Genomic DNA, 55,624 nt, shown 5'->3' on the forward strand with positions numbered 1-55,624 from the left:
GTCGCTGCGCGAACTGCTCGACGTCGGGCGCGTCCTGCACGAGGAGGAACGCGAGCTGGGCAACGTGTCCGTGCTGGCCCAGATGCTCGCCGGCGCACAGGCCGACGAGCGCCTCGCCGCCCCCACCGCCGAGTCCCTGCAGCTGTGGGTGGACGAGATCGAGCTGGTCCTGCGCCGGCTGCTGACCGGGTCACCCTTCGCCGAAATCGCCGACGTTCCCGGGCTCGCCCGCGCGGTGTCGGCCGCCTTCATCGGCCTGGAGCTGTACGACGGCGTCGACCGGCCCTCAGCCGAGCGCGCCATCGAGGCGCTGGACCAACTCGCCGTACTCATCGAGATCGTCGACGACCTCGGCCCGATCGCCCGGCGCGCCCTCCACAACAAGATCAGCAAAGCGACCCGGCTCTAGTACGGCGCCAGGCACATCTGTCGGACAGCGGGGTGGGACGGTATCCCGTCCCACCCCGCCGCCCGAAGGTGTCATCTCCGGTGGAGAGGTGTGTCGCGTGTTGCTTCTTACGCGTTCGGCCGTTCGTCGCCCGGAGTCACCAGGACGACGCGGCGACGGCGAGCGATCAGGAAGAGTGCGGCGCCGAGGACGATCACGAAGGCGCCGAGGCCGCCGAACAGGCCCGCCTGCGCGCCAGTCACCGGAAGTGAGCTGCCGTCGCCGTCACCGCCGCCGGAACCGCCGTTGACCGAAACGAAGATCGAGTACGTGTCAGTGTTGTCGGACTCGTCAACATCAACAACCTTGTCGATATCCGCGGCGTCGAGCAGTTCCACGTTCTCCGGCAGGGCGGTAGGTGCGGCGACGTTCTGCTTGGGGCCGTAGGGGACTGCGGCGAGGGCGGCGACCGTGACGCTACCGCCGGTCAGGGCACCGCTCTTCGCCACGCCAGCGTCGATCTTGGCGGGGAACCAGAAGGTACCGCCGGAGGTTGCGTCGCCGTCCTGTGTGTCATGGTCGGCCGGGATCAGCGCAATCTCGGAGTAGTCACAGGTGACCGTGCGGTTGTCGGCACTGTACTCGCAACCCTGCTCGGGTTCGGTGAAGGTGGCCTGCTCCGGCAGGGTGACGGAGATCCTTACCCCGTCCGCCGTCATATCGCCCTGATTGAACACGGTCGCCACGACGGCGGTCGAACCGCCCGGGGCGATCGACCCATCGATGTAGACAGGTGCGCCGGACTCGAGGCTCGCGTCGGCGTCGATGGGCTCACGCACGTCCTCGGCTACGACACCCAGGTCGACACCGTGCTCCCCAATCACCACCTCGGCGGTGTCAGTGTTGTTGGCGGTGTTGTCGTCGCCGTCGACCAGGACCGTCACAGTCAGCTCGCCCGAGGCGTCGGCTGAGTCGTCGGCCCGGGTCACCAGGTAGGACAAATCGGTTGTGCCACCCGGTTCCGGGATGAAGGCCTTATCGACGGAGCAGTGGACGGTGCCATCTGCAGGATCATCATCACAGATGTCAGCGAACTGGAACGCACCGACGAGATCGCCGACGGTGAAGATGATGTCGACCGACTCCGGTGTGGTCTTTCCGACGTTCTCTAGGTCGATTTCGACGACCTTTTCGGTCGAGCCGGCAGCGATAGTCGTGCCCGATAGCTCGACGGAGAGGTCCGTACCATCAACTGCAAAAGCGGGCGCGGCGAACGAACCCGCAACGAGAAGACCGACGGCGCCAGCACCCAGTCGGACGAGCTGTCGGTTGTGTGACTTCATAAAGGGTCTCTCCCTCGGCAAAGGTAGCTACAGGCAGGCACATTAGCCTGCGGCGCCGCCCCGGGCCACCCCGTGATCCACTCGTTACTTCAATCAATCGCTGTGTGGCTTATCCGTAGCGGGCAGCGCCTCACCATAATGGACGGCTAGGCACTGACTCATGAGTGGAACAATCAGGTCAGCCTGGAAGAAATCCGATTGAGGTGAGATGCGGTTGATCTCCGGCTAGCATCTGTCGTGCCGGAAATTTCGGAACCAGACCACACTTGGCCCGTTGAAAGACGCCCGCGCATCACATACAACCCCGATCGCGCCCATCGGGCGGCAGCCCGCGGCCGGCTCGGCTGGACTCCCGAGCGGCTGCGGCGCAGCCTCGCCTCGATCGCGTCAAGGGGTCAGGGGCTGAGAACGCCGCCATGCACGGCTCGGTCCTCCTGGGAACGGCCCTCGATGGCGGCGACGGCCGTGCCCTGGGCGAAACCATCCGCTCGTTCGTCCGAACGGGTGAGTGATCCCGCTTAGCTCCTCGGCTCGGACAGGACACAGAATTCATTGCCCTCGGGGTCGAAGAGGGTCACCCAGTGCTGCCCTTCCTGCGCGGGGTCGGCGCGCCGGGCACCGAGGGAGATCAGCCGGGCGACCTCGGCTTCGTGGTCGTCGGGGCGGAAGTCGGGGTGGAGCCGGTTCTTCGCCGTCTTGCCCTCAGGGACGGGGACGAAGAGCAGCCCCGGCAACCGGTCCGGCTCGGGCCGAATCTCCATGATCTCCTCGGTCTGGTCGACCACGACCCAACCGAGAGCCACGGCCCACCACTGCCCGAGGGCGATGGGATCGGAGGAGTCCACGATGATCTGTTCCCATTCGAGTGCCATGGGCATGATCATAAGCAGTCGATCGGCTTTCGGGACGAGGCCGACGGCCGGGTGGTCTGGTACCGATTCTCCGCGACACCCACGGCCTTGGCAGCCACCACCACCACATCTCCATCCTGCAACTCGATGCCAGTGGAGCCCAGGACGCCGGTGATGGCGCCCGCCAGGTCCGCACCCGGCTGGAACTCGGGAAGAGGTTCCAGCGCGAAAGCGGAGAAAGCGGAGGTCGGGACGGCGGTCATCGTCGGGCTCCTGCGGGAGTGAGGACAGCGGTGCACAGCCTGGCGTGTCCGGCGGCGATCCTCGCTGGAACGGCGAAGCACCAGCCGGCGGGACTGGGCTACGGGAACGGGGCGTCCGGAAGTAGGTCATCCTCGCGTCCGGTTTGGGGAAGACCGGCGGCAGCCGCGATAGCCTCGACGGCATCGTTCAGCCCCGTGCTCTCGGGCAGGACGAGCTCGCCAGGCCAGCCGAGCACGTCATGAGCGGCGTACCAGCCGCTCATGTGCTCGGCGGTGAACTCGCTGGCCTGCGGACGGGTGGGGTGCCGGCGCAGGGTCTCGGCCAAGGATACGTCGAGGTAGCAGAACAGCGACCGCCCGCGGTGGTCATCCCGCAGGGTAGTAAGCATGCTGCGGTAGCGGCTGCGGTGCAGGATGCCCTCCAGTACGACGTGATAGCCGTGGTCGAGGGCTAACCGGACGGTCTGCGCGATCAGGGCGGGTGCCGCTCCCCCGGGCTTGTCCCGCTCGCGTAGCAAGATGCGGCGCAGGTAGTCCTGCTCGACCAGGGCGCAGCCCCGGCCATGGCGACGTCGCAGCTCACCGGCGATGCTGCTCTTACCCGAGCCGGAGTTACCCCGGATACAGACGAGGATCGTGTCCGGGCTGCCGATGGCTTCACCGAACACGATGCCTCCTCGGCTTCAGTCGATTCGGACGGTCAGGTCAAGAGCATCGACGGCCAGCTGAGTTAAGTCTCGAAGTTGATCCTCGCCGAGCGTGACGCCACGCGCAGATTGTCCAACGGCGTTCTCAGCCCGCGGAGGCGGCTTTCCCGAAGTCGGCACCGCCGAGGTGGCAGGCGTCCAACTCCAGACCGACAAGGTCGCCGGACCGCAGCGCGATACGCGGCAGCCGACAGGAAGACCAGTCACCATCGCCGCCGCCGGAGTGAACCAGGCGCTGGTCTTCTACCACTTCGGGACGCTCGACGAGCTGCTGGCAGCCGCGTGCCGGACCGGCACGGCCGAGCGGGTCGCCCACTGGTCGGCCCGGCTGCGCCAGGTCGGGTCGCTGCGCGAACTGCTCGACGTCGGGCGCGTCCTGCACGAGGAGGAACGCGAGCTGGGCAACGTGTCCGTGCTGGCCCAGATGCTCGCCGGCGCTCAGGCCGACGAGCGCCTCGCCGCCCCCACCGCCGAGTCTCTGCAGCTGTGGGTGGACGAGATCGAGCTGGTCCTGCGCCGGCTGCTGGCCGGGTCACCGTTCGCCGAGGTCGCCGACGTTCCCGGGCTCGCCCGCGCGGTGTCGGCCGCCTTCATCGGCCTGGAGCTGTACGACGGCGTCGACCGGCCCTCAGCCGAGCGCGCCATGGAGGCGCTGGACCAACTCGCCGTGCTCATCGAGATCGTCGACGACCTCGGCCCGATCGCCCGGCGCGCCCTCCACAACAAGATCGGCAAAGCGACCCGACGCTAGGCCACCATGCCGGCCGATTTCCTGTCCAGCGCCTTCGATCCGGACGGATGACCGGCACACTGTCAGTTGGGCCGCACGCCGTCGATGCCCCGCTGTCACTGGTCACGGGGTGACCAGAACATCATGAGGAAGTTGACCGGCACGTCTGCCTCGTCGACGGAGTCGGGCCGGTTGAACTCCGTCATGAGCGCGTCGAGCCGGGCGCGGAACTCCACCGCCCGCTCGCGGCTCACCACCTTGTCGACCATCACCATCGTCGGCCCCGGCGGCTCTGTGCCGGTGGCGGCTGTCGGTTCGGGACCGAGCCGCCCGGCCAGGATGTCGTTGATCAACCGCCCCCGGAAGTCGTCGAGTGTCGCGGCGAAGGCCCTGGCCACCTCGCTGGCATTGCCCGGTTCTACCAGCAGTTCGCGGCTGAGCCGCAGCGCGAGCTGCGCAACCTGGTACTGGCTCTCCTGAATGCCGAAGACGAGGCGGGTGCTGGCGACCCGGATCAACCCGGCTGCCTCCAGGACCTTGATGTGCCGATAGAGCCGGGTCGGCGGCTGTCCAAGCGAGTGGGCCAGCTGTTTCACGGTCATCGAGGTCCGCACGTCTGCCATCAAGGCACGCATGATGCTCAGGCGCAGCGAATCCGAGAGCGCTTTGAGGGTCTCGACGTCATCAACCTGGCGCACCATCTCGGGCACCTCGACCCGATCGGCGCTCGCAGGTCGCTCTTCAGACACGGCTATCGGCACCTTCCCCTTTACGGTCTGGTCCAATGCTAGCGCCAACGTTACCATTCACGAATGAGTGAACATGTAAAGGAGCGAGAAAAGGGTACCGACCACCCGGCACCACTCCGGCGTAACTGGCGCTTCCAGACACTCTGGATCGGTGCGGGCGCCGCCAACCTGGGCCTCGAGGCGGTTGAGGTGGCCTACCCCCTCCTCATCCTGGCGCTCACCGACTCTCCCGCCCTCGCCGGTCTCTTCGGCTTCATCCAGGTTGGCACCATCATCCTCGTCGGGCTCCCGGCCGGGGTGCTGGTTGACCGTTGGGATCGGCGGCGGGTCCTGCTGGTCGCCGAGGCCACCCGCGCACTGGCGCTGAGCTCGGTGATCGTGGCCCTCGCCCTTGACCAGATCACCGTCGCCCACCTGATGGCTGCCGCCGTCGTCCTGGGCACCGGTACCGCGTTCGGCGCCACCGCCCGGATGTTGCTGATCCGCGCGGTCGTCCCGCCGCAGCAGCTCACCCTCGCGCTCAGCCAGGACGAGGCGCGTGGTGGAGTCGCGGCCCTCGCCGGCCCGCCACTCGGCGGCGCACTGTTCGTCGCCGCACGGGCCTACCCGTTCGTCGCAGCCGCGATCGGCTTCGTGATCTCGTTCGGGTGCGCGCTCGTCGTACGGGCCCCGAAGCTGGAGCGCCCGAGCCCGGCCAGCGCTCCGACCTCGACGACCAGCGCGTGGGGCCCCCTCGCCACGGTCTCCTCCGGACTGCGTGAGGTGCTCGGCAGCAAACTCCTGCGAGTAGCGCTGCTGCTGATCTGCGTCTTCTACCTCAGCCTCACCGCCGCGATCCTCGTGGTCGTCGTCAGCCTGCGTGAGCAGGGCACCTCCGCCGCGATGATCGGTGTCGCCCTGAGCGGCAGCGCCGTCGGTATGCTCGTCGGCGCCGCCCTCGTACCGCGGCTCAACACGCACCTCTCCCCCGGCGTACTCCTGCTCTGCGCGTCCGCGCTGGCCACCGGCGCCGCCGGCCTGCTGGCCCTGCGCCTCGGCCCCTGGTGGGTCTTCGCGATGCTCCTGGTGGCCGCTTTGGGCCTGCCCGCGCTCAAGATCCTGGTGGACATCCTGATCTTCCGCCAGACCCCGGACGAGCGCCGTGGCCAGGCCGTCTCCGCCACGATCACCCTCATCGGGGCCGGCTCCTCCCTCGGCTCCCTCGTCGGCGGTCTGGCCCTGCAGTACCTCGAAGTGACCCGCGCCGTGCTCCTGATCGCTGGCATCCAGGGACTCGTCACCCTCGCCGGTTTCGCCAACCAAAACGTCCGCGGCGCGCGGTGGCCCGAGGAAGCCTGACACCAGCGGCCGACTCCAGGCCACGCGGGCGACCCGACCAGAACGTCCGACTCGCTCAAGCCGCCCCACGTTCATCGCCTGGCCGCCCCAGTCGACTAATGAATATGGCGTCCGCCATGCGGCGGCACCGCGTCGCGAGGCGCTCGAACGCCGCCATGAAACAACGCCGGCCGACCGCACCGACGGTGTCGGAGCCCGGAGCGCCGGCTACGCCCATCGACGATGACGAGGTACGTGTGGATCCGTTGGCGCTCGATTCGCAGGCACGACACCTGCCGACGACGACGGGTTGCGGCCTCCTCCTGGGCCACCCGGCAGTCATCCGTCCGGGAGCGACCAAGGCCTACCTCTCAGCTTGAGGCAAGCTCATAAACAATTTCCAAGCCGTCTTCGTTGTCCCACTGCTGTCCGACCTCGACGAAGCCGTACTGTGACGCCAGCTCGTAGGAGGCCAGGTTGTCGGGGCTGATGGTGACCCGAACCGTACGGACCTGCGGTTCATCGGCGGCCCGGCGCAGCAGGGCTTCCAGCGCCGCGCGGGCATAGCCACGTCGCCGGAACGCCGGGTCAACGGCGTAACCGATCTCCACCATCCCCACCGGGTCCGGCGGCCCGTGATAGCCGGCCCGCCCCACGGCCAGATGCCGCTGCTCGTCCCACATCACTCCGGTGACCCACGCCGCGCTGGCCGGGTCCTCCTCGACCTGTCTGCTGCGCATCTGCCACACGCCTCGCCAGTCCGGGCCGGCAAAGTAGGCCGACATGGGAACAGGGCTGGACACGTTCGCCGCTGCCAGGTCACCCCGGGCAAGGGCGTGAAATGTCGGGCCGTTCAGGTGCACGATGCGCACGGAACTGGGCCGTAGTCGTCGCCTCGCTTCCTGACCGAGACGGCGGCCATCCGCACCCTGTTGATCGAGCCCTGTAATCACGACGCGTGACTCTACCTCGTCGGGTGAGGGATCTGCGCCCTTTGTCATCGCACCGGCGCACTCACGCCGGCCCGACCGAGCATTCAATGCCGAGAGTGTGCTTGACCTTCTCAACCGCACACACCACCCCGTCCCACCGACACCAACCCGGTCCAACGGCTGCCGAGCACCCACCGGGCGACCAGCCACCACCGCCGTACGCGAAAAGGCCCCGACCGGCACAGAAGTACCAGGTCAGGGCCTTGCTCGTTGGTGCGCCGCCAGGGACTCGAACCCCGAACCCGCGGATTAAGAGTCCGCTGCTCTGCCAGTTGAGCTAGCGGCGCTCGTTGGCAACGGGGAGAACCCTAGCACGCCAGTTCAGCCGGCTTCTAATCCGATCCCCGCTCCCCTCTTTCGGTCGAGTTTTCGGGACAGACAGCACCAAAACCACCGGGGTGACCTTGGGCGGTGAGGGCGAAGGGGCGTGGTTGCGGCACGATGTGCGCCAGTTGCGCGCCGAAGGCGTGGGAGACAGTTCCGCAGGCGGTCGACGACCGGCTCCGTCTCGGCTCCGCCGGACCGATCGCGCCGGCGTTGACACCCCGGTCGACCGCTTCGACGACCAGAAGTAAGGAAGAGCACATGCGAGCCGTTCCGCACCCGCCGCTCCGGCCCGGGAGACGCCGTCCCGGTCTGCGTCGCCCCGGTCTGCGTGGGCCCGGTCTGCGCCGTCTCGGTCTGCGTCGGCCCGCATTGGTGGCCGGACTACTCACCGGCGTCCTGATGCTGACCGCCGCCTGCGCCTCCGGGGACCAACCGGCCGACGGCACCCCCGACCCGACGCCGCGCCCGCTGGCCTCCGTCGTGATCGTCGAGCCGGCCGCGGAGGCCCAGGACGTACCCGCGTCAACGAGCATCACCTTCACGGCGGAGGAGTCCCGGGAGACCACGGTCGCGCTGGTGGACTCTGCCGGTGGGGCGGTCGAGGGCGGGCTCACCGCCGACGGTGCGAGTTGGCTGCCCGCCGGTGCGCTCGAGTACGGCGAGACGTACACGACGACTGTCACCGCCACCGGAGAGGATGACCGTCCGGTAACCGCGACCAGCACCTTCACCACGATGGCCAAGCCGGATCAGCAGGTGCGGATCAGCAGCTTCCTCGGTGACGGGCAGGTGGTCGGGGTGGGGATGCCGCTCATCGTGAAGTTCGGACGGGACATCCCGGAGGAGTACCGGGACGACGTACAGCGGCGGATGACGGTAACCGCGACTCCCGCGCAGGAGGGGGCGTGGCACTGGGTCAGCCCGACCGAGGTGCGGTACCGCCCACGGGAGTTCTGGCAGGCGGACAGCACCGTCTCGTACCGGGTGCAGGCTGGTGGCCTGCCGCTCGGCGACGGCTGGTACGGCCGGGCCGACCTCACCGTCGATGTCAAGATCGGCGCAGCACTGATCATGACGGTGGAGAACGAGACGAAGCAGATGGTGGTCACCAAGGACGGCGAGAAGGTGCGCACCATCCCGGTGAGCCTCGGCAAGAAGTCCACGCCCTCGTCGAGCGGCACCATGGTGGTGATCGAGAAGCTCCGCGAGACGGTTTTCGACACCTACGATGAGCTTGGGCCGGACGAGGGCTACCGGACGGACATCGAGTACGCGCAGCGGCTCACCTGGGGCGGGGAGTTCATCCACGCCGCACCCTGGTCGGAGGGGCAGCAGGGCTCGGTGAATGTCTCCCACGGCTGCGTCAACGTGTCGATGGCCGATGGTGCCTGGCTCTTCGAGCACACCCGGATCGGGGACCCGGTCCAGGTGAAGGGCACCGAACGGAAGCTGCAGAACGGCAACGGCTGGACCGACTGGAACCTGAGCTGGGAGGAGTACGTCAAGGGCAGCGCCCTGCCGGTGGAGTCGGGAACATCTCCCTCCGCTGACACCTGAACCGGTCAGCCCGGAGTCAGCCCAAGGTCAGCCCCGGGGTCAACCCCAAGATCAGCCCGAGCAGCCGGGAACGTTGACGCAGTTGTTGGGTCGGTTCTTGACCACAATGGTGCCGGTGGCGGTGTTCAACTCGACCGTACCGTCGTTGAAGATGCCCCCACCGTCGGTGACGGCGATGTTCTTGACGACCTTGGTCGCGTCGAGGGTGAGCGTGCCGATGCCGGTATTGAAGATCCCGCCACCCAGCAGAGCGTGGTTGTCGGTGATCTTCGTGCGCCGCGCCACCGTCTGGCCCGCGTTGAAGACCCCGCCAGCGATGTTGGCCGTGGAGACGTTCTTCTCGATGACGCTGTCCGCGACAACGGCGGTACTGCCGCTGACCCCGCCCCCTTGGACGAACAAACCGCCGACGACGTCGGCCGTATTCTCCGCGAGCGTGACGTGCTGCAGCGTCAGCGCGCCGCTTCCGGTGACCGCGGCGCCGCCGACGATGCTGGCGGTGTTGCCGGCGATCCGAGTGCCAACGACCGTGCTGACGCCGCCCTGGACGAACAGCCCGCCGACCGCGGAAGTTCCGTGATTTCCAGAGATGCTTCCCGCTCGGATCGTGACGCCCGGGGCGAGGACCCCACCGGCGAAGAGGGCCGAGTTGTCGTCGACCTGCGACTTGACGAGTTCCAACCGGCCGGTGCTTTCGATTCCGCCGCCGAACAAGTTGGCGGTGTTACGGCTGACGTGGGAGCGGGTGACGGCGGTGATTCCCGCGTTGCGGATACCGCCGCCGTTGCCGACGGTGAGGTTGCGGGTGACGGTGCTGTCGTTGGCGGCGAGGGTTCCGCCGGCGTTGACGAGGATTCCCCCTCCCCCAGCATCGTCGGTGTGGCCGCCGGTGATGGTCAGGTGGTTGAGGGTGAGGTCACCGCCAGCAGTGACGGTGAGGATGCGGAACTGGTCGGCGGCGGCGACGCGTTCGATGGTGGTGTTCTTGCCGCCATTGAGGGTGATCGGGGTGGTGATGGCGGGCAGCCCGCTGCCGTCGAGGTCGGCGGTGAGCAGGTAGGTGCAGTCTCGTGCCAGGTCGAGCACGGCGCCGCCGCGGGCGTTCGCCTGCGTGATCTCGGCGATCAGCCGGTCCGGGTCACAGGGGACCGGCGTGCCGCCCGGCTTGCCCTCGCCCCGGTCGTTCTTGCCGTCCTGGCCCGCAGCACGTCCATCCGCGCGCAACTCCCAGCCCGAGGGCCGGTCGGTGGCGGGTTTGCTGGGCCGGTCGGTGGCGGGCACGGCGACCGGTGTGCCCGCAGCGGTGAGGGCTAGGCCGGTCATCCCGGCCACCCCGATGGCCCACCACCGTCGCCGTGGCCGCGGCCGGCTCTCCCCCGGGTCGTCCAGTTCGGGTCCGTGGGTGTGCTCCTGCTGGTTCATCGCGGCGTCGGCGTCCTTCCCCGTGAGCGGCAAGGAAGCACCAGCCCACGCGGACGGCCGGGTTGGTGTTCCTCGGCTACCGAGCCGGCCGGTAGCCGCCAACCGCAACGCTAAGCCGGCATCAGTCACCCGAGGCCAGGAACCCGAAAAAGAGTCCATAAACTGGACGAATCACGCCCAGGGTCCGCTACCGATACAGCACGATCCCGTCGCATCTGACGTACAACTGGCGACGGCGTACCGCAGTGCCCGCGTCGTTCAGCTCGTAGCCCTCCAGCCACAGCCAGCCGTCGTAGGTCGGCCGATCAAGGACCCGGATCACCCGAACCGTGATCGGGCGAACGAACTGCGGAGAGGCACGGCGGTCGAGACGGATCGCGTCCCCCGGCCGCGGCCCGCGGACGGGCGCCATCGGCCTGGCCGCGGTCTGGCCGCTGGCCGGCATCATGGCCGGCTCCCCGTGCGCCCCGGAGGTGCCCAACTGCCCTGACCGACCGAGGTCAGGTAGTCGTAGGCGGTATCGGTAGGTGGGCACGGCCACCCGCAACCGCAGACCGGGCACCGGTCCACCCGCGGCCAGTGCTCGGTGATGATCCGCCGGGCGGACAGGATCATCCGGTTCCGCAACTGGACCGCCGACAGGCTCGGGCGGGGCCGGGGCTGGGTCGCCATCACCGCTGGCAGGCCCGCTGCCGGGCCAGCCGGGTCAGCAACGGCCGGCTATCAAAGATCACAGTTGACTGGTCACACAGTGGGCGGTACGCCCCGGCTCGCGCCGCGTACCCGGTGGCAGGAACAGTCGCGTCCAGCCGTACGGAACGGCGGAAAAGTCCTGGGACCACGGTACGTAACTTGGGCAACCACGCGTGCATCTACTGCCTCCCAAAGGAATGCCGCGGCGCAGGTAGCGCCATTGCACGCACGGTAGGGCGACAATCGCCCTTACCTATTACCGGTGGTTATACCTCCACCGCGATGGACAGACGGCGGGCGAGAATCCGAAGCTCTTTCGACACCGCGCGGCGGCGGGCACGACGAATCATCGCCGCTACGGCGTCCCGAGCCAGCGGGTTTAACACGAACAGACTCGGTGCGATCTGATCAGCTCGGCTGAACGCGGCCAGCGCCTGCGTATCGGTTCGACCCGAGTGCGCCAACGCCCTACCGAGATCCATCCAGTAAGCCTGACGGCGGTTCGCAATCGGCAAGGCATCGACTGAGACAGTGCGGGAAAATTCAATGACCCGCCCGTACTCGCCGACCTCGGCGGCGATAGCCATTTGCCACAGCACGACGTTGGTGGGACCGAAACACATGGCGTTGAAGCCACCACCAGGACCTGGATCTCCCAGAGTGGCGGCTTCCCGCTCGGCCTCGACCAAGTGTCCACGAGCGTCTGTGGTCCGACCATCACTTGTCGCTCGTAGGGCGGCAGCCAAATGCAGTTGTCCAAGGACCTGCCGAACCTGGGGGTTTGCGGCCTGCTGTTGCAGATCATCCATCGCTCGCCCCGCGACCCGGGATGCCACGCCAGCCGCCTCCACGGGTAGAGCCTGCACGTACCCGAACCGGGCCGCCCCCCGCCACGCGTGGTGATCGACATCCTCCGCCGCCGTCTGCGCAATCCGAGCGGCGTCAACGGCAAGATGCCGTTGCCCGAGATGCCGCAGACAGGTGGTCGCCTGGTAAGCGGCTTCAGCGAGGATTGCCCCGCCGTGGCGGGCGGCCTCATCGAGCAGCGGCGGTAGCCCGCGGGCCACGGCCGGGTAGTCACCGGCCAAGCGCTTCTGATTGCTGTGCCGCAACACTGCGGTGACCTGCTCGCTCGGCATAGTCGGAGCACCCCGGTCACCATCACTGATCTCAAGGAGAGCAGCCCAGATAGCGGGTACCGCGTCGGCGGCGCCGTTGAGGGCCGGATCGGTGGGGCTACCGGGCTGCTCGAGCAGGTCAGCGACGGTCACCTGTAACGCTGCGGCGATGGCGATGAGCGTGGACCGGCGATCGATACTACGGCGCCCCGACTCCACCTGGGAAATGAATGGCTGCGAGAGCCCAGCCAGCCCGGCGAGAACGGTCTGACTCATGCCGCCACGGCGAAGCCGCCAGTATCTGATGCGTGCGCCAATCGTGTCGGCCGGCATGCCGAAACCTTCCCAGGTAGAGGACTGGCCGGCGGGCCGCCCGGCCGTTACCCGGCGGGCCGCCGACATCGACGATACGCCCCACCCACCGGCCACACCGGCACTGCCAGCGCGCTACGGCTCGCCGAACTGCCATCGGGCTAGGGTGTCGTACGTGGACGGGTTGACGTACACGATCACCGACGCGGCTGCCGCCCGTCAGCTCACCGAGGACGTGCGGGACCTGTACGCCGCCGTTTATGCCGAGGCCCCGTACCACGAGGGGCCGGAGCATGTTCGGCAGTTCCGTCGCTGGTGGTCGGATCACCTCCGGCGACCCGGCTTCGCCTTCGCCTACGCTAGCGACGCCAGCCGGCTGGTAGGGGTTAGCTACGGCTACACCATGCCCGGCGGCGATTGGATCGAGCCGAACGCGGACGAGCCACCCGCGCTCCTGCGGGCCGCGGAGAAGCTGCTCGTGCCGGAATGGATGGTGGCCGGAGCGTACCGCGGGTCCGGGGTAGGCCGGCGACTGCTGTCGATGCTGCTCGACGGGCGATCCGAGCCATACGCGGTGCTGGCCGCGAACCCGCACGCGCCGGCGCGCCGGTGGTACGAACGGATGGGCTGGCGGCAGTACGGGCAGATCAGACCCAGATCGATCCCGGACATGGACGTGCTGGTGCTGCAGATACCGGGCGCACCGCCGCGCCCTCCAACGACGCCGCAGGACCCAACGGACCCGCAGGACCCAACGGACCCGCAGGCGCCAACGGACCCGCAGGCGCCAGCGGACCCGCCCTAGGCCCCGACGCCGCCCCCACAACGACTCAGGCCCCCTCCGTGGAGGGGGCCTGAGCTGCGGTGGAGTATATCCACCTCTGGGGTGACTGATGGGAATTGAACCCACGACAACCGGGACCACAACCCGGTGCTCTGCCAACTGAGCTACAGCCACCATCCGCCGCACCAGACAACGCCCTGGCGGCGCGACCAATGATAGCCGCAACCGGCACCACCGCGTCCAGCGGGTTCGGCCCTGCGGGCTACAGCTTCGCGGCGATCGCCTTGGCGCTCTCCACGTCCGGCCCCGGCAGCGGCACGAAGAGTGTCCGTCGGTAGTACTCGAGCTCCCGGATGCTCTCCCGCACATCGGCCAGTGCCCGGTGCGCCAGACCCTTCTTCGGCTGGCTGAAGTACACCCGGGGATACCAGCGTCGGCAGAGCTCCTTGATCGAGGAGACGTCGATCATCCGGTAGTGCAGGTGGTTGTCCAGCCGGGGCATGTCCCGGGCGAGGAATCCCCGGTCGGTGGCGATCGAGTTGCCACAGAGCGGGGCGGTACGCGGGTCCTTCACGTGACTGGTGATGTAGTCGAGGACCAGCTCCTCCGCCTCGGCGAGCCCGATCGTGGAGCGGCGGACCTCCTCGGTGAGCCCGGACTTGGCGTGCATGGTCGCCACGATCTCGGGCATTTTGTCCAGCGCCGCCTCGTCGGTGTGGATCACCACGTCGACGCCCTCACCGAGTACGTTGAGCTCTGGGTCGGTGACGAGCGCGGCGACTTCGATCAGCTTGTCGCCGCCGAGGTCCAGGCCGGTCATTTCACAGTCGATCCAGACGAGTAGATCTGCCACCGGCCCAGCCTACGCGCAGCCCAGCGGCCCGCGCGCCGCGCGTCTGTCGGTGCTGTGACCGTTAGGGTTCTCTCGTGCCAGCCGAACCCGTCTCTCCGCCCGTCGTGGTTCAGGACGACACCAGCGGGCGGACGGCGCGTCGGATCGTCGCTGTGTTGGCTTTCGCCGTGGTGCTGCCCGCGCTCTATCAGAAGGGATGGCACGACTTCTTCGACCTGAAGATCTACATGTCGGCGATGAACTGGTGGGCCGAGGGCGAACCGCTCTACGACTACGTCCAGGCGGATCTGGTTCAGGGCGAGCTGCGCTTCACCTACCCCCCGTTCGGCGCGCTGCTGCTGTCGCCGTTCGCGCTGCTCCCACTGGGCGTCACTGCGATGATCTTCACGGTGTTGACCGTGGTGGCGGTGGTGGTGACCACCCGATGGCTGGTTGACCCGGTGATCGCCCGACACCACCTGCCCCGGATCTTCACCCTCGCCGTGGCGGCGCTGCTCGTACTCGCCGTGGAGAGCACCCGCGAGACCATCTCCTTCGGGCAGATCAACATGCTGCTGGTGGTGCTGATCCTGGCAGATCTGCTGTTCGCCGTACCGCAGAACCGGCGCTGGGCCGGCGTGGGCGTGGGGCTGGCGACGGCGCTCAAGTTGTACCCGGGCATCTTCATCGTCTACCTGCTGGCCGGCCGGCAGTGGCGGGCGGCAGCGGTGGCGAGCGCGACGGCGGCGGGCGCAACGCTGCTCGCCGGGGCGCTCCTGCCGCTCGAATCGTGGCGCTACTGGACGAACGAGCTGTGGGCGACCGACCGGGTCGGCCGCACCGACTACACCGGCAACCAGTCGCTGCTCGGCCTGATCCACCGCCTCACGGTGCCGCAGGAACCCGAACAGCTGCTGTGGCTCGCCCTGGTTGCGGTGGTCGCCGGGTACGGGCTGTGGCGGGCGGCCCGGGCGGCCCGCGTCGGCGATGCGTTGGCCGGCCTCACCCTCACCGGCCTGGTTGGTGCGCTGATCAGCCCGATCACCTGGCCCCATCACATCTACTGGTTCGTGCCGGCCGTCGTGGTGCTGGTGGATGCGGCGCTCGCCGCGAGGACGGGCGGCCGGCGCTGCTGGCTCTGGCTGCTCGCCGTCGGCGTCGCCGTGATCACCGTGTACGGCGTGGTGACGTTCCAGGATTGGGGCACCGCCCCGGTGCCCACCGACACGGTCGCGGATTTCGTGGAGCGCAACGTCTACGTGCTGCTGGGGCTGGCGCTGCTGGCGGCCCTACCGATCCGCAGCAGAGCGAATCAACCGGACACTCTTCACGAGACGCCCACAGGGCGCTAATCTGACGCTAGGGAAAGTAAGTGACGTTTCAGTAGCACCGATCCCCCGGTGCGGGACGGCCCTCCGTGTCGGCAGCACGGAGGGCCGTCCTCGGGCGCCCCCCCGCTACCGACACGAGTTGCCGGCCCGGCCGAACGACCTGGCGGCCGGCTCGCGCGCCGACAGGATGATCTCCCGCCCGGGCAGCGGGTGCACCGAGCCCGCTGAGCGAGGTCACCCCCAGCCGCCCGGCCAGCAGCGGCACCTGGTCCGGCTCGACCACGAAGACCACCTCCCGGGGGCGAACCGGTCGCAGCAGCAGCGCCAGGGCCCCCGACACCAGCAGCATCCCGCCGGCCAGCAGACCAGCGGTAGCCGGTGCGACCCAGCTCTCCCGCAGCTCCGCCCGGAGGTCCAGGGTCAGGTCAGCGCCGAGGGCGGCCCCACCGAGCAGCACCGGAATCCCGGTGACCAACAACAACACCCCGGTGATCACCCGCACGAAACGCACCGGCTCAACCCCTCTCCGTAGCCGAACACCCGGCTGACCTTACCGACCCCAAGCGACGGATCAGGGGATATCCACAGCCATCGCCGCGGAAAGCACCGGCCCGCCGGACGATCCGGCGGGCCGGGCCAAAGGCCGGCGGGTCAGGCCTTCGGCGCGGGCTCGCGCCGGGACCGGGTGAAGGCCAACCCACCCAGCACCAGACCGCCCAAGCCGGCGACCAGGCCGGCGACGCCGAGACCGACGGCCAGCCCGTCCCCCGCCGCCGCGTCATCCGCCGCCTCGGCATCCGCCGCGGGCGGCGTCCCGTCCTGGTCTGCCGCCGCGTCGGCGTCCTCGGCGCCGGCCAGCTCCAGCACCGGGGCCGGCGCCTCCGGCTCCACGCCGTCGGCGGTCGGCTCGTCGATCCACCGCACGACCGCGCCATCCGAGTACGTCTGCAGCGCCTTGAAGACCATCGTGTCAACCGTGGGCAGCGGCCCCACCGAGACCGGGAACTCCTGGAACGTGCCCGGCCCGATCCCGGCCTCGGGCTGCGCCGTCCAGGTGATCTTCGCTACCGCCTCGGTGAGCTGGCTGCCGTGTACCTCCACCGGCGCCTCGAGCGTGCGCTTCTCCACCTCCGCCGTCCAGCCCGGGACCAGCATCGTCGAGACCGATCCGAGCGGGGCGCCCTCCGGCAGGAAGATCTCCACCTTGGTGGTGGACTCGGTGTCACTCTCGTTCGGCACCCGGAAGGCGAACCGGCCGTACCCGCCCTGGGTCGCCTCCTTCGGGTCGACCGTGATGTGCGCCGAGGCGGCCCCGGTGGAGCCGAACACGGCAGCGGTGACCGCGCCGAGCGCAAGGAGGGCGGTGGCGGAGGTGCGCCGGAGACGGATCATGAAGTGGAAACCCTTTCCTATTTGACTGCCACGGTGGTCGCCACCGTGGCCTGGTCGATCTCAGACGTGCGGACGGTCACCCGCAGCTGCCAATCCCCGGACGCGGGCAGGTTGATCTCGCCGGTCGCATGGTTGTCGGTCAGTGGCAGCAACGGCACCTCGATCGGTTCGATTCCCGCCGCCGGCAGCGCGACGGTGGCCCGCCACTCCACCACCGGCTGGGGTCGGTTGTCCGGGGTGTAGGCGTAGAAGTGGACCGAGTTGTTGCCGCGCCTGGCCGGGTCCACCTCAACCTGCAACGAATACAACGAACTGGTCAGGGTCGTCGAGAAGTAGCCGCTGCTGGACTGGGCGGTGTCCGCGACCGCGGTCCGCGCCGGGGTGGTCTGGACCAGCGCCGCCGCCAGCCCGAGCAGCACGGCGGTGATCGCCAACTCGACCATGATCGCCCGCCGCACCGGCGCGGGCCGCTCGGCCGCCGTGCGCCGACGCACCAGGGTCCGGGAGTACGCGGCCACCGCAAGCACCAGGACGAAGAGCCCGACCTTGCCCAGCAGCAGCCGACCGTACGGGGTGTCGAGGAGAGCCGCGAAGGAGGCGACCTCGATCAGCGCCTGTACGACCCCGGCGACGAGCAGCGCGGAGACGGAGAGCGTCGCCCAGCGGGACCAGATCGGCAGGATCGCGGCCAACTCCCCCGCGTCCGCCTGGCGCAGCAGGAAGCCGACGAGCATCACCAGCCCGCCGAGCCAGACCGCCATCCCGCCCAGGTGCACCGCGTCGAGCACGACCGAGACCACCGGGGCCGGGGAGACCGCCGGATGACCGGACAGCGGCCAGGTCAGCAGGGCCGCGCCGCCGAGGACGCCCAGGATCACCAGGTCGGTCCGGCCGACCGGGCCGGCCAGCACCGGCCGGAGCACGAACGCCGCCGCCGCGAGCAGGCCCAGCCGGACCAGATGCGCCGCGCCGAAGGCACTACCCAGCACCGTGCTCAGGCCCGCACCGGAGACGTCGAGGACGCCGCCGCCGTTGGTGTAGGGAATCTGGAGCCAGCCCGTCGCCAGGGTGGCGAACGCCAGCAGACCCAGGCCGGTCCACGCCAGCCGGGCCGGGCCGCGACGGTGCAGCCGACGGGGCCAGAGCAGGGCGAGGACCATCACCGGGCCGACCAGGAGCAGCAGGCCGACGTAGCCGAGATACTTGCCGACCTTGATTCCGGCGCTCACCACCGGGTCGGCGCGGCTGTCGCTGCCGGTGTCGACCGGGGGTGTCGACGGGGCACCGACGGAGTAGGTGAACGCACCGGAGACCGGGTGGCTGTCGGCCGAGATCACCCGAAAACTGACCAGGTAGGTGCCGCGACCGGAGTTCGGGTCGACCGGGATCACGACGACCGAGCCGTCGAAGCTGGGCTCGGCCCGATCGGCCCGCGACCCGTCCGGGGCGATCACCCGGGTTTTGCCGGGCACCCTGCGGACCGACTCGCTGAAGGTGAGGACCACCTCGGTGGGTGCTTCCGGCACCACCGCCGACGAGGCCGGGCTGCTACTCACCAGCACCGCGTGGGCGCTGGCCGGGCCAGCCGGGGCGAGCAGCAGGGCAACGAGGGTGATCAGGAGGCCACCAACGGCGGTGAGCCGGGCGCTCCAGCGGCGGAGGACGACAGTCATGCCGGTCATGCTCACCCAGAACGCTCCCTGATGCCCAACCAGACCCCGGGCCGGTGACCCCGGGACCGGGCCGCGCCTCCCAGCCCACGAATGGGTGGTCGGATCTCGCCGCCGGAAAGTTCCCGACGTGGCAGAGTTCATCTAGGGACAAAGGTCCCTACCGGCACATCCAGCTCCGCGTAGCCTGGATTGTCATGATCCCGGCCCCACGCGACACCGCATCCGCTGCCCCCACCGTCGGCCTGACGTGGCTGATCGGCTGAGGGCGGGAACTTGCCGGCGGCGGGGAGCGACCACATGAACGTGACCACATCGAGCAGCCCTGTTGCCCGCTGGCCGACCGTCCGCCCCTGGATCGGCCTCGCCGCCCGGCTCGGCCTGGCCGCGGTCTGGATCCTGGCCGGCGCCGCCAAGGTCGGGGACCTCGCCGCCTCCGGCCGGGCGGTGAACGCGTACCAGATCTTCCCGTACGACGTGGCGACCGTGATCGGCGCCGCGCTGCCCTTCCTCGAGCTGGCCCTCGGCGTACTCGTGCTGCTCGGGTTGGCGACCCGGCTGACCGCCGGGGTGTCCGTGGCGCTGCTGCTGGTCTTCATCGCCGGCATCGTCTCGGCCTGGACCCGCGGGTTGAACATCGACTGCGGCTGTTTCGGCGTCGGCGGCGAGCTGGCCCCGGGGCAGGCCCCGAGCTACCTCCCGGAGATCCTCCGGGACCTGGGATTCCTGGCGTTGGCCGGGTTCCTGTTGATCTGGCCCCGCACCCCGTTCTCGGTGGACGGCTGGTTGCTGGGCGAACGTGCAGTGGAGGACAAGGATGAGTAGTCGGAAGGGTCGCAAGGAGGCCGCCCGGGTGGTCCGGGAGCAGCTGGCCCAGGAGCGGCGGCGCAAGCGGACACTGTGGGTGTCGGTGACCGCCGTCTTCGTGCTGGTGATCGCCGGCTTCGTCGGCTGGGCCGTCTACTCCGAACAGCGCGCCGGCGAGTTCACCCCGCCGCCGGGCGCCAACGAGGCCGGCACCGGCATCGCGTACGGCTCCGGGCCGGTCACCATCGACCTGTACGAGGACTACCTCTGCCCGGCCTGCAAGCAGTTCCAGGAGGTCAGCGGCGAGACCGTTGACCAGCTCGCGGACGAGGGCAAGGCGCAGGTGGTCTTCCACCCGGTGGCGATCCTGGACAATCGCTCCACCACCCAGTACTCGACCCGCTCGTCGGCCGCCGCGGGCTGCGCCGCGGCCGGCGGGAAGTTCCGCGAGTTCAGCGAGGCGCTCTTCGTGCAGCAGCCGGCCGAGGACGGCGCCCAGTTCAGCAACGACGAACTGATCGACCTCGGCGTCGGGGTCGGGCTGGACCGGGACAGCTTCGGCTCCTGCGTCAAGGACGGCACCTACCTGTCCTGGACCAAACACGTGACCGAGGAATCCGGCCGGGCGAACGTCTCCGGTACGCCGACGGTCCTGGTCAACGGGGAGCCGGTCGCCGACTGGACGCCGGAGAACATCCGGGCCGCGGTGGAGGCCGCCAGCTGATCCGCCCCCAGGTCAGCGGGGCGTCGGACGGGGCGTGAATCCGTAGGGCAGTTCGAGGCGGTGCCGGGTGAGCAGCGCCTCGTCTGCCAGGATCTCCCCGGTGGGACCGTCGGCGACGAGCCGGCCGGCGTCCAGGATGACCGAGCGCTCGCAGAGCTCCAGCGCGTACGGCAGGTCGTGGGTGACCATCAACAGGGTCACCGGCAGGGCCCGCAGGATCTCGGCCAGTTCGCGCCGGGCGGCCGGGTCGAGGTTGGACGACGGCTCGTCCAGCACCAGGATCTCCGGGTGCATGGCGAGCACCGTCGCCACCGCGACCCGGCGGCGCTGCCCGAACGACAGGTGGTGCGGGGCACGGTCCCGGTGCTCGCTCATCCCGACCGCGGCGAGCGCCTCGTCCACCCGGGTCGTCAGCTCGGCGCCGCGCAACCCCAGGTTGGCCGGGCCGAACGCCACATCCTCGGCGACGGTGGGCAGGAAGAGCTGGTCGTCCGGGTCCTGGAAGACGATGCCCACCCGCCGGCGTACCTCGGCCAGGGTCGACCGGTCCGGACGGACGGTGAGCCCACCGACGGTCACACTCCCCGCGGTGGGGGTGAGGATGCCGTTGAGGTGCAGCACCAGGGTGGTCTTCCCGGCGCCGTTCGGCCCGAGCAGTGCCACCCGGTCGCCGCGGGGCACGGTCAGCTCCACGCCGCGCAACGCCTCGTGCCCGTCCGGGTAGGCGTAGCGCACGTCGCGCACGTCGAGGCTGGGGGGCGTCATCGGCTGCACGCCTCCGATCATGTCAGGACAGGACCAGGGCGGTGGCGGCGACGCCGGCCGCCACCGCGGGGACGGTCGAGGCGGCCAGCCACTGCCCGACGGTCGCCGCCCGCTCGCCCTGCCACACCTGCGGCATCCGCCCGGTGTAGCCGCGGGACAGCATCGCCAGGTACACCCGCTCCCCCCGCTCGTAGGCGCGCAGGAACAGCGCCCCGACGCCGGTGGCGAACCCCCGCAGCTGCCACATGAAGCGCGGATCGTCTCCCCGGGACAGCCGGGCCACCCGCATCCGCCGGGCCTCCCCGACCAGCACTTCCAGGTAGCGCAGCATGAAGGTGGCGATCTGGGTGAGCAGCTGCGGGCAGCGCAGCCGGTCCAACCCGATGATCAGGTCCCGGGTGGTGGTGGTCCCGGCCAGCAGCAGCGACGCCAGGACGCCCAGGGTGCCCTTGGCGAGGATGTTCCACGCCCCGTACAGCCCGTCCACGGAGACCGACAGGCCGAGGAGTTCGGTCCGCTCGCCCGCGCCGAGGAACGGCAGGGCGAACGCGAACAGTACGAACGGCAGTTCGATCAGCGACCGGCGCAGCAGCCAGCCGGGCCGGACCCGGGCCACCGCCGCGACCGCCACCACCAGCACGGCGTAGCCGCCGAAGGCCCAGAGCGCCTCCCGGGGGGTGGCGACCACGGCGAGGGTGAAGGCCACCATCGCCGCGATCTTCACCTCGGGGGGCAGCCGGTGTACCGGCGAGTCGGAACGGTGGTAGAGCAGCTCGGTGTGCCCGGCGCCCACGGCCCGCTCCTCAGCCCACGCCGGCGGCGGAGGTCGGCTTCGCCGCCCCGTCCCCATCCCCGGTGGGTTGCTGCCCGGCCCGGCGCCGGACCAGCCAGAACCCGCCCCCGGCCAGGGCGAAGGTCAGCAGCACGCCGACGACGCCGGAGAGCCCGGTGGCGAGGGCGTCGTCGGCGATGCCGGAGACGCCGTAGTCGGCCAACGGGCCGCCGATCTCGTGCTCCGCTTCCCGCTGCGCCGGACAGTCACCGCCGGTGACAGCGCCCGCCGCGTCAACGGTGCAGCCCTCCCGCAGCGCGGACTCCAACCCGTCCGGGTCGGCCGAGGCGAAGCTGCTCACCACCCCGGCCAGCAGCAGGGAGACCAGCAGTCCGCTGGCGATGAAGCCCCAGGTCCGTTTCCTCACCGGGCACCTCCCACAGCCGGGACGGGGGACGACGCGACCGGTCCGCGCGCGCGCAGCGCGTACACCAGATCGGGTCGGGTCTTCGCGACGGTCAGCACCGTCATCGCGGTGATCAGGCCCTCGCCGATGCCGATCAGCAGGTGCGTGCCGGCGATCGTGCCGGCCAGGCCGGCGATGTTGTCGCCGAGGTCGACGGCGCCACCGAGTTTGTACTGGAGAACGAAGCCCAGCGCCGCCGCCACGACGCTGACCAGCGCCGAGACGAACGCGGTCACGGCGAGCCCGGCCGGCGTACGCGGCAGAACCCGCAGCAGCGCGACGATCAGCAGGTACGCGGCGGCGGTGCCGATGATCGCCAGGTTGGTGATGTTGAGACCGAGCATCGCCACGCCGCCGTCGCCGAAGACCAGCGCCTGTACGGTCAGCACGACGGCCACGCAGAGCGCGCCGACCCACGGCCCCACCAGCAGCGCGGCGAGCGCACCACCGAGCAGGTGGCCGCTGACCCCGGCGGTGAAGATGGGGAAGTTAATCATCTGCACGGCGAAGATGAAGGCGGCGACCAGGCCGGCCATCGGCGCCAGCCGATCGTCCAGGTGTTGCCGGCCGCGCTGGACGCAGAGCGCCATCGCCGCCAGTGCGATCACCGCGAAGATCGCGGCGACGGGACCATTGATGATCCCGTTGGAGATGTGCATCGCCAGGTGCTCCACGCGACCTCCCCACGTGTCCGGCGGGCCTGTCCACGCCACCGCATCAGGCTATTAGGAGAACTAAGCTATTGCCAAACCTTGGCAACAATAGATGACGTCGGTCACGTCGCCGCGCAGCCAGGGCAACCGAGGTGTGCCGACCGAGCGGGACCCACCGAGCGCCACGCACCGAAGCGGACCGGGAGCTGGCCCGGCGGTAGGGTCGCAGCCATGACCGCGCCTGCCCGCCTCTCCCCCGGCGACACCGCCCCCGACTTCACCCTCCCCACCGACAGCGGCGACCAACTCGCGCTGGCCGACCTCCGCGGTCGCAAGGTGTTGCTCTACGCCTACCCGGCCGCGATGACCCCCGGCTGCACCAAGCAGGCCTGCGACTTCCGCGATTCCCTCGCCTCGCTCCAGGCCGCCGGCTACGAGGTCGTCGGTATCTCCCCGGACAAGCCGGAGAAGCTCGCCAAATTCCGCGAGCGGGACGCGATCACGTTCCCGCTCGTCTCCGACACCGACCGGACGGTGCTCGCCGCGTACGGGGCGTACGGCGAGAAGCAGTCGTACGGCAGGACGGTCACCGGGGTCATCCGCTCGACGTTCGTCATCGACGCCGACGGGCGCATCGAGCGGGCGTTCTACAACGTCCGGGCGACCGGCCACGTCGCCAAGCTCCGTCGCGATCTCGGCCTGGACTGACGACGCCCGCCGGGCCGCGCCCCCACGTCCCGGGCTGGCTATCCGGTGACGCGCCGGAATGACCACCCGGGCGGGGCGCGGGCCCGCCGGGGAAGGCTCTAGACTCTTCCCGGCAAGCGGGAGTGGCGTAATTGGCAGCCGCGCAGGTCTTAGGAGCCTGTGTCCGAGAGGACGTGGGGGTTCGAGTCCCCCCTCCCGCACCACTCAGAGGGTCTCCACCAGCCGGAACCGCTCCAGCACCGCCAGCGTGTCGTCGTCCACGGTGAAGTCCGGGTCGCCGATCCACCCGCGGTAGTCCGCCCCGTGCCAGTACTTCTCGTGCCCCGCCCGCCAGGCGGCGACCGAGTCGTCCCCCTCGCCCTCGTCCCGGGCGTGGTCCAGGTCCACGTCGCCGAGCCGACTGACCCGCACCTCGGTCAGCTCGATGACGGCCACCCGGCGACCAGCGGAATCGATCACCGCCGCCCGGGTACCCGCCACCGGTAGCGCTTCCCCTTCGATCTCGTAGTCCTGGCGCAGGCCGGTCGTGGTGGTCTTGTCCCCCGCAAGCACCAGGGCGACCAGCCGGTCCCGCAACGGACCGGGGAAGGCGAACTCGAACAGTGGCAGGTCTGCGGTCATGGCGGGACCCTACCGAGGTGCGACGTGTCGGGCTCCTCACTTTCTCGGGTGGCGGTCTGCTCAGCCGGTCAGGATGAGCAGCGTGGCCCTCCGGTTCGTGCTCGACCCCGACCTGACGCCCGAGCTCCGCGCGGAGATCATCACGCTCTGGGTTGACGTCACCAACGCCGGTGGCGCCGTCGGCTTCGTCGCGCCGGTCACCGCCGCCGACGTGCGGACCATCGCCGATCCGACCCTCGCGGCGATCGCCGACGGGCCGGACCGGCTGCTCCTCGGCTACGCCGGCGACCGGCTCGCCGCGATGGCGATCTTCACCGACAACCGGTTTCACCTGAAGACCCACTATCGGGTCCTGACCCGGGTCATGGTCCACCCCGGCTGTCAGGGCGAGGGCTACGGCCTGGAGCTGATGCGCGCGGCGGAGCGGATCGGCCGCCGGTGGGGGCTCGCCGCGCTCCAGATCACCGTCCGGGACGGGTTGGGGCTGGACCGCTTCTACCGGCACCTCGGCTACCGCGAGGTGGGGCGGTTGCCGGGTGCGCTGCGGGTGGCAACGGACGATGATCGGGACGAGCTCCACATGTGGCTCGACCTGAACGCGGACCGACCCGGGTGATCAGCGATCCGGCCGGATCCGCTGCGGTCAGTCGGCGGGGACGACCTCGTCGCCGACGGCGACCCGGCCGGTCTCGACGGGCACCAGGTGCAGCCCGAATAGGAGCTTCTGCCGCACGTTGCGGTAGCGGCCGAGGGTGACCAGCGGCTCCTTCCCCCGGACCCCGGTCTCCTGGTCGGTGGTGGTGACCACGCAGCGACCAGCCGGGCCGGCGGCGCGGAAGGTGACACCACCGATGCGCACCGGGCGGGCGACCCAGTCGTCCTCCGCCCAGGCCGGCGCTCCAGTGATCACGAGGTTCGGGCGGAAACGGGTCATCGGCACCGGTGGCTCGCCGGCCTCGGCCAGCCATCCGTTGAGCGCGTCGAGCGAGGCGGTGCTGGCCAGCAGGATCGGGGCCTCGTCGGCGAAGCTGACCTGGCCACCCGGGTCATGCTCGCGGTCGGCGACGGGGATGTGGCGGGCCGGCCGGGCCAACCACACCAGGCGGGCCGGGCGGCCGAGGAACCGGCTGACCCAGGTCTCGGCGGCCACACCGGCGGCGTGCGCCCACACGTCCAGCTTGCGGCTGCGGAAGGTGCGCACGGCGATCGGGGCACCGTCCACCGGCTCCGCGACGTCCAGGTCGGGGTGGCCGGCGGCGCGCAGGGTGAGACCGCCGGTTCGGGCCACCGCGCGCAGCGCGACGAGGCTGCTGACCTCGCGTTGGGTGATGCCGATGCCCGCCGAATCGACGAGCATCCAGCGCCGGTCGCCGGCCAAGCCCCAGGGCAGCACCGGGGCGGCGTCGTGGTCCCGCCGCCGACACCCTTTGACGGGGTAGGTGTGCACAGCGCTCAGCCGCATCGGCTCACCTTGCCACTCGTACCCCGCCTCGCGCCGGCCGCAGCGGCCCGGTTGCCGATGAAAGTTTCTATGCATAAGGTCGAAACATGAATGAAGGATCCGTCGTGCCCCCGGGTGACCGGGTGCTGGACCTGTTCCACGGGGTTCGGCTCACCCCGACCCAGCGACGGATCGCGCACTGCCTCGTCCAGCAGGGCCCGGCGGTGGCGTACCTGTCGGCGGCGGAGGTCGCCGAGTTGGCCGGGGTGAGTCAACCCTCGGTCACCCGCTTCGCGATGGCCCTCGGCCACGACGGCTACCCCGCCCTGCGCCGCCACCTGCGGGAGCTGACCGCGACACCCCGCGGCGAACGACCGAACCCGGACAACGAACTCCAGCAGGCGGTCCGCGCCGAGATCGAAAACCTGGACCGGCTCGCCGACCAGTTCGCCGACCGGGACCAGGTCGCCGCCGCCGGCCGGCTCCTCGCCGCCAGCCACCCGCTGCCGGTGCTCGGCCTCCGCGCCGCCGCGCCGCTGGCCGCCTACTTCGCCTACTTCGCCGCCAAGGTGCTCCCGGACGTACGGGTCCTCGACGACGGTGGCAGCCTGCTCACCGACCGGATCGAACAGGCCGCCGAGGCCGGCGCGACCGCCCTGCTCGCCCTGGTGCTGCCCCGCTACCCCCGAGAGGCCCTCGACGCCCTACGGGAGGCCCGGACGGCGGGCCTGACCGTCGTCGCCATCACCGACTCGCCGGTCAGCCCGGCCCGCGAACACGCCGACGTGGTGCTACCCGCCGCCGTCGGCGCGCAGCTCGTGTTCGACCTACACACCGCACCGATGACCCTGGCCATGGTGCTACTCCAGGCGATCTGCGACGCCGCACCCGTACAAACCCAACGGCGGTTGGAGGCGTTCGAAGCCTCCGCCGCCCGTCGTCAGTTGTTCCTCGGTTAGGAGGTTCCCCCATGAACCAGCCGATCCGCGCCGCGCGCGGCACCACCCGCACCGCCCGGGGCTGGCCCCAGGAAGCCGCACGGCGGATGCTGATGAACAACCTCGACCCGGAGGTGGCCGAGCGCCCCGAAGACCTGGTCGTCTACGGCGGGACCGGGAAGGCCGCGCGGGACTGGCCGTCGTACCGCGCGCTGTTGGACACCCTCACCGACCTGCGCGACGACGAGACGATGCTGGTGCAGTCCGGCCGGCCGGTCGCGGTGATGCGGACCCACGAGTGGGCGCCGCGGGTGCTGCTGGCCAACTCCAACCTGGTCGGCGACTGGGCCACCTGGCCGGAGTTCCGCCGGCTGGAGCAGCTCGGCCTGACCATGTACGGGCAGATGACCGCCGGATCGTGGATCTACATCGGCACCCAGGGCATCCTCCAGGGCACCTACGAGACGTTCGCCGCCGTCGCCGCGAAGCGGTTCGGCGGGTCGCTGGCCGGCACGCTGACGCTGACCGCCGGCTGCGGCGGGATGGGTGGGGCACAACCGCTCGCCGTGACCATGAACGACGGTGCCTGCCTGATCGTGGACGTCGACCGCTCCCGCCTCGAACGCCGGGTACGCGAACGCTACCTGGACGAGGTCGCCGACTCACTCGACGACGCGGTGCAGCGGGCCACCGCCGCCCGCGACGAACGGCGGGCGCGCAGCATCGGCGTGGTCGGCAACGCGGCCACCATCTTCCCCGAGCTGCTGCGCCGCGGCGTCCCGGTGGATGTGGTCACCGACCAGACCAGCGCGCACGACCCGCTGTCGTACCTGCCGGAGGGGGTTGAGCTGGCCGACGCCCGCGACTACGCAGCGGCCAAACCGACGGAGTTCACCGACCGGGCCCGCGCGTCGATGGTCCGACACGTCGAGGCGATGGTGGGCTTCCTCGACGCAGGTGCCGAGGTCTTCGACTACGGCAACTCGATCCGCGGCGAGGCGCAGCTCGGTGGCTACCCCCGCGCCTTCGACTTCCCGGGTTTCGTGCCCGCCTACATCCGGCCGCTGTTCTGCGAGGGCAAGGGCCCGTTCCGCTGGGCGGCGCTCTCCGGCGACCCGGCCGACATCGCCGCCACCGACCGGGCGATCCTCGAACTCTTCCCGGAGAACGAGCAGCTGGCCCGCTGGATCCGGATGGCCGGCGACCGGGTGGCGTTCCAGGGGCTGCCGGCCCGGATCTGCTGGCTCGGCTACGGCGAACGGGACCGGGCCGGGGTACGGTTCAACGAGATGGTCGCGGCCGGAGAGCTCTCCGCGCCGGTGGTCATCGGTCGGGACCACCTGGACTGCGGTAGCGTCGCCAGCCCGTACCGGGAGACCGAGGCGATGGCCGACGGCTCCGACGCGATCGCCGACTGGCCGCTGCTCAACGCCCTGGTAAACACCGCCAGCGGGGCCTCCTGGGTCTCCCTGCACCATGGTGGCGGGGTCGGGATCGGCCGCTCCATCCACGCCGGCCAGGTCTGCGTCGCCGACGGCAGCGCCCTCGCCGGGCAGAAGATCGAACGAGTCCTCACCAACGACCCGGCGATGGGCGTCGTACGGCACGTCGACGCCGGCTACGACGAGGCCCGGCAGGTCGCCGAGCGGACCGGCCTGCAGATCCCGATGGCGACGGCGTAAGGAGAGCTCAGTGTTGACGCATCCGGTGGTGGAGGGCTCCCTTCCGCGCAGGTTCCGGCGGCTCTGGGACGAGATCGCGCCGATCGGCCGGGACGACCGTAGCGGCGGGTACCTGCGGTACGCGCTGACCGACCCGGAGCTGCGGCTGCGGGAGTGGTTCCGGGCCCAGGCCGACCAGCGCGACATGCCGGTGACCGAGGACGGCAACGGGAACCTCTTCGCCTGGTGGGGCGCCCCGGAGGCGGGGAACGCGGTGCTCACCGGCAGCCACTTCGACTCGGTACCGCACGGCGGGGCGTACGACGGGCCGCTCGGCATCGTCAGCTCCTTCCTCGCCGTGGACGAGCTCCGTGCCGCCGGCACCACCCCCAACCGGCCGATCGCGGTCGCCGCCTTCGTGGAGGAGGAGGGCGCCCGGTTCGGCGTACCGTGCCTGGGTTCCCGGCTGCTCACCGGGGCGCTGCCGGTCGAGCAGGCGGCCGAGCTGCGCGACCCGGGCGGGGTGAGCTTCGCCGAGGCGCTGGGCGGCCCACCGGCCGGCGCCCGGCCGGAGCTGCTCGGCCGCTTCGCCGCCTTCGTCGAGCTCCACGTCGAGCAGGGCCGGGCCCTGGTCGAGCAGGCCGCGCCGGTCGCCGTCGCCAGCGCGATCTGGCCGCACGGCCGGTGGCGTTTCGACTTCACCGGCGAGGGAAACCACGCGGGTACGACCCGGATGACGGACCGCCGCGACCCGATGCTCACGTACGCGTTCACGGTGCTCGCCGCCAACAAGGAGGCCCGGCGGCTCGGCGCCCACGCCACGGTCGGCCGGGTACGGGTGGAACCGAACGCCACCAACGCCATCCCGTCGGCGGTGACCGGCTGGCTGGACGCCCGCGCGGCCGAGCCGGAGACCCTCGCCGGGCTGGTCGAGGCGGTCCACGACCGGGCCGCCGAGCGGGCCCGACGCGACGGCACCGGGTTGCGGCTGACCGAGGAGTCGGCCACGCCCCTCGTCGCGTTCGACGGTGGGCTGGCCGACCGGCTCGCCCGACTGCTGGACGCGCCGGTGCTGCCGACCGGGGCCGGGCACGACGCCGGCGTGCTGGCCGGGCACCTGCCCACCGCGATGCTCTTCGTCCGCAACCCCACCGGGGTGTCGCACTCCCCCGCGGAGTCGGCGAACGACGACGACTGCGCGGCCGGGGTGCAGGCCCTCGCCGCCGCGCTGGAGGAGCTGACATGACCCGCTGGCTGGCCGAGTACGCGTGGCTACCCGAGCAGCCCGAGCCGACCCCGGACGTGCTGATCGAGACGGCTGCCGGCCGGATCACCGGGGTCACCCCGCTGGCCACCGGGGGCCGGCCGACCACCGGGGTCGAGGTCCTCGCCGACGCGGTCCGCCTGCCCGGGCTGACCCTGCCGGGGCTGGCCAACGCGCACTCGCACGCCTTCCACCGCGCGTTGCGCGGCCGCACCCACGGCGGTCGCGGCGACTTCTGGACCTGGCGGGACCGGATGTACGAGGTGGCCGCCCGGCTGGACCCGGAGAGCTACCTCGCACTCGCCCGCGCCGGGTACGCGGAGATGGCGCTGGCCGGAATCACGTGTGTCGGCGAGTTCCACTACCTGCACCACGGCCCGGACGGCACCCCGTACGGCGACCCGAACGCGATGGGGACCGCCCTAGTCGAGGCGGCGGCGCACGCCGGGATCCGGCTGACCCTGCTGGACGCCTGCTACCTGACCGCCAGCGTGGCCGGTGAGCCGCTGGCCGGGCCGCAGCGACGCTTCGGCGACGGCGACGCCCTGCGCTGGGCGAAGCGGGCGGCGGCGTTTGACCCCACCGACACCCACGTACGGGTGGGCGCGGCGATCCACTCGGTGCGCGCCGTGCCCGCCGACCAGCTGGCGACGGTGGCCGACGCGGCGCGGGAGCGGGGCGTCCCGCTGCACCTGCACCTCTCCGAGCAGCCGGCCGAGAACGATGCCTGCCGGGCCACGCACGGCTGCACCCCGACCCGGCTGCTGGCCGACCGGGGAGTCCTCGACCAGCACACCACCGCCGTGCACGCCACCCACCCCACCAGCTCGGACGTGATCCTGCTCGGGGAGAGCCGCACCGGGGTCTGCCTCTGCCCCACCACCGAGCGGGACCTCGCCGACGGGATCGGACCGGCCCGCCGGCTGGCCAACGCCGGCAGCCCGCTGAGTCTCGGCAGCGACAGCCACGCGGTGGTGGACCTCTTCGAGGAGGCGCGCGCGGTGGAGCTGGACGAGCGCCTGCGCACCCGGCAGCGCGGCCACTTCACCGTCGGCGAGCTGGTCACCGCGGCCACCTCCGCCGGGCACGCCGCCCTCGGCTGGGGCGACGCCGGCCGGCTCGCGGTGGGCGACCGGGCCGACCTGGTCACCCTCCGGCTGGACAGCCCGCGGACCGCGGGGGTACCGGCGGCCGGCGCGTTCTTCGCCGCCACCGCGGGGGATGTGCACCAGGTGGTGGTGGATGGCCAGGTGGTGGTGCAGGACGGACGGCACCGCAGCGTTGACGTCCCCACCGAGCTGGCCACGTCGATCGCGGAGGTGACCGGAGCGCATGGGTAGCCTGCTGCTGGACAACATCGGAGAGCTGGTCACCAACACGGCCGCCGGACAGGGGCCGCTGGGCATCCGCCGCGACGCTGCCGTGCTCGTCGAGGACGGCGTGGTGGCCTGGGTCGGCTCGAGCGGGGACGCGCCCGCCGCCGACCAACGTATCGACGCCGGGTCGGCGGCCGTGCTGCCCGGCTTCGTGGACAGCCATGCCCACCTCGTCTTCGCCGGGGACCGGGCGGTCGAGTTCGCCGCCCGGATGGCCGGCGAGCCGTACACCGGCGGCGGGATCCGCACCACGGTCGGCGCGACCCGGGCCGCCACCGACGACGAGCTACGCGCCACGGCCCGCCGGCTGCACGCGGAGGCGCTGCGGCAGGGCACCACCACCATCGAGATCAAGAGCGGGTACGGCCTCACCGTCGCCGACGAGGCCCGCTCGCTGCGGATCGCCGCCGAGGTGAGCGCGGAGACCACCTTCCTCGGGGCGCACCTCGTCCCCGCCGAGTACGCCGACCGGCCGGACGACTACGTAGACCTGGTCTGCGGCCCGATGCTCGCCGCCGCCGCGCCGTACGCCCGCTGGGTGGATGTCTTCTGTGAGCGGGGCGCCTTCGACGCCGACCACACCCGCGCGATCCTGACCCGTGGCCGGGCCGCCGGGCTGGACACCCGGCTGCACGCCAACCAGCTTGGTCCGGGCCCGGGAGTCCAGCTCGGGGTGGAGCTGGGGGTGGCCAGCGTCGACCACTGCACCCACCTCACCGACGCCGACGTTGACGCGCTCGTCGGGGCCGACGGAACGACCGTGGCCACCCTGTTGCCGGGGGCGGAGTTCTCCACCCGCTCGCCCTACCCGGATGCCCGGCGGCTGCTCGACGCGGGCGTGACCGTGGCGCTGGCCACCGACTGCAACCCCGGGTCGTCGTACACCTCGTCGGTGCCGTTCTGCATCGCGCTGGCCGTCCGGGAGATGCGGATGAGCCCCTCCGAGGCGGTCTGGGCGGCGACCGCCGGCGGCGCCGCGGCGCTGCGCCGCACCGACGTGGGTCGGCTGGCGCCGGGCGCCCGGGCCGACCTGATAGTCCTCGACGCCCCGTCCCACCTGCACCTGGCCTACCGGCCAGGGGTTCCACTGATCCGCCAGGTCCTGCACAACGGAGTACCGCAATGTCGACCGTAGTCATTCAGCCAACCGGGGTCACCCCCGCCGACGTGCTCGCCGTCGCCCGCGGCAACGCCAAGGTCGTCCTCGACCCGACGACGATCGACGCGATGGCCAACAGCCGGTCCGTCGTGGACGGGATCGAGGCCGCCGGCCAGCCGGTGTACGGCGTGAGCACCGGCTTCGGGGCGCTCGCCAACACCTTCGTCGCCCCGCAGCGGCGGGCCGAGCTACAGCACGCGCTGATCCGTTCGCACGCCGCCGGGGTGGGGACCGCCATGCCCCGCGAGGTGGTGCGGGCGATGATGCTGCTGCGCGTCCGTTCCCTCGCGTTCGGCCGCTCCGGGGTCCGGCCACTGGTCGCCACCGCCCTGGTTGACCTGCTCAACCACGATGTCACCCCGTGGGTGCCCGAGCACGGTTCGCTGGGGGCCTCCGGGGACCTGGCGCCGCTGGCGCACTGCGCGCTGGCGCTACTCGGCGAGGGCTGGGTGCTGGGCGCGGCCGGTGACCGGATCCCGGCCGGCGAGGCGCTGCGCCGGGCCGGTATCACGCCGATCGAGCTGGCCGCCAAGGAAGGGCTGGCGCTGATCAACGGCACCGACGGCATGCTCGGCATGCTGCTGATGGCCAACCACGACGCCGCGCACCTGTTCACCCTGGCCGACGTGACGGCCGCCCTGGCCATCGAGGCGATGCTCGGCACCGACCGGCCGTTCCAGCCCGAGCTGCACACCATCCGGCCGCACCCCGGGCAGGCCACCTCGGCGGCGAACATCCACCGCCTGCTCCAGGACTCGGCGGTGATGGCGTCGCACCGCGACGACGTGGTGCACGCGGTGCAGGACGCGTACTCGATGCGGTGCGCGCCGCAGGTCGCCGGCGCGGCACGGGACACCCTGGACTTCGCCCGACAGGTGGCGGGCCGGGAACTGGTCTCGGTGGTGGACAACCCGGTGGTCCTGCCGGACGGCCGGGTCGAGTCCACCGGGAACTTCCACGGCGCGCCGCTTGGTTTCGCCGCGGACTTCCTCGCCGTCGCCGCCGCCGAGGTCGGCGCGATCGCCGAGCGGCGGGTGGACCGGCTGCTCGACGTGACCCGCTCCCGGGACCTGCCGGCGTTCCTCTCCCCCGACGCCGGAGTCAACTCCGGGCTGATGATCGCCCAGTACACGGCGGCCGGCATCGTCGCGGAGAACCGTCGACTCGCCGCCCCCGCCTCGGTGGACTCCCTACCCACCAGCGGTATGCAGGAAGACCACGTGTCGATGGGCTGGGCGGCGACCAAGAAGCTGCGGACCGTCCTGGACAACCTGACCAGTCTGCTCGCGGTCGAGCTCCTCGCCGCGGTCCGCGGGCTCCAGCTCCGGGCACCGCTACAGCCGTCGCCGGCCGGACGGGCCGCCATCGCCGCGTTGGCCGGGGCCGCCGGTGAGCCCGGCCCGGACGTCTTCCTCGCCCCGGTGCTGGAGGCCGCCCGTACGGTGATCGCCGGCCCGGAGCTTCGGGCGGCGATCGAACATGAGATCGGGAAGCTGGCCTGACCCTCCTGCGCGGCCGGGCAGCGGCTGCCGGATTCGGTAGCCGCTGCCCGGGTACGGCCGGTCAGGCCGGCGGCAACACCTTGGCGACCAGCTTCGCCAGTTCGCGCAGCGCCTTGCCGCGGTGGCTGATCGCGTCCTTCTCCGCCGGCGTCAGCTCGGCGTTCGTCCGGTCCTGCCCGTCGCCGCGAAAGATCGGGTCGTAGCCGAAGCCACCGTCGCCGTGCGGCTCCCGCAGCAGGCGACCGGGCTGCCGGCCGTCCACCAGGTGCTCCTTGCCGCCGGGCAGCGCCAGGGCCACCGTGCAGACGAAGGACGCGCCCCGATGCTCGTCCGGCACGTCGGCGATCTGGTTCAGCACCAGCTGCAGGTTGGCGTGGTCATCACCGTGCTGGCCGGCCCAGCGGGCACTGAAGACACCGGGCATGCCGTTGAGCGCCTCCACCGCCAGGCCGGAGTCGTCGGCGATGGTGGGCAACCCGGTGCGCCGGCACCCCTCCCGGGCCTTGATCAGCGCGTTCTCGCCGAAGGTCAGGCCGGTCTCCGGCAGCTCCGGGTAGGCCTCGACGTCGTCCAGGCCGATCAGGGCGATCCGGTGCGCGCCCAGGGCCCCGTCGAGGATGCGTTGCAGCTCGATGAGCTTCTTCCGGTTCCGGGTGGCGAGCAGGACCTTGTTCATGCGGTGTCACCTTCGTTCACGACCACGGGAGCCAGCAGCGGAGCCGCCCTCACGAGAGCGCCTTCCGCTGGGCTTCGGCCAACTCCACACAGCCGGCGACGGCCAGGTCGAGCAGGGCGTCGAGCTGTCCCCGGCTGAAGACACCCGCCTCACCGGTGCCCTGCACCTCCACGAAGTCACCGGCGCCGGTGCAGACCACGTTCAGGTCGACCTCGGCGGTCGCGTCCTCGGCGTAGTTGAGGTCCAGTCGCGGCTCACCGGCGACGACGCCCACGCTCACCGCCGCCACCGAGCGGTGCATCACCGTCTCCGGCCGACCGGCGAGGGAGCGGCGGGTGGCGAGCCAGGTCACCGCGTCGTGCAGCGCCACGTACGCGCCGGTGATCGCGGCGGTACGGGTGCCGCCGTCGGCCTGGAGCACGTCGCAGTCCAGCAGGATGGAGTTCTCGCCCAGTGCCTTCAGGTCGATCGACGCGCGCAGGCTACGGCCGATCAGCCGGGAGATCTCGTGGGTACGCCCACCGACCCGCCCCTTGACACTTTCCCGGTCGGAGCGGGTGTTGGTGGCGCGGGGCAGCATGGCGTACTCGGCGGTGACCCAGCCGAGCCCGGAGCCCTTGCGCCAGCGGGGCACACCCTCGGTGACGCTCGCGGTGCAGAGCACCCGGGTGGCGCCGAACTCCACCAGCACCGAGCCCTCGGGATGGGAGCTCCAGCCGCGGGTCAGGGTCACCGGTCGGAGGTGGTCGGGCAGCCGCCCGTCAGGTCGCGCCATGTCTGCACCCTATGTGGTGGCGAGGGCGGCCCGCCCCGGGGTGTCCCCGGTCCGCTCGGCCCGCCGAAACGCGGGCCGACCCGCGCCGGTCAGACCTCGTAGCGGGCGCCCGGCCGGACCACCTCGAGCGGGCCGGCGTAGGCGGTGGCGGCGGACGTGACGGTCTGCGCCTCGCTGCCCCAGGCCGCCACGAGGTGGGTCAGCAGCAGCCGCCCGACGCCGGCCTTGGTGGCGACCTCGCCGGCCTCCCCGCCGGTCAGGTGCAGATCCGGCGGGTTGTCCACCCCGTCGAGGTAGCTCGCCTCGCAGAGGAACACGTCGGCCCCCTGGGCCAGCTGCAGCAGCGCCTCGCAGGGGGCGGTGTCGGAGGAGTAGCAGAGCACCCGACCGTTGTGTTCCAGCCGGACCCCGTACGTCTCGATCGGATGGTTGACCCGGTCGACGGTGACGGTCAGCGGTCCGATCGGGAAGGTGCCCGGGGTCAGGGCGGAGAACTGGTACACATCCTCGATGGTGTCGTCCGGCGCTCCGGCGAGAGCGGCGAGCCGCTCCGGTGTGCCCGCCGGGCCGTAGACCGGCAGCGGCGGGTAGGGGCCGTCCGGGGCGTACCGGCGAACCACCACGTAGAGCGCGGCGTCGAGGAAGTGGTCACCGTGCAGGTGGGTGAGGAGGACCGCGTCGGGGGCGTGGAGCCCCACGTAACGCTGAAGGGTCGACAGCGACCCGGAGCCGAAGTCGACCAGGAGCCGGAAGCCCGCGGCCTCGACCAGGTAGGCCGAGCAGGGGGAGTCCGGGCCGGGGAAACTCCCGGCGCAACCCAACACCGTCAGTCGCATTGAGTCGTCTCGCTGTCACATTCTGCAGTGTCCGGGCCGGTTGCCTCTCCACGGAGCATTGTCCCAACCGCCGTGTACGCCACGCTGCGCAGCCTACGCTCGGCCACCCGAACGCATGAATCATCCCCGGAAAGGTGTCACGAACGTGACACCGTCCCAATTGGTGGTTCAGGCCCAGAGCTGCCCCTCCAGCGCCTCCTCCGCCTCGGCCAGAGTGCCGTCGTACGCCCCGGTCGAGAGGTACTTCCAGCCGGCGTCGGCGACCACGAAGGCCACGTCGGCGCGGCGCCCCTCCCGCACCGCCTCGTGCGCCACCGCCAGCGCCGCGTGCAGGATCGCACCGGTGGAGAGCCCGGCGAAGAGGCCCTCCACCTCGACCAGCTGGCGGGTCCGCAGCACGGCGTCCCGGGTACCGACCGAGAAGCGCCGGGTGAGCACCGAGGCGTCGTACAGCTCCGGTACGTACCCCTCGTCGATATTGCGCAACCCGTACACCAGCTCGCCGTAACGCGGCTCGGCGGCCACGACCTGGACCCCCGGCACCTTTTCGCGCAGGTACCGCCCGGTGCCCATCAGCGTCCCCGTGGTGCCGAGTCCGGCCACGAAATGGGTGATCGTGGGCAGGTCCTGGAGTAGCTCCGGGCCGGTGGTCAGGTAGTGCGCCCTCGCGTTGGCCTCGTTTCCGTACTGGTACAGCAGGACCCAGTCGGGGTGCTCGGCAGCGATCTGCTTGGCGGTGGCGACGGCCTGGTTAGAGCCACCCGCCGCCGGCGAAAAGATGATCTCCGCCCCGTACATCCGCAGCAGCTGGACCCGTTCGGTGGAGACATTCTCCGGCATCACACACACCAGCCGGTACCCGCGCAGCTTCGCCACCATGGCCAGTGCGATACCGGTGTTCCCGCTGGTGGGCTCGAAGATCGTGGCACCCGGCCGGAGCCGGCCCGCCTCCTCGGCCGCGCGGACCATGAACAGCGCGGCCCGGTCCTTGACGCTGCCGGTCGGGTTGCGGTCCTCCAGCTTCGCCCAGAGCCGCACCGGCGGCGCCCCAGCGGACACCGCCGGCGCGAGCCGGGGCAGCCCGACCAGGGGCGTTCCGCCACCGGCGTCCAGCAGACTGTCGTAGCGCGCCACGGGGACCGCGCCCTCAGCGGACGGCTGGCGACCCGGCGCGCAGGCCGCGGGGACCGGCCACCGCGGCGAAGCCGAGGGCCCCACCCGCGACGGCCGGCAGGATGGTCACGCTGTCGCCGTCGTTGAGTTTGGCCTCCAACGCACCCAGGAAGCGGACATCCTCGTCGTTGATGTAGACGTTCACGAACCGGTGCAGCGCGCCGGTGTCGGTCACCAGGCGGCCCTTCAGCCCGTCGTGCCGGCTGTCCAGGTCGGCGAAGAGGTCGCCCAGCGTGTCGCCGGCCCCCTCGACGATCTTCGCACCGCCGGTGTGGCTGCGCAGGATGGTGGGGATACGAACTTCGATGGCCATGATGCGGTGCTCCTCGATCGGGGAATGCCGAAATGGTGACGGGACGTGGTGGGGTCTTACCGCGCTGGAGTCAGCGGCCAGAACACTCGTAGTCGACCGTCGCCGGGCTCTGCCCGAACATGTAGGACTGCACGGCGTGCGGGTCCACCCCGGCGTCCAGGATGCAGACCTTCTCCTCAGTCACCACGCCAGCCACGATCCGGAAGGAACGGATCTCCTCGGAGTCGGGCTCACGGGTGGAGACGAGCAGGTAGTGCGCGTCGGGCTCACCGGCGAGGGAGACGTCGGTGCGCGATGGGTACGCCTCGGTCGCGGTGTGCGAGTGGTAGATGACGACGGGCGCCTCGTCCCGGTCGTCCATCTCCCGCCACACCCGCAACTGCTCCATCGAGTCGAACTCGTAGAACGTCATGGAACGGGCGGCGTTCTCCATCGGGATGTGCCGAGTGGCACGGTCGCTACCGGCGGGACCGGCGACCACGCCACACGCCTCGTCCGGGTGGTCCCGGCGGGCATGGGCGACGATCGCATCCACGATCGCCCGGTCGATGCTCAGCACGCCGACCAGCGTAGCGTCTGCCGGTGCCGGCCGGCGAGGTGGCAGCGGTCACGGATCAGTCGATCAATGCGCTGAGCAGGGACTCCTGCAAATAGCCCAGGTACGCGTAGACCGACAGTTGGAACATCCGGCTGGAGCCCGGGTCCGTGGCGACCGCGTCATCGAGCTCAGCGCCGAGATCGGTGCTGTCCCGGATCTCCAGCCGGACGCCCATCGCCAGCCGGGCGTCGTTGAGCGCCCGCAGCCACGCCTCGGCCGCCTCGCTGTCGAGCCGAACCTCGCCACCGGCGTCGTCGGGGAGCGCCGCGAGGATCGCACCGGCCTGGTCGATCTTCGCCGTCTTCAGGTCGCCCTCGGTATAGTGACGAAACTCGGCGGCGTCCGCCGCGTCGTCCGGGTAGACCTCCGGGAAGAGCCGCACCACCACCGGGTCGGCGTGGTCGAACGCGTCGGTGAGCAGACCGACCACCTCGGTGGCGACCTTGCGCAGGACCCGGACCTCGTCTACCGCGAAGGTGGCCACGTAGTGGCCACTACAGCGCTGGAACATGCTCACGCCCGATCCACCGTCGCCCACAGCCCGTACGCGTGCAGCTGCGACGCGTCGTGCTCCATCCGCTCCCGGGTGCCGCTGGAGACGACCGCCTTGCCCTTGTGGTGAACGTCCAGCATGAGCTGCTCGGCCCGCCCGCGGCTGTAGCCGAACAACTTCTGAAAGACCCAGGTCACGTACGCCATCAGGTTGACCGGGTCATCCCAAACGATCGTCACCCACGGCCGGTCGGGCGCCGGCACCTGGTCGGTGTCCGGCGTCTCGAGTGGTGCAACCTGTGGAGCCGCCATGCCCCCATCGTGCCACCGGATCCGCCGAATCGAGGAACCGGAACCGCGACCGGTCACCGAGCGGCGCCATCGCGGGCGCCCCCGCCCGCGAGAGGGTGACGGCCGGCACTGCGGATGTTCCTGGGCTGGGACGCCGTGGACCGGGCGGGAACTCTAGGCTGAGCCGGGTGAGCACCCTGGGCCCCGCGCTGCTGACCGACCACTACGAGCTGACCATGGTTCGCGCCGCGCTGCAGGACGGCACCGCCGACCGCCGCTGCGTGTTCGAGGTGTTCAGCCGGCGGCTACCGACCGGTCGCCGCTACGGTGTGGTGGCGGGCACCGGCCGGTTGGTGGAGCTGATCCGGAATTTCCGCTTCGACGCGGACGAGGTGGACTTCCTGCGGCGAACCGGGGTGGTGGACGACGCCACCGCGCAGTGGCTCACCGCCTACCGCTTCACCGGCGACATCGACGGCTACGCCGAGGGGGAGCTCTTCTTCCCCGGATCGCCGATCCTCACCGTCTCGGGCACGTTCGCCGAGTGTGTCGTACTGGAGACACTGGTGCTGTCGGTGCTCAACCACGACTGCGCCACCGCGGCCGCAGCCACCCGGATGGTCACCGCCGCCCGGGGACGCACCCTGATCGAGATGGGCTCCCGCCGCACCCACGAGGAGGCGGCGGTGGCGACGGCCCGCGCGGCCTACCTGGCCGGCTTCCGGTTCACCTCCAACCTGGCCGCCGGCGAGCGCTACGGCATCCCCACCGCCGGCACCGCCGCGCACGCGTTCACCCTGCTGCACGAGGATGAGCGGACGGCGTTCGCCTCCCAGGTGGCGACGCTGGGCAAGGACACCACCCTGCTGGTCGACACGTACGACATCGGCCAGGGCATCCGCAACGCGATCGCGGTGGTCGGGCCGGACCTGCGGGCGATCCGGATCGACTCCGGCGACCTGGCGGTCATGGCGCAGCAGTCCCGGGACCTGCTCGACTCGCTCGGCGCCACCGAAACGAAGATCATCGTCTCCGGCGACCTCGACGAGTACGCCATCGCCGCGCTGGCCGCCGAACCAGTGGACATGTACGGCGCGGGTACCGCCGTCGTCACCGGCTCCGGCGCACCGACCGCCAGCCTGGTGTACAAGCTGGTCGAGGTCGAGGGGCGCCCGGTGGTCAAGCGCTCCGAGCGGAAGGCCACCATCGGCGGCCGCAAGGTGGCGGTCCGCCGGCACAAGCCGACCGGCACCGCCACCGAGGAGGTGATCGTGCCGCAGGGCGTACCGGAGCGGCAGCCCAACGACCGGCTGCTGCAACGCACCTACCTGGCGGGGGGTGCGGTGGCGGCGCAGCCGACGCTGGACGAGTCGCGGGAGCACCTGCGGCAGTGCCTGATCTCGATCCCTTGGGAAGGGTTGAAACTCTCCGCCGGCGATCCGGCCATCCCGGTCACGGTCATACCGGCCGACTGAAGGAGCAGCACATGGGCAATGCGCTAATCATCGTGGATGTGCAGAACGACTTCTGCGAGGGCGGCTCGCTCGCGGTCGGCGGCGGCGCCGGCGTCGCGGCCGGGGTCAGCCGGCTCCTCGCCGCCGCGCCGGACCGTTGGGACCACGTGGTGGCGACGAAGGACTACCACATCGATCCCGGGGCGCACTTCGGCGATCCGCCGGACTTCGTCGACTCGTGGCCCCCGCACTGCGTGGTGGGCACGCCCGGCTCGGAATTCCACCCCGACCTGGTCACCGACCGCATCGAGGTGATCTTCCACAAGGGCGAGCACGCCGCGGCGTACTCCGGCTTCGAGGGGCACACCGACCAGGGCGAATGCCTGGCCGACTGGCTCCGACGGCACGGGGTCGACCAGGTGGAGATCGTCGGGCTCGCCACCGACTTCTGCGTCCGGGCCACCGCGCTGGACGCGGCCGCGGAGGGGTTCCAGACCACCGTGCAGCTGGACCTGACCGCCGCCATCGGGCCCGAAACGGCCGACGCGGCACTACGGGCCTTCGCCGACGCCGGGGTCAACACCGAGGGAACGCCTGTGATCAGGGCCGCATGAGCCCAACAACACGTTGGTGAACGCCGGACCCACGGGCCAGGATGTCCCCCGGAGGTACGGACCGACGTGAACCTGAAGCCTTACCGGGCGGCGCTTGCCCTGCCCGGTCTCCGGGCCCTACTGATCGTGGCGGTGCTCGCCCGGATCCCGCTCACCACGATCGGTCTGACCCTGACGTTCTACGTCGTCCAGGACCTCGACCGGGGGTACGCCGCCGCCGGGCTGGCCGGCGCCGCGATCACCATCGGCGCGGCCCTCGGCGGCCCACTGCTGGGTCGCCTGATCGACCGGCGCGGCCTGCGGCCGGTACTGGTGTTGACCGCCGTCGCCGAGGCGGTGTTCTGGTCCACCGCGCCGCTGCTGCCGTACGCGCTGCTGCTGCCCGCCGCCTTCCTCGCCGGTTCGCTGGCGCTGCCGATCTTCGCGGTGGTCCGCCAGTCCATCGCGGCCATCGTGCCGGCGGAGGAGCGCCGGCCCGCGTACGCCCTGGACTCGGTCTCGGTGGAGTTGGCCTTCATGATCGGGCCGGCCCTGGCCACCCTCGCCGTCACCACCATCTCCGCCCGGACCACGCTGTATCTGGTGGGCGCCACCATCGTCGCCGCCGGCATCGGGCTCTTCCTACTCAACCCGCCGGTCCGGGGCGCCAGCGAAGCGGCCGTTCCGCGACGTAAGGTGCCGCGGCGGGAGTGGCTCACCGCCCGGATGGTCGCCGTGCTGGCCGTCAGCGCCGCCGCCACCGTGGTGCTGGGCGGCACCGACGTGGCCGTGATCGCGGTCCTGCGCGACAACGGCGATGTCGGCTTCACCGGCGTCGTGCTGGGCATCTGGGCGTTCGCCTCGCTGATCGGCGGCTTCGCGTACGGTGCGATCACCCGCTCCCCGTCACCGCTGGTGCTGCTGGCGGCGCTGGGCGTGGCCACGATCCCGGTCGGGCTGGCCGGAGCGAACTGGTGGCTGCTCAGCCTCGTGCTGATCCCCGCCGGCCTGCTCTGCGCCCCCACCATCGCCGCCACCTCGGACGCGGCCAGTCGCCTGGCCCCCGCGGACGCCCGCGGTGAGGCGATGGGGCTACACGGCTCCGCCATCACCGTCGGCGTCGCGGTCGGCGCCCCGCTGGCCGGAGCCGTCATCGACGCGTCCGCGCCGGCCTGGGGCTTCGCCGTGACCGGCGCGGTCGGCGCCCTGGTCGCCCTGGCGGTGCTCCCACTGCAGCTGCGCCGCCGCCGGGAGACCGAGGCACCGGCCCTCGTTGCTCCACCCGAGCTGACCCGCGCAGTCTGAGTGAAGTCAGAGTTCACATGGCAGTGGCTCGGTGCCGGTTCTAGCCGTGAGTGGCGAAGCCGTTGCGGCGGTGCCAGATGCGGCCTTTGAAGTCGCCTTGACGCCCTGGAGGAGCTGCGTTCCAACGACGGCCAGTCACTCAAGGATCAGATCGACCGGATCGCCGAGGCCACCGGTGCCGACAACCCCCCCAGGTGCGCTGACCGGGTGGGAGTTGCGGAGAGCCCGTCCCTACCTGCATCAGGTGGGACGGGCCCCTCGTGGATCCGACGAACTCGGTTCGCTATCCGGCGCAGCCGGGTACATCGCCGGAGCAGTTGTCCGGTCGATTCTTGACCACAGTGGTTCCAGTGGCGGTGTTCAACTCGACCGTTCCGTTGGGCTCGTTGAAGATGCCACCACCTTGTACACCGGCGATATTCTTGACCACCTTCGTAGCAAAGAGGGTGGCTGTTGAGGTGGATTCGTTGTTTATGCCACCACCCTCGTCACCTGCCTGGTTGCCGATTATCTTTGTGCGTCGCAGAACCAGACTTCCGGCGCTGTAGATTCCGCCACCATCGGCGGTGGCGGCGGGGGCGGTGTTATTCTTAATGAGGCTGTCTTCGATGACAACGGAGGCTTCTGGATTTGACCGTAGTCCGCCACCATCGTTTTCGGTGGAGGTGTTTTCGGCAAGGGTGCTGCGCCGGAGCGTGAATTGCCCACTTCCTACGAAAATTCCGCCAGTGCCTGTGGTGGCATTGTCCGTGACTCGGGTATCTGTGACGATTCCGACGCCACTTTCCATGATAAGGCCACCGGCAAGGCTTTGAGCGTAATTGGCGGCAATAGCGCTGTTCTCGATCCGGGCCGCTCCTTCCGTACTTACTCCACCCCCCAGATCCGCAGTATTGGCGGATATGTAAGATTTACTGATCTCGAGCACGGCAGTGCTGCCGACACCCCCGCCGGAGAAAGCAGCGGTGTTGCGGTCGACTGTAGAGTGATTGATTCGAGTGATGCCGAAATTGGAGATGCCGCCACCTGCGGCGCCGGCGATGTTGCGGGTGATGGTGCTGCGGTTGGCGGTAAGTGTCCCACCTGCATTGACGAGAACTGCGCCGCCGTTGCTGGTGCTGTGGCCGCCGGTGATTGTCAGGTGGTTGATGGTGAGGTCGCCGCCTGTGTCGACGGTGAGGATTCTGAACTGGTCGGTGGCGGCGGCGCGTTTGATGGTGGTGCCTGTACCGCCGTTGAGGATGATCGGAGTGGTGATGGCAGGCAGGCCGGCGCCGTCGATATCGGCGGTGAGTAGGTAGGTGCAGTCTTTGGCGAGGTCGAGGACTGCACCACCGTGGGCGTTGGCCAGAGTGATCGCCGCAACCAGCGCATCGGCGCTACACGGGACCGGTGCGCCCTTGCGTCTGTCCTGCTCTCCCTTGCCCTTGTGGCCCTTGTTGTCGGTGGAGGCGTGGTCGGGCTTTCCCGGCCGGTCGTCGGCGGCGGCGGCGAGAGGGCCATCGACGGTGCCGATAGCCGGCGCTCCGCCCAGGCCGAGGCTGGTGGTGAGGGCCAAGCCGGTCACACCGGCCAGCCGGACGGCCCACCATCGTGACCTCGCCCGGCGCGCACCTGGTCGGTCCGGTTCGTGTACATGGCACTGGTAGTTCATCGCGGTATTGACATCCTTCCCCGTTAAGGATGAGAACCACCACCCAGATGACGGGACCCGGTGATGTCCCTCGGCTCCAAGGCGGGCGGCAGCAACCGCACTAAGCTAGAGCGACACCAACCCCAACCAGGACATGAACACGAAAACATGCCTGAACGAGACCTGAAGCCGCCGTGGCATCAGGCACACCACGGCGGGGGTGCCAGGCGCGACATCCGTGGCTTCCCCCGGCGGGCCCCGGCAGGGGTGGGGACGCCGTTGTCGCACCGGTGGACTACCGGGGTGGTTCGTCAGTGGCTACTGGGAGCTCCACCGCTACGGCGACCCAGCAGCCACGGGTGGGTAATCCCTGAACACGGTGGAGGGGGTGGATGGGGTGGTCACGCCCTGGGTGGGGTGCTGCCCGGGCCCGCCCCGGTACGAGACCGACGACGGGCGCCGGCCCGGGTGTTCCCCGGAGCGGCGCCCGTCGTCGGTCTCGTACGGCGAAGCGTCAGTTGCGGTCCTGGTCGCCCGCCACGTCCTGGCTGGCGCCATCGTCGGCTTCCCTGGTCAGTAGCTTGACCCCACCCTCCGCCGGGCCGGCCGGCAGGGTCTGCCCGGTGGCCAGCTCGGGGAACTTGTGGTCGAACGCGGGCCGCTCGGAACGGATCCGTGGCATCCGGTCGAAGTTGCGCAACGGCGGCGGCGAGCTGGTCGCCCACTCCAACGAGTTGCCGTACCCCCACGGGTCATCGACCTCGACCACCGGACCCGACTTGTACGACTTCCAGCAGTTGTAGATGAACGGCAAGGTCGAGATGCCGGTGATGAACGCACCGACAGTGGAGATCATGTTCAGCGTCGTGAAGCCGTCGATGGCCTGGTAGTCGGCGTACCGCCGGGGGAAGCCCTCGTTACCGAGCCAGTGCTGCACCAGGAAGGTGGTGTGGAAGCCGATCATGGTCAGCCAGAAGTGCACCCGGGCCAGCCGCTCGTCGAGCATCCGGCCGAACATCTTCGGGAACCAGAAGTAGATGCCGGCGAAGACGGCGAAGACGATCGTGCCGAAGAGCACGTAGTGGAAGTGGGCCACCACGAAGTACGAGTCGGAGACGTGGAAGTCCAGCGGCGGGCTGGCCAGCAGCACCCCGGTGAGACCACCGAAGAGGAAGGTGACCAGGAAGCCGATCGCGAAGAGCATCGGTGACTCGAAGCTGATCTGCCCCCGCCACATGGTGCCGATCCAGTTGAAGAACTTCATGCCGGTGGGGACGGCGATGAGGAAGCTCAGGAAGCTGAAGAAGGGCAGCAGCACCTGGCCGGTGGCGAACATGTGGTGCGCCCAGACGCTCATCGACAGGGCGGCGATGGCGACGGTCGCGGCGACCAGACCCTTGTAGCCGAAGATCGGCTTGCGGGAGAAGACCGGAATGATCTCGGAGATGATGCCGAAGAACGGCAGCGCGATGATGTACACCTCGGGGTGCCCGAAGAACCAGAAGAGGTGCTGCCAGAGCAGCGGCCCGCCGGTCGCCGGGTCGTACACGTGGGCACCGAGGATGCGGTCGGCGGCGAGCGCGAAGAGCGCGGCGGCCAGCAGCGGGAAGATCAGCAACGCCAGCAGGCTGGTGACCAGCATGTTCCAGGTGAAGATCGGCATCCGGAACATGGTCATGCCGGGCGCGCGGAGGGTCAGGATCGTGGTGATCATGTTGACCGAGCCGAGGATCGTGCCCAGACCGGAGATCGCCAGACCGACGACCCACATGTTGGCGCCCACGCCCGGCGAGTGCTCCACGCTACTCAGCGGGGTGTAGGCGAACCAGCCGAAGTCGGCAGCGCCACCCGGGGTGATGAAGCCGGCGGTGGTCAGGGTGCCACCGAAGAGGAAGAGCCAGTAGGCGAAGCTGTTCAGCCGCGGGAAGGAGACATCCGGGGCGCCGATCTGGATCGGCACCAGGTAGTTGCCGAAGGCGAAGACGATCGGCGTCGCGAAGAACAACAGCATGATCGTGCCATGCATCGTGAACAGCTGGTTGAACTGCTCGGGCGACAGGAACTGCAGCCCGGGCCGCGCCAGCTCCGCCCGCATGATCAGGGCCATCAGCCCGCCGATCATGAAGAACGCGAACGCGGTGACCATATACATGATCCCGATCTGCTTCGCGTCCGTGGTGCGCAGCAGCCGCGCGAGGGCCGACCCCTGAACCGGCTCTCGGACCGGCCAGGGCCGGGTCTCGACCGGCTTGGGTGCGACGGTGGTCACGAGTGGCCTCCGGTTCTCGGTTGTCCCGCTCGGCGCGCTGTGCGGTAAGCGGCCGTCATCCGCAAGGAGGATAGTCCCCGACAGGTCGCCCGGCTGCGTGGGGTGGCCGGGTACTCTGCCCGGACCCGGGGCGCGGGTTCGCTGTCCGCCTCCGGGGAGGGCACCCGATTGGACTCACAGTGGTCCCAGGAGCAGTCGGTAGTGCTCGCCGAAAATACGCCCACCCCGCCCACGCAACAACGGGTCCCGCAACGCCGGTGCGACGTCCCGGGTCCGGTTGCGGTCCCGGGTCCGGTCCCGCACCCAGCGGGTCCGCGGGCGGCGGCGGCTCTCGTACGCCGTCAGGGCCGCGTCGATGTCATCGGTCGACTTCCGCAGCGACTCGGCGAGCACGACGGCGTCCTCAAGCGCCATCGCGGCCCCCTGCGACAGGGTCGGCGCGGTGGCGTGCGCGGCGTCCCCGACCAGCAGCACCCGACCCCGGTGCCAACGACCCAGCTCGACCTCCTCGGTCACGGTGGCATGCACCTGGTCCAGACAGTCCAGCACCTCGGGGATCGGTCCACCGTAGTCGCCGAACAACTCATCGAGCCGGGCCAGCGGATCGGCCGGCGCGACGGCGCCGGTCTCGTCGGCGTAGCAGTACAGCCGACCGGGGCCAACCGGAACGATCAGGAAGCCGGCCCGGTGGCCGAGCAACGCGGTCCACTCCGCCACCGGTGGTCCGTCGCGCACCACGGCCCGGTAGACCACCTGACCGGTGGGGCGGGGCGGGCCACCCAGCGCGGCGAGGGCGCGGACCTCGGATCGCGGACCGTCGGCGCCGATCACCAGGTCGTACTCGGCGGTGACACCGTCGGCGAAGGTGATGCCGACAGTCGTCGGGAAGAGGTCAACGGCGTCGAGCCCGACTCCGTACCGCACGGCTCCGCCGGCGGCGCTGAACAGGACACGATGCAGGTCGCTGCGGAGCAACGCCCGGCACTGGCCGACGCCGGACCAGAGCGCGTCGAGGTCGACCTCGCAGAGCGGCGCGCTGGTGGCGTCGCGGAAATACTGCCGGTGGATCACCTGGCCAAGCGGGCGGACCGGGCCGTCCAGGTCGAGCCGGCGCAGCGCCCGGTCCGCGTTGCCCGGCAGGTACAGGCCGCTGTCCACCAGGTCATCGGGGCTGAGCTTGTCGATCAGATCCGGTCGGAAGCCCGCCATCCGCAGCGCCCGGGCCACCGCAAGACCGGCGAGACCCGCACCGACGACGAGAATGCGCAGGGGGAAGCCACCCATGGTGGTGTACGCCTCCGGGAGGGGTCGGGGGGCACGCGTTGGAGGCAAGACATTACTTGGAGCGATCGGCCCGCACCAGGGTTCGGCCGTCACCGCCATTCGCCGGAAGCCCGGCAACTCATTGGAAGCCCGGCAACTCGGCAGGTGGCCGGCAACTCGGCGGGCGGCCGGCAACTCGCCCGGGCCGCCCTAGTCGGTGGTCGGGTCGGTCAGTCGCCAGGCGGCATTGATCAAACCGATGTGGGACAGGGCCTGCGGGGTGTTGCCGAGCTGCGCGCCGGTATCCGGGTCGATCTGCTCACTGAGCAGCCCGACATCGTTGGCGTACCCGGCCGCCCGCTCGAACAGCGCCGCCGCACGCTCCCGCTCCCCGGCCAGCACCAGACACTCGACCAGGAGGAAGGTGCAGAGCAGGAAACCAGCCGGGTCGGTCTCCCAGCGCCGGATCAACCCACCCCCGGCACCCAGGACCCGCTCCACCGCCTCGATCGTGGCCCGCATCCGCGGATCGGTGGCCGGAAGGAAGCCCACCACCGGCAGGAACAACACGGAGGCATCCAGCTCGTCGGAGCCGAACGCCCCGGTGTACGCGCCGGCCCGCGCACTCCACCCCGACCGCAGCACCGTATCCCGGATCTCGTCCCGGACCGTCGCCCAGCGGCGGGGGTCCGCGCGCTCACCGAGCCGGGGCGCCAACGCCACCGCCCGGTCCAACGCGACCCAGCAGAGCACCTTCGACGACAGGTGGTGCCGGTCGACGTCCCGGGACTCCCACATGCCCCGGTCCGGCAACCGCCAGGTCTCGGCGACCTGCTCGGTCAGTCCGCACACCATCTCGCGCACCTCATGGTCGAGCGGGTCGCCGAGTAGGTGGTGCAGGCGCCACACCGCCGCCACCACCTCACCGGGTACGTCGAGCTGCCGCTGCCGCCAGGCATCGTTGCCGAACCGCACCGGGCGGCTGTCCGCGTACCCGCGCAGGTGCTCCGCGACCCGCTCGGAGACGTCCCGCTCCCCCGCCAGCCCAAACAGCACCGGCACCGGATCGGCACCGACCTGGCCGATCGAATGCGCCGCCCAGGTGAACAGCCGGGACGCCTCCGCCGGGCAGGCCGCCACCCATAGGGCGCGCAGCGTCATCGAGAAGTCACGCAGCCAGGCGTACCGGTAGTCGTAGTTGCGGTCTCCGCCGAGCTGCTCCGGCAGGGAGGTGGTGAGCGCCGCGGCCACCGCCCCACTGCGGGCATAGGTGAGCCCGGTGAGTACGACCGCGCTGTGCCGTACCAGCTCCGGGTAGCACCCCTGGTACCGGTGGGTCTCCCGGAAGGCCTCCCACGCCTGCACCGTCTCGGCCAGCATCGCCGACGGGTCCAGCCGCACCGACGGCGCACCGTACGCCGCCCGGTAGCCAGCCGCGAAGCTGACCGTCTCGCCGGCGGCGACCTCGAACTCGGTATACACCCGGTCCGTCCCGGCGCACAGCGTCAGCGAATCCGCGCAGAGCTCCACCACCGTCGCTCCGGCCACGGCCCGCACCGTACCGCCGGGCTGTTCGTGCAGGTACGGGGTGAGCAGTCCGTGGTCCGGACGGGGCGCGAAGTCCGACGCCAGCCGTACCCGCCCGGAGAGCCCTTCGACGCACCGCAGCAACACCGCGGGCGAGTTCAGGCCAAGCTGGTGCCCCCGCGCCCCACGTTCGGCGGCGAGCGCGTCGGTGACCGCGACGCTCCCCTGCGGCGTGTGGTGGACAGTACGCAGCACCAGGGTCTCCGGGCGGTACGCGCGTTCCACGCGGCATCCCGGACGGTCCGCGCCGACCGGAGCCAGCTGCCAGTGGCCCGCCGCGGGATCGAGGAGCCGCCCGAAGACCGCGGGCGAGTCGAACCGGTCCGGGCACCACCAGTCGATGGAGCCGTTCCGGCCGACCAGCGCGCCGGAGCGACAGTCGGACAGGAACCCATAGTCGGAGATCGCCGGCTGGTCCACCCACCGCGGATACCCCGAACCCGCCCGGTCAGGCCGGCTCGACGCTGCCCGCGCTCCGAACGGTCAGACGGCTCGACGCTGCCCGTGCTCCGAACGGTCAGACGGCTCGACGCTGCCCAGCGATTCGCCACTGCCCCGTAATTCGCCGCTGCCCCGCCGTTTGCGCCCAGGCTGGGCGGGAAGAGTCTGCCGACCGGCCCTTCGGCCTTCCAACCCGGCCGCATCGATCCGGTCTCGCCAAGTCCCCGCTGGTGTACCGCCGTACGGCTGCGCTGGTGGGAGACGGCCAGAGTGCGGCAACGTACCGATCTGGGTCTGGCGCCGTGCGCTCGTTGCCCCACCGTCGCCTGCGCAGCGGTGGGGCGCTCGGGTGCGAGGGACCGGCTGCCAGCTGCGCCAGCCCGGACGGGCGCGCACCGAGGCAAGCTCGGGTCACGGCTGCTCGGTAAAGCCAAACTGCACAATGCCCTCCTCGTCCACGGTCACGTCCACGGCGGCGTCCCCGAGCAACTCGGCCGCGTCCGAGTCGAGGAAGATCCGGGCGCCCTGGTTGTCCACCACCTGGTCACCGGCGGCGGGGCCCTCGACCAGTTGCACCGTGAGCGAGCCCTCCTCCGGATCGGCGGCGATCCGGACCCCGCCGTCATTCGCGACGTCCTGCTGATTGGCGAGGTCTCGGATCACCAACACGGCGTTGTCGGTCATGGTCAGCATGGCGGAGCTCCTCGTGGTCCTGGGATTCGCCACCGGCCGCAGAGGGGGCCGGGGAACCGGCGGCGATCGCCGCCGTGGCCCGGGACCGCGATGGGTCCCGCACGCCAACGGTGCCCCCTGGCGAGGTCTGCGTCACCCCGGGCCGCCAGCTTCGTACCTGATCAGGTGAAAACCAGTGCTCCGGCCCGCTGGTCCTGGCCACCGTGCTACCGCGGGGAGCGGACGCCGGGCTGCCCGGGCCCGACGATGCCCGCTCTCCGCGGTGGGCGGCAAGCTGACCGGTCAGCTCCGCTCGAGGACCACCACCGGGATCTCCCGGTCGGTCCGGGCCTGGTAGTCATCGTAATCCGGCCAGACCGCCGCCATCGTGGCCCACATTCGCGGCTTCTCCGCCAGGCTCGCAACCCGCGCCCGGGCGGTGAATCGTTCCGCACCGACCTGCACCTCGACCTGCGGATTGTCGCGCAGGTTGAGGTACCAGGAAGGATGCTTCGGTGCGCCCCCCTGAGAGGCGACCAGCAGGTACGCGTCGCCGTCGCGGCCGTAGATGAGCGCGGTACGCCGCTGCGAACCGCTCCGTCGCCCCCGGGTGGTCAGCAGCAGCGTGAACACGCCGGGCCGCCATTCGTGCCCGTCCGCGCCGTCGGTTCGTTCGTACCGGGCAATGTGGTCGGCCACCCAGTCCGTGGGGCTGTCCTGCACCTGCTCGACCATCAGCAACTCCCATCCTCTGTGATCGATCTATCGCTCTCACGCTATCTCGTCCCGCGGCCACCCGACCGGTTCGCCCGGTCCAGGCAGCGGCAGCCGGCACGCTCCGGTCCGCGCCGGCACGACCACCACCGGGCGGCTCCGGTCAGGGGCGGCGCGGTGCGGCTGCCGGGAGGCCCGGGTCAGCCGATCTGAAAACCGAGCGCCTGGGCAAGCACCACCGCCTGCTCAGCGCTGACGATCGCCCCGGTCCGCTCGACCTCGATCGGATCAAGGTCGGTGAGGTCACTGCCGCGCAGGTCGGCGCGGGACAGCTGCGCCTGCTGCAACTGCGCCCCGGACAGGTCGACTCCGGTGACGGTCGCACCGCGCAGATCCGCCCGGATCAGGTCGGCCTCGCGCATCCGGACGTCAACGATGCGCGCACCACGCAGATCCGCGCCCGGAAGCGCGACGAAAGACCAGTCGCCGCCGACGACCGTCAACGGCCGCAGGTCACACTGGTCGAAGGTGCTACCGACCAGCTTGCAGCCGGTGAACTCGGCGGCGAAGAAGTTGCAGCGGCGGAAGACGCAGCGCGTGAAGGCGGTGTTCACGTGTCGGGAGCCGTTGAAGCTGACGTTGCCGAACGTGCACCCGGTGAAGAGCGTTCCTCGGGTGTTCGCCTCAGTGAGGTCGACCCGCTCGAAATGGCAGCCGACGTAGTGCCGGTCGGCGATCTCCTCGCCATACCAGTCCTCATCGCGGAGGGTTAACCCATCGTGCTGATCCGGCATCGCGCCAGGCTACTGACCGGCACCGACAACAACACCAACCGAAGCGGCACAGCGACAACGACAGCGGCGACGGCGGCGGCGAGGAGGGCGACGACGCTTGGCGCCGGCGCGGCGGCGGGGCCGGGATGGGCATTCCCCGGCGGCAGGTCGGCCGGCATCCCTAGCCTGAGTCCGTGGGCAACATCGTCGTCTTCGGGGCGGGCGGAACCGCCGGCTCCCAGATCGCCCAGGAGGCGTTCCACCGTGGGCACCGGGTCACCGCTGCGGTACGTCGGCCGGAGGCCACCACCTCGTACCTACCGGCAGGGGTGCAGGTGGTCACCGGGGACGCGACCAGCGCGCGGAGCGTACGAGAGTTGGCCCCGGAGGCGGACGCGCTGGTGGTGGCGATCGGTGGCGGGGAACGCGGCCTCTGGCTCGACGCGGCGCGGACGCTGGTCGGCGCCCTGCGCGAGACACCGAACCCGCCGCGGATCATCCACCTGGGTGGCGGGGCCACGCTCTGCACCCCGCGAGGCGGCCGCCTCCTGGACGAGCCCGACTTTCCCCAGGAGTACCGGGACGCGGCACTGGGCCAGGCCGACGCCCTGGCGTACTACCGCTCCGCGGCCGACGGGGTGCGCTGGACGTACGTGTCACCTCCGCCGCTGGAGTTCCACCCCGGCGCCCGGACCGGGCACTACCGTACCGGCGGGGACCATCCGGTAACCGATCACGAGGGCCGGTCGGTCCTCAGCTACCAGGACATGGCCGTCGCGATCGTTGACGAGATCGAGAACCCACGACACGAGAACACCCGCTTCACCGCCGCCTACTGACCCGGTACCGCCGGCCTGGTGTTCGGCGGGCGCGGCGGCCGGGCAGGCTGAACCGGCACCCGAGGGCGGACCGACGGGCGCCAGGCACGGCCGTTGGCGTAGATCACCCGGAAGCCGAGGTACGAGGCGAGCGGCGCCCAGTGCGCCGAGCCCATTCGCAACTCGGCCGCGTTGTGCCGCTGCCCGTTGGCGAGCACGTCGAGCAGGACGGTCTCGAAGGCGGCGGACTCCACCCAGTCGACCTCCCGGGTGAAGCCGCAGATCAGGGCCGCACCGGTGGACTCGAGGAAGGCTCGCAGCACGGCGTCGTTGGCGCGCAGCACCGAGCAACTGCCGAAGTAGAGACGCCGCCCCTCGCAGCGACCGGCCATCAGCTCGGCCACGTCGGCGAGGGGGACCGACTCCCAGTCGGTCAGGCGCAGCCGGCTGGGCTCCCCATGGGTGGCGAAGAAGCCGACCCGGTAGTCGGCGTACTGCTTGAGCAGCCACCGGTCAACGAAGTAGAACAGTTCATCCCGGGTCGCCGCGTCCTTGTGGATGAACCGGATCCGACTCAGTCGCTCCAGCAGTTCCAGGGTGGGTAGGACGGAACCGCGCTCGTTGAGGTCACGGTGCCACTGGCCCTCGACACAGAAGACACCTCCGCGCGCCACCTGGCACCTCCCCTCGTCGGCGGCGCCGACGTTACCGGCTGGCCGGCGGTGGGCCGGGTTAGCACCGCCTGGTGTGGCGCGCAGGGCCGTGGCCCACGCGGGCGGATGTGGTGATCAGGCCCTGTGGACCCGGGCGATGCCCTGGTGTCGGGGTCGCCGCGGCGACCCCGACACCGGAGGTTCAGTGGACAACCACCGGCGTGCTCGGCTCGCCCGGCTGGCTGCCCGGCTGGTCGTCGCGGGACCGCAGCCGTTCCCGCAGCCGAGGCAGGAACGCGGCCGGGACGAAGGTGAGCAGCACCAGCGCGAAGGCCACCCAGTACGTGGTGGCGAAGGAGTCGGCAGCGAAGGCGAGGCCACGCTCGATGAGCGTCGGGTCGGGGACCTGCTGGGCCAGTTCCGGCTGCCGCTGGGCGGCGATCGCCAGGCCCGCCTCGGTGACCGGCTCACCGTTCGGACCGGTCAGGCCGGGGATCGGCCGGGATCCGTTCAGCTCGTTGGTGAGGATCACCGACATCACCGCCGCGCCGACCGAACCACCGATCTGCTGGATGATGTTCAACAGGGTGGAGCCGCGGGCAACCTCCGGCCCGGCCAGCGTCTGCAGCGCGGAGGTCATGATCGGCATCATCGTGCCACCCATGCCCAGGCCCATGACGAACAACGAGCCACAGATCAACAGGTACGAGGTCTCCGGGCCGACCTGCGTGAAGGTGAAGAACCCGGCGGCGATCAGCACCAACGCGAACGGCACCGTGCGTCCCACCGGCACCCGGTCGGCGAGCATCCCGGCGATCGGCATCGTCACCATCGCACCGATGCCCTGCGGCGCGATGAGGAGGCCGGCGTGCAGGGTCGACTCCCCGCGTACCTGCAGGAAGTAGCTCGGGAAGAGCAGACCGGCGCCCATGAACGCAACAATGAACACGAACATGGTCACCGACGCGACGGCCAGTCTGCGGTTCCGGAACAGCCGCAGGTCGAGGAGCGGGTGCCGGGGCTTGAACGAGTAGCAGACGAAGGAGACCACCAGCGCGGCGCCGAGCAGCATCGGCACCCACACCTCGGGTTCGGTGAAGGTGCCCGCCTCGGGCAGCGTGGAGACGCCGTAGAGGAAGAGCGCCAGCCCCGGGGAGAGCATCAGCATGCCGAGGAAGTCGAACGACTCGGACGGCTCCGGGGCGTCCTTCGGCAGCGCCAGCTGCGCGTAGACCAGGGCGAGCAGCCCGATCGGCAGGTTGATCAGGAAGATCCAGTGCCAGCTCGCCACGTCGATCAGCCAGCCGCCGAGAATCGGACCACCGATCGGTCCGAGCAGCATCGGGATGCCCAGGACCGCCATCAACCGGCCGATCCGGTGCGGACCGGCCGCCCGGGTCATGATCGTCATGCCGATCGGCATCAGCATGCCACCGCCGAGGCCCTGCAGCACCCGGTACGCGATCAGCTCGCTGATCGTGTCGGCGGTGGCGCAGAGACCGGACCCGATGGTGAACAGGGCCAGGGCGATCATGTAGAGGCGTTTGGTGCCGAACCGGTTGGCCGCCCACCCACTCAGCGGGATCACCGTGGCCAGGGCGAGGGTGTAGCCGGTCATCGTCCACGCGACCCGGGCGTAGGACGCGTCGAACTCGCTCTGGAAGGTCGGTAGCGCGACGCTGACCACCGTCACGTCGAGGATCGACATGATTGCGCCAAGCACGACCACACCGGCCACCTTGAACACCGCGGCGTCAAGCTTGTCCGATGTCGCGCCCGGCTGGGGGGACGCGACCGATTGTTGTGTCACGGATTCTCCTGATGTCGGGTCGACCGAGGGAGGCGGTGCAGGCACGCCACGGCACCCGCCATCGGCAGCGGGTGGCCAGGAAAGTGCGGAACCGCAGGAAGACTAGCCCTCTCCACCGACAGTCCGCCGTTGAATTTGCCGCTTGCCGGAGCCCGCCAACAGGTGTTCCTCGTCACGGCAGGGCCGCCCCGGACAGCGATGTCGAACCCCCCGCCCCCGCTCCGTCCCACCCACGAAACCCCGACGACCGGGCGGAGGGCGAGGGCCCAGCTGCGCCCCTCCCTCCCGGCCGCCGCAGCACAAGCACCGGAAGGGAACGGAATGCGAACACTCACCGTGGTCAGTGCCGTGTCGATGGACGGCTTCTACGACGGCCCCGGAAGCGGCGTGACAGTGCCGATGGAGAACTGTTTCGGCACGTACAACCTCGAACGGATCCAGGCAGCCGACACCGTACTGCTCGGCGCGAACTCCTACGCGATGTTCTCCAGCTACTGGCCCGGTGTCGCCGACGACAGCTCCGCCTTCGAGGCCGACCGCGAATTCTCAAAGATCTACAACGTGGTCGACAAGGTGGTCGTCTCCGACCATGCCTCCCCGCCACCGGCCGACCACCCCTGGGCCGACAACACCCGCATCGTCAGCCGCGCCGACGCCCCCGCCGAGATCGCCAAGCTCAAGGAGCAGGACCGCAGGGAGATCGTCACCTGGGCCAGCCGGACCACCTGGAACGGGCTCCTCCAGCACGGTCTGATCGACGAAATCCACGTCCTTCTCGGCCCAGCCGCCGTCGCCGGCGGCACCCCGCTGTGCGAACATCCGGTCTCGCTCCGGCGCCTGGGCGTACGTA

The 55,624-nt window shown here is 70.6% G+C and carries 55 protein-coding genes, 3 tRNA genes and 5 pseudogenes (1 of these 63 cut by a window edge); 22 read left to right on the forward strand and 41 right to left on the reverse strand.

Annotated elements, in window-relative coordinates; genetic code table 11:
* Positions 1-409 (forward strand): annotated as a pseudogene (locus H0524_RS24560) (TetR/AcrR family transcriptional regulator); the annotation flags it as partial.
* A gap of 107 nt (positions 410-516) precedes the next feature.
* Here the strand turns inward: H0524_RS24560 and H0524_RS09220 are convergent.
* The 5 genes and pseudogenes from H0524_RS09220 to H0524_RS09240 all read right to left on the reverse strand — a co-directional run.
* Positions 517-1,731, reverse strand: coding sequence for an LPXTG cell wall anchor domain-containing protein (locus H0524_RS09220; RefSeq protein WP_180198263.1), 1,215 nt, complete (start codon positions 1,729-1,731; stop codon positions 517-519).
* A gap of 518 nt (positions 1,732-2,249) precedes the next feature.
* The gene (locus tag H0524_RS09225) at positions 2,250-2,615 is read right to left on the reverse strand and encodes a VOC family protein (protein WP_018725820.1); all 366 of its coding nucleotides are present in this window, start codon (positions 2,613-2,615) and stop codon (positions 2,250-2,252) included.
* A gap of 38 nt (positions 2,616-2,653) precedes the next feature.
* Positions 2,654-2,845 (reverse strand): annotated as a pseudogene (locus H0524_RS09230) (coenzyme F420-0:L-glutamate ligase); the annotation flags it as partial.
* A 98-nt stretch (positions 2,846-2,943) separates the two neighbouring features.
* The gene (locus H0524_RS09235) at positions 2,944-3,513 is read right to left on the reverse strand and encodes a kinase (RefSeq protein WP_180198264.1); all 570 of its coding nucleotides are present in this window, start codon (positions 3,511-3,513) and stop codon (positions 2,944-2,946) included.
* A gap of 15 nt (positions 3,514-3,528) precedes the next feature.
* Positions 3,529-3,763 (reverse strand): annotated as a pseudogene (locus tag H0524_RS09240) (pentapeptide repeat-containing protein); the annotation flags it as partial.
* Here H0524_RS09240 and H0524_RS09245 point away from each other — a divergent pair.
* Entirely contained in the window at positions 3,680-4,303 is a 624-nt protein-coding gene (locus tag H0524_RS09245; protein WP_309225050.1) for a TetR/AcrR family transcriptional regulator, read from the forward strand. The pseudogene H0524_RS09240 and the gene H0524_RS09245 sit on opposite strands and share 84 nt — an antisense overlap.
* Before the next feature lie 95 nt (positions 4,304-4,398).
* Here the strand turns inward: H0524_RS09245 and H0524_RS09250 are convergent, their stop codons facing one another.
* The gene (locus H0524_RS09250) at positions 4,399-4,983 is read right to left on the reverse strand and encodes a transcriptional regulator (protein WP_180198456.1); all 585 of its coding nucleotides are present in this window, start codon (positions 4,981-4,983) and stop codon (positions 4,399-4,401) included.
* A 111-nt stretch (positions 4,984-5,094) separates the two neighbouring features.
* Here H0524_RS09250 and H0524_RS09255 point away from each other — a divergent pair, with 111 nt between their 5' ends.
* The gene (locus tag H0524_RS09255; protein ID WP_180198265.1) at positions 5,095-6,369 is read left to right on the forward strand and encodes an MFS transporter; all 1,275 of its coding nucleotides are present in this window, start codon (positions 5,095-5,097) and stop codon (positions 6,367-6,369) included.
* 350 nt (positions 6,370-6,719) lie between these two features.
* On the opposite strand, the gene H0524_RS09260 is transcribed toward H0524_RS09255, so the two are convergent.
* Together H0524_RS09260 and H0524_RS09265 are read right to left on the reverse strand one after the other, a co-directional pair.
* Positions 6,720-7,220 (reverse strand): GNAT family N-acetyltransferase, encoded by a 501-nt coding sequence (locus H0524_RS09260; RefSeq protein WP_180198266.1) that lies wholly within the window; start codon positions 7,218-7,220, stop codon positions 6,720-6,722.
* Positions 7,221-7,551: 331 nt separating this feature from the next.
* Positions 7,552-7,627, reverse strand: a tRNA-Lys gene (locus H0524_RS09265).
* 412 nt (positions 7,628-8,039) lie between these two features.
* On the opposite strand from H0524_RS09265, the gene H0524_RS09270 reads away from it, so the two are divergent.
* Entirely contained in the window at positions 8,040-9,224 is a 1,185-nt protein-coding gene (locus H0524_RS09270) for an Ig-like domain-containing protein (RefSeq protein ID WP_180198457.1), read from the forward strand.
* 51 nt (positions 9,225-9,275) lie between these two features.
* On the opposite strand, the gene H0524_RS09275 is transcribed toward H0524_RS09270, so the two are convergent.
* From H0524_RS09275 to H0524_RS09290, 5 genes and pseudogenes are all read right to left on the reverse strand, one after another.
* Positions 9,276-10,646 carry a right-handed parallel beta-helix repeat-containing protein gene (locus H0524_RS09275; RefSeq protein ID WP_180198458.1) on the reverse strand — a complete coding sequence of 457 codons (1,371 nt, stop codon included), beginning with the start codon at positions 10,644-10,646 and terminating at the stop codon, positions 9,276-9,278.
* Positions 10,647-10,848: 202 nt separating this feature from the next.
* Positions 10,849-11,058 (reverse strand): annotated as a pseudogene (locus H0524_RS09280) (hypothetical protein); the annotation flags it as partial.
* Between the two features lie 32 nt (positions 11,059-11,090).
* On the reverse strand, positions 11,091-11,318 hold the full coding sequence (locus tag H0524_RS24565; RefSeq protein ID WP_255435853.1) for a hypothetical protein: 228 nt from the start codon (positions 11,316-11,318) through the stop codon (positions 11,091-11,093).
* The gene (locus H0524_RS09285) at positions 11,318-11,518 is read right to left on the reverse strand and encodes a hypothetical protein (RefSeq protein WP_180198268.1); all 201 of its coding nucleotides are present in this window, start codon (positions 11,516-11,518) and stop codon (positions 11,318-11,320) included. The genes H0524_RS24565 and H0524_RS09285 overlap by 1 nt, the downstream gene beginning before the upstream one ends.
* An 87-nt stretch (positions 11,519-11,605) precedes the next feature.
* Positions 11,606-12,790, reverse strand: a complete 1,185-nt coding sequence (locus H0524_RS09290) for a helix-turn-helix domain-containing protein (protein ID WP_180198269.1) — start codon at positions 12,788-12,790, stop codon at positions 11,606-11,608.
* 154 nt (positions 12,791-12,944) lie between these two features.
* Between H0524_RS09290 and H0524_RS09295 the strand changes: the two genes are divergently transcribed.
* Positions 12,945-13,574, forward strand: coding sequence for a GNAT family N-acetyltransferase (locus H0524_RS09295; RefSeq protein ID WP_180198270.1), 630 nt, complete (start codon positions 12,945-12,947; stop codon positions 13,572-13,574).
* Between the two features lie 77 nt (positions 13,575-13,651).
* On the opposite strand, the gene H0524_RS09300 is transcribed toward H0524_RS09295, so the two are convergent.
* Together H0524_RS09300 and orn are read right to left on the reverse strand one after the other, a co-directional pair.
* Positions 13,652-13,727 (reverse strand) — tRNA-His (locus tag H0524_RS09300).
* Between the two features lie 88 nt (positions 13,728-13,815).
* A complete protein-coding gene (gene orn, locus H0524_RS09305; protein WP_180198271.1) occupies positions 13,816-14,406 on the reverse strand; it encodes an oligoribonuclease in 591 nt (196 codons plus the stop codon).
* A gap of 74 nt (positions 14,407-14,480) precedes the next feature.
* Here orn and H0524_RS09310 point away from each other — a divergent pair, with 74 nt between their 5' ends.
* Positions 14,481-15,737, forward strand: a complete 1,257-nt coding sequence (locus tag H0524_RS09310) for a glycosyltransferase 87 family protein (protein WP_180198272.1) — start codon at positions 14,481-14,483, stop codon at positions 15,735-15,737.
* Between the two features lie 85 nt (positions 15,738-15,822).
* On the opposite strand, the pseudogene H0524_RS09315 reads toward H0524_RS09310, so the two are convergent.
* From H0524_RS09315 to H0524_RS09325, 3 genes and pseudogenes are all read right to left on the reverse strand, one after another.
* Positions 15,823-16,227, reverse strand: a pseudogene (locus H0524_RS09315) (hypothetical protein); the annotation flags it as partial.
* Between the two features lie 140 nt (positions 16,228-16,367).
* Positions 16,368-17,108: a YcnI family protein gene (locus H0524_RS09320; RefSeq protein ID WP_180198274.1), complete on the reverse strand. Its 741-nt coding sequence runs from the start codon at positions 17,106-17,108 to the stop codon at positions 16,368-16,370.
* A 17-nt stretch (positions 17,109-17,125) separates the two neighbouring features.
* Positions 17,126-18,790 (reverse strand): copper resistance CopC/CopD family protein, encoded by a 1,665-nt coding sequence (locus H0524_RS09325; RefSeq protein WP_180198459.1) that lies wholly within the window; start codon positions 18,788-18,790, stop codon positions 17,126-17,128.
* Between the two features lie 288 nt (positions 18,791-19,078).
* Between H0524_RS09325 and H0524_RS09330 the strand changes: the two genes are divergently transcribed.
* A complete protein-coding gene (locus tag H0524_RS09330; protein WP_180198275.1) occupies positions 19,079-19,603 on the forward strand; it encodes a MauE/DoxX family redox-associated membrane protein in 525 nt (174 codons plus the stop codon).
* Positions 19,596-20,309 (forward strand): thioredoxin domain-containing protein, encoded by a 714-nt coding sequence (locus H0524_RS09335; protein WP_180198276.1) that lies wholly within the window; start codon positions 19,596-19,598, stop codon positions 20,307-20,309. Before H0524_RS09330 ends, H0524_RS09335 begins: the two co-directional genes overlap by 8 nt.
* A gap of 12 nt (positions 20,310-20,321) precedes the next feature.
* Here the strand turns inward: H0524_RS09335 and H0524_RS09340 are convergent, their stop codons facing one another.
* From H0524_RS09340 to H0524_RS09355, 4 genes are read right to left on the reverse strand one after another with little or no spacing between them, the layout of a single operon-like run.
* The gene (locus H0524_RS09340; RefSeq protein ID WP_018725805.1) at positions 20,322-21,095 is read right to left on the reverse strand and encodes an energy-coupling factor ABC transporter ATP-binding protein; all 774 of its coding nucleotides are present in this window, start codon (positions 21,093-21,095) and stop codon (positions 20,322-20,324) included.
* Between the two features lies 1 nt (position 21,096).
* A complete protein-coding gene (gene cbiQ, locus H0524_RS09345; protein ID WP_180198277.1) occupies positions 21,097-21,867 on the reverse strand; it encodes a cobalt ECF transporter T component CbiQ in 771 nt (256 codons plus the stop codon).
* A gap of 10 nt (positions 21,868-21,877) precedes the next feature.
* Positions 21,878-22,273 (reverse strand): PDGLE domain-containing protein, encoded by a 396-nt coding sequence (locus tag H0524_RS09350; RefSeq protein WP_180198278.1) that lies wholly within the window; start codon positions 22,271-22,273, stop codon positions 21,878-21,880.
* A complete protein-coding gene (locus H0524_RS09355) occupies positions 22,270-22,986 on the reverse strand; it encodes an energy-coupling factor ABC transporter permease (RefSeq protein WP_180198279.1) in 717 nt (238 codons plus the stop codon). The genes H0524_RS09350 and H0524_RS09355 overlap by 4 nt, the downstream gene beginning before the upstream one ends.
* Positions 22,987-23,196: 210 nt before the next feature.
* Here H0524_RS09355 and bcp point away from each other — a divergent pair, with 210 nt between their 5' ends.
* Together bcp and H0524_RS09365 are read left to right on the forward strand one after the other, a co-directional pair.
* Positions 23,197-23,673: a thioredoxin-dependent thiol peroxidase gene (bcp, locus tag H0524_RS09360; protein ID WP_180198280.1), complete on the forward strand. Its 477-nt coding sequence runs from the start codon at positions 23,197-23,199 to the stop codon at positions 23,671-23,673.
* Between the two features lie 116 nt (positions 23,674-23,789).
* Positions 23,790-23,876 (forward strand) — tRNA-Leu (locus H0524_RS09365).
* Position 23,877: 1 nt separating this feature from the next.
* Here the strand turns inward: H0524_RS09365 and H0524_RS09370 are convergent.
* On the reverse strand, positions 23,878-24,294 hold the full coding sequence (locus tag H0524_RS09370; RefSeq protein ID WP_180198281.1) for an ASCH domain-containing protein: 417 nt from the start codon (positions 24,292-24,294) through the stop codon (positions 23,878-23,880).
* A gap of 73 nt (positions 24,295-24,367) precedes the next feature.
* Between H0524_RS09370 and H0524_RS09375 the strand changes: the two genes are divergently transcribed.
* Positions 24,368-24,910, forward strand: a complete 543-nt coding sequence (locus tag H0524_RS09375) for a GNAT family N-acetyltransferase (RefSeq protein ID WP_180198282.1) — start codon at positions 24,368-24,370, stop codon at positions 24,908-24,910.
* A gap of 27 nt (positions 24,911-24,937) precedes the next feature.
* Here the strand turns inward: H0524_RS09375 and H0524_RS09380 are convergent, their stop codons facing one another.
* Positions 24,938-25,756, reverse strand: a complete 819-nt coding sequence (locus tag H0524_RS09380; protein ID WP_180198283.1) for an MOSC domain-containing protein — start codon at positions 25,754-25,756, stop codon at positions 24,938-24,940.
* 86 nt (positions 25,757-25,842) lie between these two features.
* Here H0524_RS09380 and H0524_RS09385 point away from each other — a divergent pair, with 86 nt between their 5' ends.
* The 6 genes from H0524_RS09385 to hutH are packed head-to-tail and all read left to right on the forward strand — an operon-like array spanning position 25,843 to position 33,635.
* Positions 25,843-26,694, forward strand: a complete 852-nt coding sequence (locus H0524_RS09385; RefSeq protein WP_180198284.1) for a MurR/RpiR family transcriptional regulator — start codon at positions 25,843-25,845, stop codon at positions 26,692-26,694.
* 11 nt (positions 26,695-26,705) lie between these two features.
* The gene (gene hutU / locus H0524_RS09390) at positions 26,706-28,355 is read left to right on the forward strand and encodes a urocanate hydratase (protein WP_180198285.1); all 1,650 of its coding nucleotides are present in this window, start codon (positions 26,706-26,708) and stop codon (positions 28,353-28,355) included.
* A gap of 10 nt (positions 28,356-28,365) precedes the next feature.
* On the forward strand, positions 28,366-29,580 hold the full coding sequence (locus H0524_RS09395) for an allantoate amidohydrolase (protein ID WP_180198286.1): 1,215 nt from the start codon (positions 28,366-28,368) through the stop codon (positions 29,578-29,580).
* The gene (locus H0524_RS09400; protein ID WP_180198287.1) at positions 29,577-30,938 is read left to right on the forward strand and encodes a formimidoylglutamate deiminase; all 1,362 of its coding nucleotides are present in this window, start codon (positions 29,577-29,579) and stop codon (positions 30,936-30,938) included. Before H0524_RS09395 ends, H0524_RS09400 begins: the two co-directional genes overlap by 4 nt.
* A complete protein-coding gene (gene hutI / locus H0524_RS09405; protein WP_180198288.1) occupies positions 30,931-32,109 on the forward strand; it encodes an imidazolonepropionase in 1,179 nt (392 codons plus the stop codon). The genes H0524_RS09400 and hutI overlap by 8 nt, the downstream gene beginning before the upstream one ends.
* Positions 32,097-33,635 (forward strand): histidine ammonia-lyase, encoded by a 1,539-nt coding sequence (hutH, locus tag H0524_RS09410; RefSeq protein WP_180198289.1) that lies wholly within the window; start codon positions 32,097-32,099, stop codon positions 33,633-33,635. Before hutI ends, hutH begins: the two co-directional genes overlap by 13 nt.
* A gap of 61 nt (positions 33,636-33,696) precedes the next feature.
* On the opposite strand, the gene rdgB is transcribed toward hutH, so the two are convergent.
* The 8 genes from rdgB to clpS all read right to left on the reverse strand — a co-directional run bounded on the left by rdgB (position 33,697) and on the right by clpS (position 38,810).
* Positions 33,697-34,311, reverse strand: coding sequence for an RdgB/HAM1 family non-canonical purine NTP pyrophosphatase (rdgB, locus tag H0524_RS09415; RefSeq protein WP_018725792.1), 615 nt, complete (start codon positions 34,309-34,311; stop codon positions 33,697-33,699).
* A gap of 49 nt (positions 34,312-34,360) precedes the next feature.
* On the reverse strand, positions 34,361-35,086 hold the full coding sequence (gene rph, locus H0524_RS09420; RefSeq protein WP_180198290.1) for a ribonuclease PH: 726 nt from the start codon (positions 35,084-35,086) through the stop codon (positions 34,361-34,363).
* Between the two features lie 89 nt (positions 35,087-35,175).
* Entirely contained in the window at positions 35,176-35,922 is a 747-nt protein-coding gene (locus H0524_RS09425; protein WP_180198291.1) for an MBL fold metallo-hydrolase, read from the reverse strand.
* Between the two features lie 168 nt (positions 35,923-36,090).
* On the reverse strand, positions 36,091-37,056 hold the full coding sequence (locus tag H0524_RS09430; protein WP_180198292.1) for a PLP-dependent cysteine synthase family protein: 966 nt from the start codon (positions 37,054-37,056) through the stop codon (positions 36,091-36,093).
* 13 nt (positions 37,057-37,069) lie between these two features.
* Positions 37,070-37,408: a MoaD/ThiS family protein gene (locus tag H0524_RS09435; protein ID WP_180198293.1), complete on the reverse strand. Its 339-nt coding sequence runs from the start codon at positions 37,406-37,408 to the stop codon at positions 37,070-37,072.
* Between the two features lie 70 nt (positions 37,409-37,478).
* Positions 37,479-37,967 carry a Mov34/MPN/PAD-1 family protein gene (locus H0524_RS09440; RefSeq protein ID WP_180198294.1) on the reverse strand — a complete coding sequence of 163 codons (489 nt, stop codon included), beginning with the start codon at positions 37,965-37,967 and terminating at the stop codon, positions 37,479-37,481.
* Positions 37,968-38,022: 55 nt separating this feature from the next.
* The gene (locus tag H0524_RS09445; protein WP_180198460.1) at positions 38,023-38,517 is read right to left on the reverse strand and encodes a DUF2017 domain-containing protein; all 495 of its coding nucleotides are present in this window, start codon (positions 38,515-38,517) and stop codon (positions 38,023-38,025) included.
* 2 nt (positions 38,518-38,519) lie between these two features.
* Positions 38,520-38,810: an ATP-dependent Clp protease adapter ClpS gene (gene clpS / locus H0524_RS09450; RefSeq protein ID WP_018218759.1), complete on the reverse strand. Its 291-nt coding sequence runs from the start codon at positions 38,808-38,810 to the stop codon at positions 38,520-38,522.
* 167 nt (positions 38,811-38,977) lie between these two features.
* On the opposite strand from clpS, the gene H0524_RS09455 reads away from it, so the two are divergent.
* The 3 genes from H0524_RS09455 to H0524_RS09465 all read left to right on the forward strand — a co-directional run bounded on the left by H0524_RS09455 (position 38,978) and on the right by H0524_RS09465 (position 42,141).
* Positions 38,978-40,264 carry a nicotinate phosphoribosyltransferase gene (locus tag H0524_RS09455; protein WP_180198295.1) on the forward strand — a complete coding sequence of 429 codons (1,287 nt, stop codon included), beginning with the start codon at positions 38,978-38,980 and terminating at the stop codon, positions 40,262-40,264.
* A gap of 11 nt (positions 40,265-40,275) precedes the next feature.
* Positions 40,276-40,857 carry an isochorismatase family protein gene (locus tag H0524_RS09460; protein WP_180198296.1) on the forward strand — a complete coding sequence of 194 codons (582 nt, stop codon included), beginning with the start codon at positions 40,276-40,278 and terminating at the stop codon, positions 40,855-40,857.
* Between the two features lie 66 nt (positions 40,858-40,923).
* On the forward strand, positions 40,924-42,141 hold the full coding sequence (locus H0524_RS09465) for an MFS transporter (RefSeq protein ID WP_180198297.1): 1,218 nt from the start codon (positions 40,924-40,926) through the stop codon (positions 42,139-42,141).
* Positions 42,142-42,424: 283 nt separating this feature from the next.
* Here the strand turns inward: H0524_RS09465 and H0524_RS09470 are convergent, their stop codons facing one another.
* The 7 genes from H0524_RS09470 to H0524_RS09500 all read right to left on the reverse strand — a co-directional run bounded on the left by H0524_RS09470 (position 42,425) and on the right by H0524_RS09500 (position 51,514).
* On the reverse strand, positions 42,425-43,795 hold the full coding sequence (locus H0524_RS09470) for a right-handed parallel beta-helix repeat-containing protein (RefSeq protein WP_180198298.1): 1,371 nt from the start codon (positions 43,793-43,795) through the stop codon (positions 42,425-42,427).
* Between the two features lie 493 nt (positions 43,796-44,288).
* Entirely contained in the window at positions 44,289-46,043 is a 1,755-nt protein-coding gene (gene ctaD, locus H0524_RS09475) for a cytochrome c oxidase subunit I (RefSeq protein WP_180198299.1), read from the reverse strand.
* A 174-nt stretch (positions 46,044-46,217) separates the two neighbouring features.
* Entirely contained in the window at positions 46,218-47,327 is a 1,110-nt protein-coding gene (locus H0524_RS09480) for an FAD-dependent monooxygenase (protein WP_180198300.1), read from the reverse strand.
* 189 nt (positions 47,328-47,516) lie between these two features.
* Positions 47,517-49,313: a glycoside hydrolase family 15 protein gene (locus H0524_RS09485; RefSeq protein ID WP_180198301.1), complete on the reverse strand. Its 1,797-nt coding sequence runs from the start codon at positions 49,311-49,313 to the stop codon at positions 47,517-47,519.
* Between the two features lie 432 nt (positions 49,314-49,745).
* Positions 49,746-50,027, reverse strand: coding sequence for an adhesin (locus H0524_RS09490; RefSeq protein ID WP_018218751.1), 282 nt, complete (start codon positions 50,025-50,027; stop codon positions 49,746-49,748).
* Between the two features lie 282 nt (positions 50,028-50,309).
* Entirely contained in the window at positions 50,310-50,741 is a 432-nt protein-coding gene (locus tag H0524_RS09495) for a nitroreductase family deazaflavin-dependent oxidoreductase (protein WP_180198302.1), read from the reverse strand.
* Positions 50,742-50,920: 179 nt separating this feature from the next.
* A complete protein-coding gene (locus tag H0524_RS09500) occupies positions 50,921-51,514 on the reverse strand; it encodes a pentapeptide repeat-containing protein (RefSeq protein ID WP_180198303.1) in 594 nt (197 codons plus the stop codon).
* Between the two features lie 173 nt (positions 51,515-51,687).
* Here H0524_RS09500 and H0524_RS09505 point away from each other — a divergent pair, with 173 nt between their 5' ends.
* Positions 51,688-52,332 carry an NAD(P)-dependent oxidoreductase gene (locus tag H0524_RS09505; protein ID WP_180198304.1) on the forward strand — a complete coding sequence of 215 codons (645 nt, stop codon included), beginning with the start codon at positions 51,688-51,690 and terminating at the stop codon, positions 52,330-52,332.
* On the opposite strand, the gene H0524_RS09510 is transcribed toward H0524_RS09505, so the two are convergent.
* Positions 52,326-52,985 carry a DUF6642 family protein gene (locus tag H0524_RS09510; RefSeq protein WP_180198305.1) on the reverse strand — a complete coding sequence of 220 codons (660 nt, stop codon included), beginning with the start codon at positions 52,983-52,985 and terminating at the stop codon, positions 52,326-52,328. The two genes, H0524_RS09505 and H0524_RS09510, sit on opposite strands and share 7 nt — an antisense overlap.
* 181 nt (positions 52,986-53,166) lie before the next feature.
* Positions 53,167-54,774: a DHA2 family efflux MFS transporter permease subunit gene (locus tag H0524_RS09515; protein ID WP_180198306.1), complete on the reverse strand. Its 1,608-nt coding sequence runs from the start codon at positions 54,772-54,774 to the stop codon at positions 53,167-53,169.
* 321 nt (positions 54,775-55,095) lie between these two features.
* Between H0524_RS09515 and H0524_RS09520 the strand changes: the two genes are divergently transcribed.
* A protein-coding gene (locus H0524_RS09520; protein WP_180198307.1) for a dihydrofolate reductase family protein crosses the window boundary here: on the forward strand, positions 55,096-55,624 show its 5' portion. Its footprint extends 65 nt past the window's final position; only the first 529 of its 594 coding nucleotides appear in the window; it begins with the start codon at positions 55,096-55,098; its stop codon lies off the right edge, out of view.

It is taken from the genome of Salinispora sp. H7-4, assembly GCF_013416675.1.
Taxonomy (GTDB): Bacteria; Actinomycetota; Actinomycetes; order Mycobacteriales; family Micromonosporaceae; genus Micromonospora; species Micromonospora vitiensis.

Excerpts from the sequence above, each read along its gene's own strand:
- H0524_RS09220 (WP_180198263.1), bottom strand. The coding sequence starts at position 1,731 with ATGAAGTCACACAACCGACAGCTCGTCCGACTGGGTGCTGGCGCCGTC.
- H0524_RS09225 (WP_018725820.1), bottom strand. The coding sequence starts at position 2,615 with ATGATCATGCCCATGGCACTCGAATGGGAACAGATCATCGTGGACTCC.
- H0524_RS09250 (WP_180198456.1), bottom strand. The coding sequence starts at position 4,983 with ATGGTGCGCCAGGTTGATGACGTCGAGACCCTCAAAGCGCTCTCGGAT.
- H0524_RS09255 (WP_180198265.1), top strand. The coding sequence starts at position 5,095 with ATGAGTGAACATGTAAAGGAGCGAGAAAAGGGTACCGACCACCCGGCA.
- H0524_RS09275 (WP_180198458.1), bottom strand. The coding sequence starts at position 10,646 with ATGAACCAGCAGGAGCACACCCACGGACCCGAACTGGACGACCCGGGG.
- H0524_RS24565 (WP_255435853.1), bottom strand. The coding sequence starts at position 11,318 with ATGGCGACCCAGCCCCGGCCCCGCCCGAGCCTGTCGGCGGTCCAGTTG.
- H0524_RS09285 (WP_180198268.1), bottom strand. The coding sequence starts at position 11,518 with ATGCACGCGTGGTTGCCCAAGTTACGTACCGTGGTCCCAGGACTTTTC.
- H0524_RS09290 (WP_180198269.1), bottom strand. The coding sequence starts at position 12,790 with ATGCCGGCCGACACGATTGGCGCACGCATCAGATACTGGCGGCTTCGC.
- H0524_RS09320 (WP_180198274.1), bottom strand. The coding sequence starts at position 17,108 with ATGATCCGTCTCCGGCGCACCTCCGCCACCGCCCTCCTTGCGCTCGGC.
- H0524_RS09325 (WP_180198459.1), bottom strand. The coding sequence starts at position 18,790 with ATGACCGGCATGACTGTCGTCCTCCGCCGCTGGAGCGCCCGGCTCACC.
- H0524_RS09330 (WP_180198275.1), top strand. The coding sequence starts at position 19,079 with ATGAACGTGACCACATCGAGCAGCCCTGTTGCCCGCTGGCCGACCGTC.
- H0524_RS09335 (WP_180198276.1), top strand. The coding sequence starts at position 19,596 with ATGAGTAGTCGGAAGGGTCGCAAGGAGGCCGCCCGGGTGGTCCGGGAG.
- H0524_RS09340 (WP_018725805.1), bottom strand. The coding sequence starts at position 21,095 with ATGATCGGAGGCGTGCAGCCGATGACGCCCCCCAGCCTCGACGTGCGC.
- bcp (WP_180198280.1), top strand. The coding sequence starts at position 23,197 with ATGACCGCGCCTGCCCGCCTCTCCCCCGGCGACACCGCCCCCGACTTC.
- H0524_RS09370 (WP_180198281.1), bottom strand. The coding sequence starts at position 24,294 with ATGACCGCAGACCTGCCACTGTTCGAGTTCGCCTTCCCCGGTCCGTTG.
- H0524_RS09375 (WP_180198282.1), top strand. The coding sequence starts at position 24,368 with ATGAGCAGCGTGGCCCTCCGGTTCGTGCTCGACCCCGACCTGACGCCC.
- H0524_RS09380 (WP_180198283.1), bottom strand. The coding sequence starts at position 25,756 with ATGCGGCTGAGCGCTGTGCACACCTACCCCGTCAAAGGGTGTCGGCGG.
- H0524_RS09385 (WP_180198284.1), top strand. The coding sequence starts at position 25,843 with ATGAATGAAGGATCCGTCGTGCCCCCGGGTGACCGGGTGCTGGACCTG.
- hutU (WP_180198285.1), top strand. The coding sequence starts at position 26,706 with ATGAACCAGCCGATCCGCGCCGCGCGCGGCACCACCCGCACCGCCCGG.
- H0524_RS09400 (WP_180198287.1), top strand. The coding sequence starts at position 29,577 with ATGACCCGCTGGCTGGCCGAGTACGCGTGGCTACCCGAGCAGCCCGAG.
- hutI (WP_180198288.1), top strand. The coding sequence starts at position 30,931 with ATGGGTAGCCTGCTGCTGGACAACATCGGAGAGCTGGTCACCAACACG.
- hutH (WP_180198289.1), top strand. The coding sequence starts at position 32,097 with ATGTCGACCGTAGTCATTCAGCCAACCGGGGTCACCCCCGCCGACGTG.
- rdgB (WP_018725792.1), bottom strand. The coding sequence starts at position 34,311 with ATGAACAAGGTCCTGCTCGCCACCCGGAACCGGAAGAAGCTCATCGAG.
- rph (WP_180198290.1), bottom strand. The coding sequence starts at position 35,086 with ATGGCGCGACCTGACGGGCGGCTGCCCGACCACCTCCGACCGGTGACC.
- H0524_RS09425 (WP_180198291.1), bottom strand. The coding sequence starts at position 35,922 with ATGCGACTGACGGTGTTGGGTTGCGCCGGGAGTTTCCCCGGCCCGGAC.
- H0524_RS09435 (WP_180198293.1), bottom strand. The coding sequence starts at position 37,408 with ATGGCCATCGAAGTTCGTATCCCCACCATCCTGCGCAGCCACACCGGC.
- H0524_RS09445 (WP_180198460.1), bottom strand. The coding sequence starts at position 38,517 with ATGTTCCAGCGCTGTAGTGGCCACTACGTGGCCACCTTCGCGGTAGAC.
- clpS (WP_018218759.1), bottom strand. The coding sequence starts at position 38,810 with ATGGCGGCTCCACAGGTTGCACCACTCGAGACGCCGGACACCGACCAG.
- H0524_RS09460 (WP_180198296.1), top strand. The coding sequence starts at position 40,276 with ATGGGCAATGCGCTAATCATCGTGGATGTGCAGAACGACTTCTGCGAG.
- H0524_RS09470 (WP_180198298.1), bottom strand. The coding sequence starts at position 43,795 with ATGAACTACCAGTGCCATGTACACGAACCGGACCGACCAGGTGCGCGC.
- H0524_RS09480 (WP_180198300.1), bottom strand. The coding sequence starts at position 47,327 with ATGGGTGGCTTCCCCCTGCGCATTCTCGTCGTCGGTGCGGGTCTCGCC.
- H0524_RS09490 (WP_018218751.1), bottom strand. The coding sequence starts at position 50,027 with ATGCTGACCATGACCGACAACGCCGTGTTGGTGATCCGAGACCTCGCC.
- H0524_RS09495 (WP_180198302.1), bottom strand. The coding sequence starts at position 50,741 with ATGGTCGAGCAGGTGCAGGACAGCCCCACGGACTGGGTGGCCGACCAC.
- H0524_RS09500 (WP_180198303.1), bottom strand. The coding sequence starts at position 51,514 with ATGCCGGATCAGCACGATGGGTTAACCCTCCGCGATGAGGACTGGTAT.